Source organism: Citrobacter sp. Cpo100 (genome assembly GCF_030332595.1).
GTDB lineage: Bacteria > Pseudomonadota > Gammaproteobacteria > Enterobacterales > Enterobacteriaceae > Citrobacter > Citrobacter portucalensis.
Genome location: NZ_JAOWHM010000029.1, coordinates 1 through 57,671, shown reverse-complemented (window position 1 = coordinate 57,671; position 57,671 = coordinate 1). Strand labels below are relative to the sequence as shown.

General features: G+C 53.0%; 54 protein-coding genes and 1 pseudogene (1 of these 55 running past the window's edge). 35 read left to right on the top strand and 20 right to left on the bottom strand.

The features are described 5' to 3' along the window. On the top strand, nt 1–89 hold the final stretch of the coding sequence (locus OGX96_RS05650; RefSeq protein WP_198802899.1) for a DUF4153 domain-containing protein. Its footprint begins 1,630 nt before the window's first position; 89 of the gene's 1,719 nt are visible here — the last part of the coding sequence; the start codon falls outside the window, past its left edge; its stop codon occupies nt 87–89. A 109-nt stretch (nt 90–198) separates the two neighbouring features. Here the strand turns inward: OGX96_RS05650 and hslO are convergent, their stop codons facing one another. From hslO to igaA, 4 genes are all read right to left on the bottom strand, one after another. Continuing rightward, a complete protein-coding gene (gene hslO, locus OGX96_RS05645; protein WP_003023531.1) occupies nt 199–1,077 on the bottom strand; it encodes an Hsp33 family molecular chaperone HslO in 879 nt (292 codons plus the stop codon). A 24-nt stretch (nt 1,078–1,101) separates the two neighbouring features. Beyond that, the gene (gene hslR, locus OGX96_RS05640) at nt 1,102–1,503 is read right to left on the bottom strand and encodes a ribosome-associated heat shock protein Hsp15 (RefSeq protein ID WP_003837900.1); all 402 of its coding nucleotides are present in this window, start codon (nt 1,501–1,503) and stop codon (nt 1,102–1,104) included. A 10-nt stretch (nt 1,504–1,513) separates the two neighbouring features. Then, the gene (gene yrfG, locus OGX96_RS05635; protein WP_003023533.1) at nt 1,514–2,182 is read right to left on the bottom strand and encodes a GMP/IMP nucleotidase; all 669 of its coding nucleotides are present in this window, start codon (nt 2,180–2,182) and stop codon (nt 1,514–1,516) included. Nucleotides 2,183–2,244: 62 nt separating this feature from the next. After that, a complete protein-coding gene (gene igaA / locus OGX96_RS05630; RefSeq protein ID WP_032945218.1) occupies nt 2,245–4,380 on the bottom strand; it encodes an intracellular growth attenuator protein IgaA in 2,136 nt (711 codons plus the stop codon). 322 nt (nt 4,381–4,702) lie between these two features. Between igaA and nudE the strand changes: the two genes are divergently transcribed. Continuing rightward, on the top strand, nt 4,703–5,263 hold the full coding sequence (nudE, locus tag OGX96_RS05625) for an ADP compounds hydrolase NudE (RefSeq protein WP_048236942.1): 561 nt from the start codon (nt 4,703–4,705) through the stop codon (nt 5,261–5,263). 105 nt (nt 5,264–5,368) lie between these two features. On the opposite strand, the gene mrcA is transcribed toward nudE, so the two are convergent. Beyond that, nucleotides 5,369–7,921 (bottom strand): peptidoglycan glycosyltransferase/peptidoglycan DD-transpeptidase MrcA, encoded by a 2,553-nt coding sequence (gene mrcA / locus OGX96_RS05620; protein ID WP_003827669.1) that lies wholly within the window; start codon nt 7,919–7,921, stop codon nt 5,369–5,371. Between the two features lie 120 nt (nt 7,922–8,041). Between mrcA and OGX96_RS05615 the strand changes: the two genes are divergently transcribed. From OGX96_RS05615 to trpS, 12 genes are all read left to right on the top strand, one after another. Then, complete coding sequence (locus OGX96_RS05615; protein WP_286582398.1) at nt 8,042–8,824, top strand: type IV pilus biogenesis protein PilM; 783 nt, start codon at nt 8,042–8,044, stop codon at nt 8,822–8,824. After that, entirely contained in the window at nt 8,821–9,360 is a 540-nt protein-coding gene (locus tag OGX96_RS05610; RefSeq protein ID WP_286582396.1) for a PilN domain-containing protein, read from the top strand. The genes OGX96_RS05615 and OGX96_RS05610 overlap by 4 nt, the downstream gene beginning before the upstream one ends. Beyond that, a complete protein-coding gene (locus OGX96_RS05605) occupies nt 9,344–9,799 on the top strand; it encodes a HofO family protein (protein ID WP_032945211.1) in 456 nt (151 codons plus the stop codon). Before OGX96_RS05610 ends, OGX96_RS05605 begins: the two co-directional genes overlap by 17 nt. After that, on the top strand, nt 9,789–10,202 hold the full coding sequence (locus tag OGX96_RS05600) for a HofP DNA utilization family protein (protein WP_048215406.1): 414 nt from the start codon (nt 9,789–9,791) through the stop codon (nt 10,200–10,202). The genes OGX96_RS05605 and OGX96_RS05600 overlap by 11 nt, the downstream gene beginning before the upstream one ends. Further along, nucleotides 10,105–11,352, top strand: coding sequence for a DNA uptake porin HofQ (hofQ, locus tag OGX96_RS05595; protein ID WP_286582393.1), 1,248 nt, complete (start codon nt 10,105–10,107; stop codon nt 11,350–11,352). The genes OGX96_RS05600 and hofQ overlap by 98 nt, the downstream gene beginning before the upstream one ends. Before the next feature lie 404 nt (nt 11,353–11,756). After that, a complete protein-coding gene (aroK, locus tag OGX96_RS05590) occupies nt 11,757–12,278 on the top strand; it encodes a shikimate kinase AroK (protein ID WP_003023552.1) in 522 nt (173 codons plus the stop codon). 57 nt (nt 12,279–12,335) lie between these two features. Continuing rightward, nucleotides 12,336–13,424: a 3-dehydroquinate synthase gene (gene aroB / locus OGX96_RS05585; protein WP_003827681.1), complete on the top strand. Its 1,089-nt coding sequence runs from the start codon at nt 12,336–12,338 to the stop codon at nt 13,422–13,424. A gap of 96 nt (nt 13,425–13,520) precedes the next feature. Beyond that, nucleotides 13,521–14,825 carry a cell division protein DamX gene (gene damX, locus OGX96_RS05580; protein ID WP_137377647.1) on the top strand — a complete coding sequence of 435 codons (1,305 nt, stop codon included), beginning with the start codon at nt 13,521–13,523 and terminating at the stop codon, nt 14,823–14,825. A 117-nt stretch (nt 14,826–14,942) separates the two neighbouring features. Continuing rightward, entirely contained in the window at nt 14,943–15,779 is an 837-nt protein-coding gene (dam, locus tag OGX96_RS05575) for an adenine-specific DNA-methyltransferase (RefSeq protein WP_003827684.1), read from the top strand. Nucleotides 15,780–15,796: 17 nt separating this feature from the next. Further along, nucleotides 15,797–16,474 (top strand): ribulose-phosphate 3-epimerase, encoded by a 678-nt coding sequence (rpe, locus tag OGX96_RS05570; RefSeq protein WP_003023561.1) that lies wholly within the window; start codon nt 15,797–15,799, stop codon nt 16,472–16,474. Beyond that, complete coding sequence (gene gph / locus OGX96_RS05565) at nt 16,467–17,225, top strand: phosphoglycolate phosphatase (protein ID WP_286582390.1); 759 nt, start codon at nt 16,467–16,469, stop codon at nt 17,223–17,225. Before rpe ends, gph begins: the two co-directional genes overlap by 8 nt. Next, nucleotides 17,218–18,222: a tryptophan--tRNA ligase gene (trpS, locus tag OGX96_RS05560; RefSeq protein ID WP_003827687.1), complete on the top strand. Its 1,005-nt coding sequence runs from the start codon at nt 17,218–17,220 to the stop codon at nt 18,220–18,222. The genes gph and trpS overlap by 8 nt, the downstream gene beginning before the upstream one ends. Nucleotides 18,223–18,288: 66 nt before the next feature. On the opposite strand, the gene OGX96_RS05555 is transcribed toward trpS, so the two are convergent. From OGX96_RS05555 to tsgA, 7 genes are all read right to left on the bottom strand, one after another. Continuing rightward, nucleotides 18,289–18,459, bottom strand: coding sequence for a YhfL family protein (locus OGX96_RS05555; protein ID WP_048236937.1), 171 nt, complete (start codon nt 18,457–18,459; stop codon nt 18,289–18,291). A 196-nt stretch (nt 18,460–18,655) separates the two neighbouring features. After that, nucleotides 18,656–24,745 carry a pectate lyase-fold domain-containing protein gene (locus OGX96_RS05550; RefSeq protein ID WP_286582387.1) on the bottom strand — a complete coding sequence of 2,030 codons (6,090 nt, stop codon included), beginning with the start codon at nt 24,743–24,745 and terminating at the stop codon, nt 18,656–18,658. Nucleotides 24,746–25,064: 319 nt separating this feature from the next. Next, entirely contained in the window at nt 25,065–26,438 is a 1,374-nt protein-coding gene (gene cysG, locus OGX96_RS05545) for a siroheme synthase CysG (RefSeq protein ID WP_286582385.1), read from the bottom strand. 11 nt (nt 26,439–26,449) lie between these two features. Beyond that, entirely contained in the window at nt 26,450–27,259 is an 810-nt protein-coding gene (gene nirC, locus OGX96_RS05540; RefSeq protein ID WP_008786308.1) for a nitrite transporter NirC, read from the bottom strand. Between the two features lie 186 nt (nt 27,260–27,445). Next, a complete protein-coding gene (nirD, locus tag OGX96_RS05535; protein WP_003023590.1) occupies nt 27,446–27,772 on the bottom strand; it encodes a nitrite reductase small subunit NirD in 327 nt (108 codons plus the stop codon). Further along, nucleotides 27,769–30,312 (bottom strand): NADPH-nitrite reductase large subunit, encoded by a 2,544-nt coding sequence (gene nirB, locus OGX96_RS05530; protein ID WP_008786307.1) that lies wholly within the window; start codon nt 30,310–30,312, stop codon nt 27,769–27,771. The genes nirD and nirB overlap by 4 nt, the downstream gene beginning before the upstream one ends. 271 nt (nt 30,313–30,583) lie before the next feature. After that, nucleotides 30,584–31,765: an MFS transporter TsgA gene (gene tsgA / locus OGX96_RS05525; protein ID WP_032945197.1), complete on the bottom strand. Its 1,182-nt coding sequence runs from the start codon at nt 31,763–31,765 to the stop codon at nt 30,584–30,586. Nucleotides 31,766–32,029: 264 nt separating this feature from the next. Here tsgA and ppiA point away from each other — a divergent pair, with 264 nt between their 5' ends. From ppiA to argD, 5 genes are all read left to right on the top strand, one after another. Further along, entirely contained in the window at nt 32,030–32,602 is a 573-nt protein-coding gene (ppiA, locus tag OGX96_RS05520; RefSeq protein ID WP_003023595.1) for a peptidylprolyl isomerase A, read from the top strand. Between the two features lie 106 nt (nt 32,603–32,708). Beyond that, nucleotides 32,709–32,876, top strand: coding sequence for a FicA/YhfG family antitoxin (gene ficA / locus OGX96_RS05515; RefSeq protein ID WP_003827708.1), 168 nt, complete (start codon nt 32,709–32,711; stop codon nt 32,874–32,876). After that, nucleotides 32,866–33,468, top strand: coding sequence for a putative adenosine monophosphate-protein transferase Fic (locus tag OGX96_RS05510; protein WP_286582383.1), 603 nt, complete (start codon nt 32,866–32,868; stop codon nt 33,466–33,468). Before ficA ends, OGX96_RS05510 begins: the two co-directional genes overlap by 11 nt. Before the next feature lie 31 nt (nt 33,469–33,499). After that, nucleotides 33,500–34,063: an aminodeoxychorismate synthase component 2 gene (gene pabA / locus OGX96_RS05505; RefSeq protein WP_048227393.1), complete on the top strand. Its 564-nt coding sequence runs from the start codon at nt 33,500–33,502 to the stop codon at nt 34,061–34,063. 85 nt (nt 34,064–34,148) lie between these two features. Beyond that, nucleotides 34,149–35,366 (top strand): bifunctional acetylornithine/succinyldiaminopimelate transaminase, encoded by a 1,218-nt coding sequence (argD, locus tag OGX96_RS05500; protein ID WP_286582380.1) that lies wholly within the window; start codon nt 34,149–34,151, stop codon nt 35,364–35,366. A 90-nt stretch (nt 35,367–35,456) separates the two neighbouring features. Here the strand turns inward: argD and OGX96_RS05495 are convergent, their stop codons facing one another. Continuing rightward, nucleotides 35,457–37,544, bottom strand: a complete 2,088-nt coding sequence (locus OGX96_RS05495; protein ID WP_008786302.1) for a YccS/YhfK family putative transporter — start codon at nt 37,542–37,544, stop codon at nt 35,457–35,459. A gap of 51 nt (nt 37,545–37,595) precedes the next feature. After that, nucleotides 37,596–38,228 carry a cAMP-activated global transcriptional regulator CRP gene (gene crp, locus OGX96_RS05490; protein WP_000242758.1) on the bottom strand — a complete coding sequence of 211 codons (633 nt, stop codon included), beginning with the start codon at nt 38,226–38,228 and terminating at the stop codon, nt 37,596–37,598. A gap of 308 nt (nt 38,229–38,536) precedes the next feature. On the opposite strand from crp, the gene OGX96_RS05485 reads away from it, so the two are divergent. Next, nucleotides 38,537–38,944 (top strand): OsmC family protein, encoded by a 408-nt coding sequence (locus tag OGX96_RS05485; protein ID WP_003827750.1) that lies wholly within the window; start codon nt 38,537–38,539, stop codon nt 38,942–38,944. Nucleotides 38,945–39,037: 93 nt separating this feature from the next. Here OGX96_RS05485 and OGX96_RS05480 read toward each other — a convergent pair whose 3' ends face one another. From OGX96_RS05480 to OGX96_RS05465, 4 genes and pseudogenes are all read right to left on the bottom strand, one after another. Continuing rightward, complete coding sequence (locus OGX96_RS05480; protein WP_003827751.1) at nt 39,038–39,907, bottom strand: phosphoribulokinase; 870 nt, start codon at nt 39,905–39,907, stop codon at nt 39,038–39,040. 53 nt (nt 39,908–39,960) lie between these two features. Beyond that, the gene (locus OGX96_RS05475; protein WP_003023615.1) at nt 39,961–40,179 is read right to left on the bottom strand and encodes a YheU family protein; all 219 of its coding nucleotides are present in this window, start codon (nt 40,177–40,179) and stop codon (nt 39,961–39,963) included. Further along, nucleotides 40,176–41,244, bottom strand: a pseudogene (locus OGX96_RS05470) (hydrolase). The gene OGX96_RS05475 and the pseudogene OGX96_RS05470 overlap by 4 nt, the downstream one beginning before the upstream one ends. 35 nt (nt 41,245–41,279) lie before the next feature. Further along, nucleotides 41,280–41,999, bottom strand: a complete 720-nt coding sequence (locus OGX96_RS05465; RefSeq protein ID WP_008786298.1) for an NUDIX domain-containing protein — start codon at nt 41,997–41,999, stop codon at nt 41,280–41,282. A 191-nt stretch (nt 42,000–42,190) separates the two neighbouring features. Here OGX96_RS05465 and prs point away from each other — a divergent pair, with 191 nt between their 5' ends. Then, a complete protein-coding gene (gene prs / locus OGX96_RS05460; protein WP_008786297.1) occupies nt 42,191–43,051 on the top strand; it encodes a ribose-phosphate diphosphokinase in 861 nt (286 codons plus the stop codon). A gap of 14 nt (nt 43,052–43,065) precedes the next feature. Beyond that, on the top strand, nt 43,066–44,556 hold the full coding sequence (locus OGX96_RS05455; protein ID WP_286582378.1) for a nicotinate phosphoribosyltransferase: 1,491 nt from the start codon (nt 43,066–43,068) through the stop codon (nt 44,554–44,556). 52 nt (nt 44,557–44,608) lie between these two features. Here the strand turns inward: OGX96_RS05455 and OGX96_RS05450 are convergent, their stop codons facing one another. Next, complete coding sequence (locus OGX96_RS05450; RefSeq protein WP_267457733.1) at nt 44,609–46,510, bottom strand: ABC transporter ATP-binding protein; 1,902 nt, start codon at nt 46,508–46,510, stop codon at nt 44,609–44,611. A gap of 132 nt (nt 46,511–46,642) precedes the next feature. On the opposite strand from OGX96_RS05450, the gene kefG reads away from it, so the two are divergent. From kefG to slyD, 4 genes are all read left to right on the top strand, one after another. Beyond that, the gene (kefG, locus tag OGX96_RS05445; RefSeq protein ID WP_003023629.1) at nt 46,643–47,194 is read left to right on the top strand and encodes a glutathione-regulated potassium-efflux system ancillary protein KefG; all 552 of its coding nucleotides are present in this window, start codon (nt 46,643–46,645) and stop codon (nt 47,192–47,194) included. Beyond that, a complete protein-coding gene (gene kefB / locus OGX96_RS05440; protein ID WP_003827759.1) occupies nt 47,194–48,999 on the top strand; it encodes a glutathione-regulated potassium-efflux system protein KefB in 1,806 nt (601 codons plus the stop codon). The genes kefG and kefB overlap by 1 nt, the downstream gene beginning before the upstream one ends. Nucleotides 49,000–49,008: 9 nt before the next feature. Next, nucleotides 49,009–49,209: a YheV family putative zinc ribbon protein gene (locus OGX96_RS05435; protein WP_003023632.1), complete on the top strand. Its 201-nt coding sequence runs from the start codon at nt 49,009–49,011 to the stop codon at nt 49,207–49,209. Between the two features lie 94 nt (nt 49,210–49,303). Then, complete coding sequence (gene slyD / locus OGX96_RS05430) at nt 49,304–49,915, top strand: peptidylprolyl isomerase (protein WP_008786294.1); 612 nt, start codon at nt 49,304–49,306, stop codon at nt 49,913–49,915. A 113-nt stretch (nt 49,916–50,028) separates the two neighbouring features. Here the strand turns inward: slyD and OGX96_RS05425 are convergent, their stop codons facing one another. Further along, nucleotides 50,029–50,247: a protein SlyX gene (locus OGX96_RS05425; RefSeq protein ID WP_003023639.1), complete on the bottom strand. Its 219-nt coding sequence runs from the start codon at nt 50,245–50,247 to the stop codon at nt 50,029–50,031. A 232-nt stretch (nt 50,248–50,479) separates the two neighbouring features. Between OGX96_RS05425 and fkpA the strand changes: the two genes are divergently transcribed. The 9 genes from fkpA to tuf all read left to right on the top strand — a co-directional run. Then, complete coding sequence (gene fkpA, locus OGX96_RS05420; RefSeq protein WP_003827768.1) at nt 50,480–51,298, top strand: FKBP-type peptidyl-prolyl cis-trans isomerase; 819 nt, start codon at nt 50,480–50,482, stop codon at nt 51,296–51,298. A 167-nt stretch (nt 51,299–51,465) separates the two neighbouring features. Continuing rightward, complete coding sequence (locus tag OGX96_RS05415; protein ID WP_003023643.1) at nt 51,466–52,188, top strand: helix-turn-helix transcriptional regulator; 723 nt, start codon at nt 51,466–51,468, stop codon at nt 52,186–52,188. Beyond that, on the top strand, nt 52,188–52,574 hold the full coding sequence (tusD, locus tag OGX96_RS05410) for a sulfurtransferase complex subunit TusD (RefSeq protein WP_079938086.1): 387 nt from the start codon (nt 52,188–52,190) through the stop codon (nt 52,572–52,574). The genes OGX96_RS05415 and tusD overlap by 1 nt, the downstream gene beginning before the upstream one ends. Then, complete coding sequence (gene tusC, locus OGX96_RS05405; RefSeq protein WP_079938085.1) at nt 52,574–52,933, top strand: sulfurtransferase complex subunit TusC; 360 nt, start codon at nt 52,574–52,576, stop codon at nt 52,931–52,933. Before tusD ends, tusC begins: the two co-directional genes overlap by 1 nt. A gap of 7 nt (nt 52,934–52,940) precedes the next feature. Continuing rightward, on the top strand, nt 52,941–53,228 hold the full coding sequence (tusB, locus tag OGX96_RS05400) for a sulfurtransferase complex subunit TusB (RefSeq protein WP_008786292.1): 288 nt from the start codon (nt 52,941–52,943) through the stop codon (nt 53,226–53,228). Between the two features lie 125 nt (nt 53,229–53,353). After that, the gene (rpsL, locus tag OGX96_RS05395; protein WP_003023654.1) at nt 53,354–53,728 is read left to right on the top strand and encodes a 30S ribosomal protein S12; all 375 of its coding nucleotides are present in this window, start codon (nt 53,354–53,356) and stop codon (nt 53,726–53,728) included. Nucleotides 53,729–53,823: 95 nt separating this feature from the next. Next, nucleotides 53,824–54,294 (top strand): 30S ribosomal protein S7, encoded by a 471-nt coding sequence (rpsG, locus tag OGX96_RS05390; RefSeq protein WP_003023657.1) that lies wholly within the window; start codon nt 53,824–53,826, stop codon nt 54,292–54,294. Nucleotides 54,295–54,390: 96 nt separating this feature from the next. Beyond that, nucleotides 54,391–56,505: an elongation factor G gene (fusA, locus tag OGX96_RS05385; protein ID WP_003023659.1), complete on the top strand. Its 2,115-nt coding sequence runs from the start codon at nt 54,391–54,393 to the stop codon at nt 56,503–56,505. Between the two features lie 69 nt (nt 56,506–56,574). Further along, nucleotides 56,575–57,671: elongation factor Tu (gene tuf, locus OGX96_RS05380; protein ID WP_118262821.1), on the top strand; the 1,097-nt coding region annotated here is incomplete at its 3' end.

Here is a 57,671-nt window from a genome sequence, read left to right as displayed (position 1 = left end):
CGAATCAGCAACTGGGCTCAGCCCCCAGAATCTGGCGGGATATCACTATTGATGGCAAAAGACTGCCGATGACTTATTACACCGAGTGAGTGTGTTGCCGACATCGTTTTTGCCGGATGGCAGCGCGAACGTCTTATCAGGCCTACGACAGATTTTCCGTAGGCCTGATAAGCGCCGTGCCATCAGGCAAGACAGTGATTAATGAACCTGTGGATCGGCAGGGGAGGCATTGCTGCGGATCTCAGCAATATCCATGGCGTTAAACAGATAGTGGCTACCGCAGTAATCGCAGTGCATATCGATCTCCCCTTCTTCCGCCAGAATGCTGTCCACTTCTTCGTCCGGCAACGTTTTCAGTGCGCCCGCGCAGCGTTCGCGTGAACAGGTGCATTTGAACTCAACGTCCTGCGGATCGTAGAGAGTAACCTCTTCTTCGTGGTACAGGCGCCACAGCACTTCGTTGGCAGGCAGCGTCAGCAGCTCTTCGGCTTTGATGGTTTCGGTCAGGGCTGTCAGGTGATCGAAATCATCTGCCTGCGCGTTTTGCGCCGGCATTACCTGCAGCAGCATTCCGCCAGCAGCGGGTTTGCCATCAACGTCGCCAGTGCGGATGAACAGGCGTGTCGGCAGCTGTTCAGAACGCATGAAGTAATCTTCCAGACACGCTGCCAGCGTGTCACCTTCCAGACCGACCACGCCTTGATAACGCTCGCCTTCTTCCGGGGTAATGGTGATCACCAGGTAACCGTTGCCCACCAGCGTTTTCAGATCGGCATCTTCAGGAATATCACCCTGCATGCGGGCCACACCGCGCATCTGCTGATTGTTGTTGCCGTTGATGACGGCCAGGCTCAGCGGACCATCACCCTGCAACTGCACAGTGATATCACCGGCAAATTTCAGCGTGGCGGTGAGCAGGCTGGTGGCAACCAGCAGCTCAGCCAGTACGTTTTTGACCGGTTGCGGGTAAGTATGATTTTCGAGGATCTGTTGCAGGGTTTCCGATACGGTCACCAGCTCGCCGCGCACGGCAAAGTTTTCAAACAGATAACGATGTAATTGGTCATGTTGCGGCATAATCATCTCTCTTGCAGGTGACAGTCACTCGCTGTCGCCGTGTTTAAATCGTAACAGGTCGCGGCGCTCTTTCTTGTCCGGTCGTCTGTCCGGGTGCGGCATGGTTAACGCGTTAAGTTTACGCGCCAGCGCCATTTTTTCGCGTTTTTCCACGCTTTCCGCGGTTTCTTCATACAGCGTAACGGCTTCCGTTGCCGGGCGACGCTGCTCGGTAATGGCCTTGATAATGACTGTTCGTTCGTCATTTCCCTGGCGAAGGGTGAGGGTGGCGTTCAGCTCGACAATCTTGCTTGGCTTACTGCGCTGGCCGTTGTAGTGCACCTTACCGCCTTCAACCATTTCGCGGGCTAGCGCACGCGTTTTGTAAAAGCGTGCAGCCCACAGCCATTTATCCAGCCTGACTTCAGCAGAGGGCTTTTCTTTCATGGCGTCTCCTTCACATCAGTGAGGGGATCAGTCGGCGGTAGTCATTCAGTGACGGATGGCGTGCGTACTGTTTTTCGGCGATGCCGGAGTCGGGATTGGTCACGCCGAGGCAGTAACGAATACCGTACAGAGCAGCGGCGTCGAGAATGGGTTCGCTGTCGTCAATAAACAGCGTCTTCTCTGCACTCATTCCCGTTTCTTCAGCCACAGCGTGCCATAACCGCTGATCCTCTTTGGGATAACCAAATGTGTGGGTGGAAAGTAATAAATCAAGGTGTGAGGCCAGACCGGTATGCTCAAGCTTCACCGCCAGATTATGCGGATGCGCGTTGGTGAGCAAAATGCGGCGCTTGCCGCTGGCTTTTAAGGCATCAAGAAACGGTACGGTATCTTCGCGCAAAACGGCACGCGGTCCCTGTTCCGTGGTCATGGCGCAAATATCCAGATCCAGGCACTCGCTCCAGTAATCCAGGCAATACCAGTTTAGCGTATGCTGCACGGCATGATACTGCTGACGAATATAGTCCTGAGCTTCCTGAGGAGAGATACCCTGCTTCGCGCCATAGGTTTCCGGCACCAGTTTTTGCCAGAAATAGTTATCGAATGCCAGGTCGAGCAGCGTGCCGTCCATATCTAACAACACGGTGTCGACATCCTGCCAGGCAATATTGATATGCATGGAAACTCCCCAGAAGAAAACATGATGCGCGACAGGGTAGCATATCCTGTCGCGCGAGCGTGTTATCGAATCAGGCTTTCCGGGTTGTCAATCAGTGTTGGATTCAGACAACTTTCGTAGTAGCTCTGAATTTCCGCGATGCGGGTGCGGTGACGCTGGTAGCGTCTGAATGCCTGTATGCTGTTGTAGATAGCGCATCCGAGCATGGAGAACATCAGCAGCGTCGTGCCAAGGTAGCGCCATAAACCTGAGCGGTCCGGGATACGGTGCAGTCCAATGTGCTGGGTGCCATTGGCGTCAGTCGAAATATTGGTGACGATCCCTTCCGCGCGAAACGGCGTCTGCATTAGCATCTGCGCCAGGCGCTGGAAGGCGTTCCACTGTTCCTGAGGTGGATAGTCATATAGCGAGGTCGTCGGCCACGGCTGATCGACTAGATCGCTGCCTTCATCGCTGATAATCAGGAAACCGCCAGGGGCAGGGCTATTCAGCGCCTGGGCTGCTCGCGCAGTCTCGCGTGAAATAAACGGCGCCGTAGAGGTATTCACCAGATTATCCAGTGACTCTGCGCTTACCGGACGCAGCAGCACGTTCACGCCATCCAGTTTGCCTGCGTTTGCTCGCTTCACCAGCGCGGCCCAGTCTTTACTGTTACCGAGGTTAACCAGCGCATTTTTTAAGCGCACACATTCATCTTTGGCTGCACACAGATCGGCCGTTTTCAGGACAATCTCACCAAAATCGTCCAGTAATACCATGCCGGACTTTTGGATTGCTGAGCGTAGCGATGCGCTGACGCGAGAGTCATCGTCAGGTTTGGGATGCAACTGACGGCTCACGGCCTGCGTGAGCGCGGTAGCCTTATTCACCAGGTCAGACTCAGGCAGCGGCAATGCGCGCGCGTCATTCCAGATAATTTGCGAGCAATCGAAAGGCATAAACGGCGTGGCAGGCTGCGCATTCCAGCTTCCTTGGGTATGAATGTTACACATACCCGTACCACTCAGGTGCAGCGTGTCACCCACGCGAACGCCCGCGTTTTCGAGCTGTTTAACGCTGGTGGCTTCGATAGTTTGCGCGCCCTTCATCCAGGAGAGCGTGACCTTTATCGGCATATCCAGCGGGATCCAAAACAGCAGCATCAGCAGTACCAGCAACGAGCCGCCTGCGATGACGGCGTTGCGCAGCCAGTGCTGTAACGGGAAGTTTTTCACTTCATCGTGCAGAGATAAAAAACGCCCCTGGCGGGCAACGTGGCGATCGAGATAAATATCGATATCCGTTTGCTGGCCAAGGTCTTGGGCGATGTAAGGTTGCCAGTGAGGTGGGTAGATCAGATCAATAATACCCAGCGAGATATTATTAATTTGTTCCTGGTCGTTTTCGCCAAATAACCCCCAGCGACGTGGCGTACCGCGCAGACAATGAATTTCCCGCAGGGCGCTTTTGGACGGCGGGGCGAACAATCCCCACAGACCCGCAGCTAACAGCAACACCGCGCCACCAACTGCCCACGGAACAAACGTATTCGGGATAACCAAACAGAAAAAGAACAGCAGGAATGAGGCGGTTATCAGTAACGCCTCGCGCAATCCCGAAGGGCGGCTGAGCGCATATTCTTCATGGGTTTCCTGGCGAATATTCAGCAGTTCAATCTGCTCACTTTCTTCACCACGAATGGACGCCTGGGTAGAAGCGGTGTGCTGTAACGCATAACCTCGCGCTTCCTGCATATATTCCTGCAGCGTATGGCCGTTCAACGAGATAACCAGCGGTATCGTATTGGTGTGGATTATCTCAACGCTGTTTTCGTCGTTGATGTATTGTTCCCAGAAAGGGGGAAGATGTACCTCAACGGAATCAAGATAGTAGCGCCATTTGTTAGGATCGTCGGTGGTAATGCCGTAACGTGTAATCGAACGAGTAAGCACGATGACGCTATTACTTTGGGCATTCAACGTTAATGAGACCGGTGCAGCACTGGCTCCTGTGGGACCGGGTACTTGCTGAATTTGACTAAGGCTTTCGAGATAGTTTTCGACTGCGCTGCGTTCTTCAGGTGTGAGTTTACGTTTCGAGGCGTCTGAGAAGACGCTGCTCAAGGGTAAATTTTTCTGCCTGGATTTTGATTTGAGTAGCCATCCTGCAAGCAATGAGCAGGCCAGCAAAGCAGCTAAAAAAATCAGAATGGTGCTCATGCTTTCCCCATCTTACTTAGTCTGTCAGGCGTGGTCAGTCGCACCCTGTTCAATATTCGTGATTCTGTGGTTGGCTATCGGCAAGTGTGGAGTCGAACTTGAGCATCTTTAAGTACAGCCCAGTAAATGCGAATCATAGCAAAATCACCAAAAATGGAATATCAGCAAATTCCTGGAGTTATTTCAACCTATTGACTTTTAATTTGAAATAGGGATTAACTTTTAGTACGTTACATAAATGTAAATAAACGGCAATTCACATTGCCGAAACCGTGCGGTATATCGCACAATAACCCCAGATTTCACAGCAAAGATCCTCACAATGAGCAAATCATTACAGAAACCCACGATTTTGAAAGTGGAAACCATCGCCCAATCCCGGCTGTTTAAGGTCGAAAGCGTGGACCTTGAGTTCAGCAATGGCGTACGCCGCGTTTATGAACGTATGCGTCCATCCACGCGTGAAGCGGTAATGATTGTGCCGATTGTTGACGACCATCTGATCCTTATTCGCGAATACGCGGTCGGGACCGAGTCCTACGAACTGGGTTTTTCCAAGGGATTAATCGATCCTGGCGAAAGCGTGTTTGAGGCGGCGAATCGGGAGCTGAAAGAAGAGGTGGGGTTTGGCGCAAAAGATCTGACGTTTTTAAAGAAACTCAGCATGGCGCCATCTTATTTCTCCAGCAAGATGAACATCGTGGTGGCAGAGGACTTATATCCTGAATCGCTGGAGGGTGATGAACCTGAGCCATTACCGCAGGTGCGCTGGCCGCTGGCGCATTTGATGGACCTGTTGGAAGACCCTGATTTTCACGAAGCGCGTAATGTCAGTGCGCTGTTCCTCGTACGCGAATGGCTGAAAGGGCAGGGACGGCTTTAATTACGATTGCCAACTGATACCTTATCCAGCCTACAAAATTCCGGAAGATCAAATAATTGTACCGAAATTGTAGGCCGGATAAGCGAAGCGCCATCCGGCAATCGATCAGAACAGTTCGTGTGTCTCACCATTATCGATAATGGTTGTCCCCACCTCATGCACCGCCTGTTGCGTCGGCTGAGTGCCTTCAATGAAGTACTCTGCGCGGCTATTGCCACCGCTCGCCAGTTGTCCTGTGCTGCGATCGATATTGACCGTCACGATACCCGGCGGTGGCGTCAGTGGCTGTTCAGGCACACCTTCCAGCACGGATTTCATGTAAGCATCCCATGCAGGCTGCGCACTCTTCGCACCGCCTTCGTAGCCGGAGATTTGGTCTTTGATCGCGCCGGAAGCCGTTGTATGACCAAGGTTGCGGCGATGGTCATCAAAGCCGATCCATACCGACGTTACTACCCCTGGTCCGTAACCGGAGAACCACGCATCTTTAGAGCTGTTGGTAGTCCCGGTTTTCCCGCCGATATCATGACGCTGTAAATCGCGACCTGCGCGCCAACCGGTTCCCATCCAGCCTGGTTCACCAAAGATATTGGTGTTCAGCGCGCTTTTAATCAGGAAGGCCAGCGGCGTGTTGATCACGTGCGGAGCGTACTCTTGTGTTCCGCTTTGCGCGACCAGTGCCTGGTTCGCCTGCTCAAGCTGCGGCATAGGCACGGCGGCATTCTGCTGTTCCTGCGAGACGGCGACATCTTCTACGTTACTGTTTTCCAGCACGTTAGATTTCTGGGTATCGCCATAAATCACCGGAATATCGCATTCCGGGCAGGCAATTTTCGGCTTCGCTTCGAAGATAACGCCGCCCATATCGCTTTCGATCTTACTGATGAAATACGGATCGACCAGGAAGCCGCCATTAGACATCACCGCGTAACCGCGCGCCACCTGCAACGGCGTGAACGAAGCCGAACCCAGCGCCAGTGACTCGGTATGGACAATGTTCTGTGCCGGGAAACCGAAACGTTGCAGATACTCTGCCGCGTAATCCACGCCCATGGCGCGCATGGCGCGTACCATGACTACGTTTTTCGACTGACCCAGCCCCTGACGTAAGCGGATAGGACCGGCGTACTGCGGCGGGGAGTTTTTCGGCTGCCAGTCGGAACCAGCACCGGCATCCCAGCGGGAGATTGGCACGTCGTTGAGCATGCTCGCCAGCGTCAGACCTTTATCCATTGCGGCGGTATACAGGAATGGCTTGATGTTGGAGCCCACCTGGCGTAACGCCTGGGTTGCACGGTTAAACTTGCTCTGGTTGAAGTCAAAACCACCAACCAGCGCCAGCACCGCGCCGTTTTGCGGATTGATGGAGACCAGGGCTGAGTTGACGTCCGGCACTTGCGCCAGCCACCAGGCATCTCCCACCTGGCGTACCCAGATTTGCTGGCCAGTCTGTACTACGTCGGTCACTTTACGCGGCGTTGGGCCTTGTTGAGTATCCGAACGGTAAGGACGCGCCCAGCGCATACCATCCATCCGTAATGACACTGATGTACCATCCGCCAGCGCGGCAATGGCTTCCTGTGGATTGGCGCTGGTAACAACCGCCGGCAGCAGGGGGCCATAAGTCGGCAGCGCTTTCAGCGTATCGGTAATTTTCTTGCTGTCCCAACTGCTTTCGCCCACTTTCCATAGCACGTTCGACGGGCCGCGGTAGCCGTGGCGCATGTCGTAATCCATCACGTTGTTACGTACTGCCTGCTGAGCTGCCTGCTGTACTTTGCGCGTAATGGTGGTGGTGATGCGATACCCGTCTTCATAGGCTTTCTCGCCATAACGGTTATACATCTCCTGGCGCACCATTTCAGACAGATACGGTGCAGAGAAAGCGATTTCCGGCGCGTGGTAGTTGGCGTCAATGGCCTCGCCGCGTGCCTGATCGTACTGGGCTTGCGTGATGTAGTTTTCGCTCAACATACGCGACAGTACAACGTTACGTCGCGCGGTTGCACGGTCCATCGAATAGAGCGGGTTGAAGGTTGACGGCGCTTTTGGCAGACCGGCAATCACCGCAATTTCACTTAAGCTGAGTTGATCCACCGTCTTACCGAAATAGACCTGCGCGGCAGCACCCACGCCATAGGCGCGATACCCCAGATAGATCTTGTTCAGATACAGTTCGAGGATCTCATCTTTACTCAGCAGTTGTTCAATGCGGATCGCCAGGAACACTTCTTTGATCTTACGCATCAGCGTACGTTCCGGGCTCAGGAAGAAGTTTCTCGCCAACTGTTGGGTAATGGTACTCGCCCCTTGCGACGCGTGACCAGAGAACAATGCGACGCTGGCCGCACGGAAGATCCCCACCGGGTCTACCCCATGGTGCTCATAAAAGCGGCTGTCTTCTGTGGCGATAAAGGCTTTAACCATTACCGGCGGCATCTGATCCAGCGTGACCGGGATTCGACGTTTCTCGCCATATTGCGCGATTAGCTCGCCGTCAGCGCTGTAAACCTGCATCGGGATCTGTAAACGCACATCTTTGAGCGTCGCGACATCAGGCAATTGCGGCTCAATATAGCGATAGAGGCCATAAATCGAGCCTGCTCCCAGCAGGATGCAACATACTGCAAGGATTAATAAATACTTTACGAACTTCACTGGAGATTTCCCATTTAGTGGCATTTGGGCAGTTTATAAACAAACGCGCGGTAGTATAAAGGCAAGCCAGACGCATTGATATACCCGTTAAAGCGACGGGTGATAAGGAGATCATCAGCAATGGCTTTCAATATCTGGAAAATTGGTCTGCATATTCAGCAACATGAAGTGCTGGCTGTCGCTATCGTTCGCGAAGCATCAGGTTGGTATCTGCAACGCTGGTGGCGTATACCGCTGACGCCTCAGGTTATCGTCGATGGCCACATTCCCGAGCCTGAACAGCTGGTCGCCGCGCTACTGCCGTGGAGCCGGGAGCTCCCTCGCCGACACCATATTCATCTCTCTTTTCCCGCCAACAGGACGTTACAAAAAAAGTTTCCTCGTCCGACAATGACGTTACGCGAGCCAGAGCAAACCGCATGGTTGTCCGGTTCGATGGCGCGTGAACTCGATATGGCGCCGGATGCGCTGCATTTTGATTATAGCGAAGACACGTTGAGCCCGGCATTTAACGTCACTGCTGCGCAAAGCAAAGAGATTTCAGCGCTTCTGACGCTTATCCAAACCCTGAAGGTGCAGGTTACGGCGATTACACCGGATGCCAGCGCATTACAGCGATTTATGCCCTACCTGCCCGAACATCATCAGTGTCTGGCATGGCGTGATGACGCCCAGTGGCTATGGGCGACCCGTTCGGCATGGGGACGTAAATCAACAGGCGATATTGACAGTATCGATGAGCTTGCCACGACATTGTCGCTTCCCACGACAGCCATTGCGCTATGCGGTCCCGGCGGCTTCGATCCGTTAAGCGTGGTGTCTGTACGCCAGCCGCCAATTCCAACGCCAGGCCATCGCTTCGCCATTGCTCTGGGACTCGCTATGGGAGGCGCGTACCGATGATAGCGACCATTAATCTTCTGCCCTGGCGTCAGACTCGGCGTTACGCTTGCCTGCGCTTCTGGGGCATCTTATTTAGCGCTTCGCTACTGCTTAGTATTGGCGTGTTGTTGCGCTACTACAGCGTGTTGAGTGTAGAAAATCGGGCTGAATTGTTGCTGGCAGATGCCGAAAAGACGCGTGTCGAGGCCTTAATGGCGCTAAAGCCGCGTATGCAGCAGCGCCAGCAACGATGGCAACAGGTGCAGGCACGGAACAAACAGCGTGAGCAGACCCGAAGCTGGCAGTCGGTATTGCAAGAGCTGGCGGAATTACTGCCTGAGCAGGCGTGGTTAACAAAAATGACCTGGCAACAGGACACGCTGGAACTGACGGGAAACACGCTGAACTTTGCCGCGCTGAAGACTCTGGAAGCGCAATTACGCCAGCAGCCATTATTTCAGTTGAGCAGCTCCGGTGAAACGCAGCAGGATGCGCAGGGACGCTGGCAATTCCACTATCGACTGACACGGAGCGGTGCGCATGATAACGCTCTGTGATGTCTGGTTAGCGCAGTCGCCGCGCTTTCGACTCATCTGCTGGTGCGGCTGGATGTTGGGGCTACTCATACTGGTGACGTTATGTCTTTATCCCGTAGCGCGGGAGCGGACGATGCAACGCGAGACGCTGGTCCAGCAACGGGCAGCTATTCAGATGCAATGGCGAGATGTCTATCTGTTAGCGGCATCACCAGCAGAGCCGGAAGAGAAACTGACCCTGTTCTCTCCACTACTGTTTCAGACTTCACTTACTCGTCTTATCCACTGGCAACCCTCTGCGCAAGGCGGAGAGATGGCGCTGATATCGGCCTGGGATGCTATCCCGCAGACGTTTGTCCAGTTGGCGGATCAGGGGATGAACGTCAGCCGATTTTCGCTTAGCGCAGAAGACACGGAGCTGCTGCTAACGCTACAGCTGGAGCGTCTGAATGACGGTTGAACGCTGGCTGTTGATATGCGTAAGCGTACTGATGCTCACCGGTATGCGTAATCCCTTCCTGCCGCCGGAGGACCGTTGCCAAATTGCTGAGCTGTCGACATGGCGTTTTCAGGGCATGGTGAGCCAGGGCACGCGACCCATTGGCATCGTTCAGGATAGCCAGAAAAAATGGCGGCGGGTTAAGCCAAATGACGTCCTGAAAAACGGTTGGACGATTACGCAGATAACGGCCCAGAACATAACCCTCGACACAGAAAAAAACTGCGAACCGCCGCGGTGGCAGTGGCAACGACAAGGAGCGGTAAATGAAGCGATGGATAGCGTGGATAGTAATAGCGCTGGTGGTCGGGATAACGAGCGCGCTGGCGACGAAACCGCAAAACGTGACGCTGGTGGTCGATGATGTGCCGGTTACTCAGGTATTGCAGGCGCTGGCTGAACAGGAACAGAAAAACCTGGTGGTTTCGCCAGATGTCAGCGGTGTGCTGTCGCTGCATTTGACGGATGTCCCCTGGAAGCAGGCATTGCAGACGGTGGTAAAAAGTGCCGGACTGGTATTACGCCAGGAGGGAAACATCCTGCATGTACATTCTGTTCAATGGCAGAGTGAAAATGCGGCCCGCCAGGACAATGAACAGGCGCGGATTCAGGCCAGTATGCCGCTGGAGCAGCGCAGCATTATTTTGCACTATGCCGATGCTGCCGAGCTGGCAAAAGCAGGAGAAAAGCTGCTCAGTGCCAAGGGAAGCATGACGGTGGATAAACGGACCAACCGCTTACTGCTGCGTGATAATAGCGTTGCGCTTAACACCCTGGAAAAGTGGGTATCGGAAATGGATTTGCCGGTTGCCCAGGTCGAACTGGCGGCGCATATCGTGACTATTAATGAAAAAAGTTTGCGCGAGCTGGGAGTGAAGTGGTCGCTGGCTGACGCACAACACTCGGGGGCGGTTGGGAATGTCACGACGCTCGCCAGCGACCTTTCTGTAGCCACCGCCACATCCCGTGTGGGATTTAACATTGGCCGTATTAACGGTCGTTTACTGGAACTGGAGTTGTCTGCGCTGGAGCAAAAACAGCAGTTGGATATCATCGCCAGTCCACGATTACTGGCATCTCACCTGCAACCTGCCAGTATTAAGCAGGGCAGTGAGATCCCTTATCAGGTCTCCAGCGGTGAAAGCGGTGCGACATCCGTCGAGTTCAAGGAAGCGGTACTGGGGATGGAGGTAACACCAACGGTGTTGCAGAAAGGGAGAATCAGGCTGAAACTGCATATCAGCCAGAATGTTCCCGGACAGGTTCTACAGCAGGCAGATGGCGAAGTGCTGGCTATCGACAAGCAGGAGATTGAAACGCAGGTCGAGGTAAAAAGCGGCGAGACGATTGCGCTTGGCGGGATTTTTTCACATAAGAATAAATTTGCAGCCGACAGCGTGCCGCTATTAGGCGACATTCCCTGGCTTGGCTCTCTTTTTCGCCATGATGGTAAAGAAGACGAACGGCGCGAATTAGTGGTCTTTATTACGCCCAGACTGGTTTCAACGGAATAACTTATGCATGAAAAGCCGTTGTTTTTGCACTGAACACGTTTCAGGGATTTGACGTGAGGGTGTATTTAGCATACAAGGAGTACCGATTTGAGCGTCGGTACTTTTCTTTACTTATGCGGCAGTGAATACGCTTTGCCTTTCCGGTGGTGTGCCATAGGCTTATTGGGTGTCATTTGACTGCGCGATACGTCGCCAGGTCTGATGTTTGCAGGGTAGCATGCCTGCCACGACCAGAAATGCGTTAGGTTTGGTGATTTATTCAGTTGCCAAACCCGCTTGAGTATTGAGATAATTTTCAGTCTGACTCTCGCAATATCTTATGAGGTTTCAGTTCATGTCCTGCTGCGCTGGGTGTCTGCGAAGCGGGTTTACCATTAACGAATAGTCTTAGTAGTACCGAAAAAATGGCAGAGAAACGCAATATCTTTCTGGTTGGGCCTATGGGTGCCGGAAAAAGCACTATTGGGCGCCAGTTAGCTCAACAACTCAATATGGAATTTTACGATTCTGATCAAGAGATTGAGAAACGAACCGGAGCTGATGTGGGCTGGGTCTTCGATGTAGAAGGTGAAGACGGCTTCCGTGATCGCGAAGAAAAAGTCATCAACGAGTTGACGGAAAAACAGGGTATTGTGCTGGCAACTGGCGGTGGCTCTGTAAAATCACGTGAAACACGTAACCGTCTTTCCGCGCGTGGCGTCGTGGTCTATCTTGAAACGACAATTGAAAAACAACTTGCACGTACTCAACGTGACAAGAAACGCCCGCTGCTGCAGGTAGAATCACCGCCTCGTGAAGTTCTGGAAGCGTTGGCTGACGAACGCAATCCTCTGTACGAAGAGATTGCTGACGTGACCATTCGCACCGACGATCAGAGCGCAAAAGTCGTAGCAAACCAGATTATTCATATGTTGGAAAGCAACTAATTCTGGCTGAATACACACTCGTCTGCGGGTACAAGTAACTAAGGTGGATGTCGCGTAATGGAGAGGATCACAGTCACTCTCGGGGAACGTAGTTACCCTATCACCATCGCGGCTGGTTTGTTCAATGAGCCAGCTTCATTCTTACCGCTGAAATCGGGCGATCAGGTTATGTTGGTGACCAACGAAACCCTGGCTCCCCTTTATCTCGATAAGGTTCGCGGCGTACTTGAACAGGCGGGTGTTAACGTTGATAGCGTTATCCTTCCCGATGGCGAGCAGTATAAAAGCCTGACGGTTCTGGATACGGTTTTCACCGCGTTACTGCAAAAACCGCATGGTCGTGATACCACGTTAGTTGCCCTTGGCGGCGGCGTGATTGGCGATCTGACCGGTTTTGCGGCAGCCAGCTATCAACGTGGTGTTCGTTTTATTCAAGTCCCGACAACTCTGTTGTCGCAGGTCGACTCCTCCGTTGGCGGCAAAACCGCCGTAAACCATCCCCTCGGTAAAAACATGATTGGCGCGTTTTACCAACCGGCCTCCGTGGTGGTGGATCTCGATTGTCTGAAAACGCTTCCTGCGCGTGAGCTGGCATCGGGGCTGGCGGAAGTGATCAAATACGGCATCATTCTTGACGGCGAATTTTTCAGCTGGCTGGAAGACAATCTGGATGCGTTACTGCGTCTGGATGGTCCGGCAATGGCGTACTGTATCCGTCGTTGTTGTGAGCTGAAAGCAGAAGTTGTCGCAGCAGACGAGCGTGAAATGGGCTTACGTGCTTTACTGAATCTGGGACACACGTTTGGCCATGCGATCGAAGCTGAAATGGGTTATGGCAATTGGTTACATGGTGAAGCAGTCGCAGCAGGTATGGTAATGGCTGCCCGTACGTCAGAACGTTTGGGTCAGTTCACCTCCGCTGATACGCAGCGCATCATTACGCTGTTACAGCGAGCAGGCTTACCGGTGAATGGGCCGCGTGAAATGTCCACCGAGGCTTATCTGCCGCACATGCTGCGAGATAAAAAAGTGTTAGCGGGAGAGATTCGTTTGGTGCTTCCGCGAGCGATAGGGAAGAGTGAAGTGCGCGGCGGAGTGTCGCACGAGGTGGTTCTTAACGCTATTGCTGATTGCCAGCAGGCGTAACAACAAGAAAGGTCAGGCTTACGTTGCGAAACGTAGGTCTTTTAGCTTCAGGTTATGTGCAAAGTCGTAAGCATTAACCTTTGAGTGGGGTGTTAAATGGATGAATTCAAACCAGAAGACGAGCTGAAACCCGATCCCAGCGATCGTCGTACTGGTCGTTCTCGTCAATCGTCTGAACGCGATAATGAGCCGCAAATCAATTTTGATGATGTTGATCTGGATGCTGACGATCGCCGTCCTGCACGTGCACGCAAAGAGCGTGAAGAAGAGCAGGACATTGAAGAAGAGTATGAATCTGATGACGATGCCGTGGATGAAGAGCGTGTAGAACGTCGTCCGCGCAAGCGTAAGAAAGCCGCCAGCAAGCCTGCCTCCCGCCAATATATGATGATGGGTGTGGGTGTTCTGGTACTGCTGCTGCTGATTATCGGCATTGGTTCTGCGCTGAAAGCCCCCTCATCTTCTTCCAATGAGCAGGCAGCATCTGGTGAGAAGAGCATCGATCTTTCTGGCAGCAATGCAACGGATCAGGCGAGCGCAACGGCTTCTGCAACGGGCACTGAGCAGACCGCTGGCAATACCCAGCAGGATGTTTCCCTGCCACCGATTTCCTCTACCCCGACTCAAGGTCAGGCACCTGCGGCAACCGAAGGCCAGCAGCGTGTTGAAGTGCAGGGCGATTTGAACAATGCTCTGACACAACCGCAGGGTCAGGAGCAGGTTAACAACGCCGTGGTTAACTCTACGCTGCCGACCGAACCTGCGACCGTTGCGCCGATGCGTAATGGTAATGCTGCGCGCCAGACGGCGAAAACGGAAACGACTGAGCGTCCTGCTGCTACGCGCCAGGAACGTAAACAGGCCGTTATTGAGCCGAAGAGCAAACCGCAAACTACGGTGAAAGCGACGCCGACAGAGCCGAAACCTGTTGCTCAGGCAAAACCAACCGTAACTGCTACCGCGCCGACCACCACAACTAAAGCACCTGTGGTAACCGCTACGCCGAAAGCGACCGCTGAGCCGAAAGCAACTGCGACGCCAACGCAGACCGCAACGCCTGCGCCAACGGCGACAGCAACAACGACAACGCCTGTTGCTGGCGGAGCGAAAAGTGCAGGTAATGTTGGAGCGTTAAAATCTGCGCCGTCCAGCCATTACACGTTGCAGCTCAGTAGTTCTTCTAACTACGACAACCTGAACGGTTGGGCGAAGAAAGAAAACCTGAAGAACTACGTGGTGTACCAGACGACGCGTAACGGTCAACCGTGGTATGTTCTGGTGACAGGCGTGTATGCGTCTAAAGAAGATGCGAAACGTGCAGTGTCTACGTTACCCGCTGATATTCAGGCGAAAAACCCGTGGGCAAAACCGCTGCATCAGGTTCAGGCCGATTTGAAGTAAGATAGGATATGTTCTGCAATGGTTTGATGTTTCGCCCAATTGCGGGACAAAGACTAAAGCGCAGGATGCTGTCGGAGCTTTCTCCACAGCCGGAGAAGGTGTAATTAGTTAGTCAGCATGAAAAAAAATCGCGCTTTTTTGAAATGGGCAGGGGGGAAATACCCCCTGCTTGATGATATCAAACGGCATTTACCTCAGGGTGAGTGCCTGATTGAACCTTTCGTGGGTGCCGGGTCGGTGTTTCTCAACACCGACTTTTCTCGTTATATTCTTGCCGATATCAACAGCGACCTTATCAGTCTCTATAACATCGTGAAGACGCGTACCGATGAGTATGTGCAGGCTTCGCGTGAGCTGTTTATGCCTGAAACCAATCAGGCTGAGGTGTACTATCGGTTCAGAGAAGAATTTAATGCCAGCGAGGATCCGTTCCGCAGAGCAGTACTGTTCTTGTATCTGAACCGCTTTGGTTACAACGGATTGTGCCGTTATAACCTGCGCGGCGAGTTTAACGTCCCGTTTGGGCGTTATAAAAAACCTTACTTCCCGGAAGCCGAGTTGTACCATTTTGCTGAGAAAGCGCAGAATGCGGAGTTCCATTGCCTCTCCTATGAAGAGTGCATGAACCGTGCGGATAGCAACTCTGTGGTCTATTGTGACCCCCCTTATGCACCGCTTTCGGCGACGGCAAATTTCACTGCGTATCACACCAACAGCTTTAGCCCGAAAGAGCAGGCGCATTTGGCCGAGATGGCAGAAAAGCTGGTCAGTAAGCAGATCCCGGTGTTAATTTCGAACCACGATACGCCCGATACCCGTGAATGGTACCGAGCGGCGAAACATTTTCAGGTCAAAGTGCGGCGCAGCATAAGCAGCAATGGCGGCACGCGTAAAAAGGTGAACGAACTGCTGGCACTGTATAAACCAGGAGTCGTAACGCCTGCGAAGAAATAAATCTCAAGGAGAAGCGGATGAAACAGTATTTGATCGCCCCCTCAATTCTGTCGGCTGATTTTGCCCGCCTGGGTGAGGACACCGCGAGAGCGCTGACTGCCGGTGCCGATGTCGTGCACTTCGACGTCATGGACAATCACTACGTACCGAACCTGACCATCGGACCGATGGTACTGAAATCGCTGCGTAAATATGGCATCACCGCCCCGATTGATGTTCACCTGATGGTGAAACCGGTCGATCGTATTGTCCCGGACTTCGCCGCCGCTGGCGCCAGCATCATTACTTTTCATCCGGAAGCCTCCGAGCATGTCGATCGCACATTACAGCTGATCAAAGAGCATGGCTGTAAAGCGGGCCTGGTGTTCAACCCGGCAACACCGCTGAGCTATCTGGACTACGTCATGGATAAGCTCGATGTGATCCTGCTGATGTCCGTTAACCCAGGCTTTGGCGGACAGTCCTTCATCCCACAAACGCTGGATAAGCTGCGCGAAGTGCGTCGTCGTATTGATGAATCTGGCTACGATATCCGCCTCGAAGTGGACGGTGGCGTCAAAGTGAATAACATTGGTGAAATTGCCGCGGCAGGCGCAGATATGTTTGTTGCAGGCTCCGCCATTTTCGACCAACCAGACTACAAAAAAGTCATTGATGAAATGCGCAATGAACTGGCGAAGGTAAGTCATGGATAAGTTTCAGGATATTCGGGGCGCTGCATTTGACCTCGACGGCACGCTGGTCGACAGCGCGCCGGGATTAGCCGCAGCGGTGGACATGGCGCTGTATGCGCTGGAACTGCCGGTTGCCGGAGAAGAACGCGTTATCACCTGGATTGGTAACGGTGCAGATGTACTGATGGAGCGCGCGCTGGCGTGGTCCCGTCAGGAGCGCGCAACATTACGTAAAACGATGGGTAAACCGCCCGTTGATGATGATATTCCCGCCGAGGAGCAGGTACGTATTTTGCGTAAGCTGTTCGACAGATACTACGGCGATGTCGCAGAAGAGGGGACATTCCTGTTCCCTGATGTTGCCGACACGCTGGGCGCGCTGCATGCGAAAGGATTGCCGCTGGGTCTGGTGACCAACAAACCGACCCCGTTTGTCGCGCCATTGCTCGAAGCATTAGATATCGCCAAGTACTTTAGCGTGGTCATCGGTGGTGACGACGTGCAGAATAAAAAACCGCATCCGGATCCGCTGCTGCTGGTGGCAAGTAAGCTTGGCATCAAGCCTGAGCAAATGCTCTTCGTAGGGGATTCACGCAATGATATTCAGGCGGCAAAAGCTGCTGGCTGTCCGTCCGTTGGCCTGACCTATGGCTACAACTACGGCGAGTCGATCGCGCTGAGCCAGCCCGACGTTATTTACGACCGTATTAATGAACTACTGCCCGATCTCGGGCTTCCGCATAGCGAAAATCAGGAATCAAAAAATGACTAAGCCCATCGTTTTTAGTGGCGCACAGCCCTCAGGTGAATTGACCATTGGCAACTATATGGGTGCGCTGCGTCAGTGGGTGAGCATGCAGGATGACTACCATTGCATCTACTGCATCGTTGACCAACATGCCATCACCGTTCGTCAGGATGCTCAGCAGCTGCGTAAAGCAACGCTCGATACGCTGGCGCTGTATCTGGCATGCGGTATCGATCCTGAAAAAAGCACCATTTTCGTGCAGTCTCACGTACCGGAGCATGCACAGTTAGGTTGGGCGCTGAACTGCTACACCTACTTCGGCGAGCTGAGCCGTATGACCCAGTTCAAAGACAAATCCGCGCGCTATGCGGAGAACATCAACGCCGGTCTGTTTGATTATCCGGTGCTGATGGCGGCAGACATCCTGCTGTATCAGACCAACCAGGTACCGGTTGGCGAAGATCAGAAACAGCATCTGGAACTGAGCCGCGATATCGCCCAGCGCTTTAATGCCCTGTATGGCGACATCTTCAAAGTGCCTGAGCCGTTCATTCCTAAATCCGGCGCGCGCGTGATGTCGCTGCTGGAGCCGACGAAGAAAATGTCCAAGTCGGATGACAACCGCAACAACGTGATCGGTCTGCTGGAAGATCCGAAATCTGTGGTTAAAAAAATCAAACGTGCGATGACCGATTCCGAAGAGCCGCCGGTTGTACGCTACGACGTGCAGAACAAAGCGGGTGTTTCCAACCTGCTGGATATTCTCTCCGCCGTCACCGGTAAGAGCATTCCGGAGCTGGAACAGCACTTCGAAGGCAAAATGTATGGTCATCTGAAAGGTGAAGTCGCAGAGGCCGTTTCCGGTATGCTGACCGAGCTTCAGGAACGCTATCACCGTTTCCGTAACGATGAAGCTTTCCTGCAGAAAGTGATGAAAGAAGGTGCGGAAAAAGCCAGCGCCCGCGCATCTGTTACGCTGAAAGCCGTTTACGAAGCGATTGGTTTTGTCGCCAAGCCGTAATGCGCTCTGTGTTGTTAAAAAAACCGGGAAGTTCCCGGTTTTTTTGTATCTGCGCAATCGCTTCTATTACTGATTCGCAGCCGGGCCACAGCCACCAATAATTTTTGAAATCGAAATTGCTGGATGCAGGAAATAATCGTAGCTGCAGTTATTTTTTGTGTTTTCGATATGACCAGTACACGCGGTCAGCGTAGCCAGAACACCAGCAACGATGGTGATTTTTGCAAATTTAAACATGTCAAAATCCTTGTTAGATATCTATTTCTAAATGGATGAAGTCCATTTTTCGCCGGATAAGATATCAACTAACATAAACTTTAAGTAGTCCAGAAAAGGACCTGTCGCTTTATATATAAAACATACGATTAGTGAATTGAATTTAAATAAAAAAGCCTGGTATTAATAAATAATACCAGGCTGCGGGTTTAATTAATTAGCGAAATGTTTTTCTGAAATTCAACATAAAGCCTTTATCGCTGATGTTGTCCTCTTTCCACTGGTAAGCGTCCAGATTCAGGCTGGCGTCTTTGGCGCTGTATTTCACACCGACCGTCGCCAGGCCGTTGATGCCTCCGCCTTTTTGGTCGTCGTCTACGCTAAAGGACTTGCCTGCGGCACCTTGCAGTGACGCAGTACGCTGGCTTTTGCTGTAGCTCAGGTTCGGACCGCCTTCCAGCGTGGCGCTGGCGCTCCAGCCATTTTCACCGGTATAGTCGAACTTCATTCCGACAATGGAATCCACAGCGGTTTCGCTGCCAGCGTTCATCGACAGGTTGAAATCACCCGCACTACGCTCTTTATAGCTGCCTTCCAGCGTATGACGGAATTTCACCCCGGCGTACGGCGTGACTTTCAACGTATCGTTGAGCATGGTGAAGGTTTTCGCCCCTTCGCTGCGGAACTCAAGATACTGCTGACGTGCGTTGGAATCCGCCACCTTGTTGGTGTCGCCATAAGAGACAGAACGACTGCTGTCGAGGTTGTGTACGTCATAACGCAGGCTGTTCTTCCACGCCAGACCTTCATTAAACGCCATGCTGTGCTTCAGACCAAAGAACTGACTGTAGCCGCCGGTCAGGCCGTTGTCGCCCGCGGTCTTCGAACCGTCACCGTCCAGGCGCGCGATGCCGTACTCCAGCGTCAGATTCTGGCTGGCGGTGAGATCCAACGACTGACGTAATGCCAGCATGTCGTACTGGGTATCGTTGCCCAACTCAGCGCGCGGGTCGCCTTTCGCTACGACGTTGAACGCCAGGCCATCTTTAATTTGCGGCGCGGCATCGGCCAGCATGGTAAAGCGGTTGCTTAGCACGCGGGCTTCACGGAACGCGGTGATAGCCTGACTGCCGCTCACCTGCTTAAGCGCGTTGTTCAGTTCAGCGGTGGAGCCAACGTTGAGGCTGGTGTACAGCTCGTTGTTGGTGTAACCGGCGTCGAGCGCCTGCGCCACGTCACTGACAGAACCATCGGTCGCCACATCGGCATAGGCGTTTTTGGTCATGGTGACGTCAACGTTGCCGCTGGCATCGGTGCTGCCCTGTGCATTCCACACCACGGAGGTGGACTGAATGGCACCTGCGTCGGACAGGTTGCTGCCCTCGACCACGTTGTCAAAGCTTACGGTGGTGTCGGCAGTACCTGCGGTAAAACCGGTGTTAATCTCCACGCCGTTCATGCTGGCATTGCTGACCATCAACTTACCGCTGCTGCCGTCGGCATTGGTACCAACCACGTAGCCGGTCAGGTCGTTGGACGTGGAGCTGGCGACGGTGCTGCTGTCCGGTTCTACCGGCGTTTCCGGCAACGTATAGTCGGCATAATGTACCTCGGAGCTGTTGCCATTATTGCCGTTTGTCCCCTCGACGTTAACGCTGTCACCTTGCTTAATGAGGCCAGAGCCCGTCACGCCATCGTCAATGAAGACCGTGCCGTTATTGACCACATGACCCGCACCTGCAACGCTGAATGCGTAAGAATTATTGGCGTAAATATTAATGGTGCCGTTATTCTCAATGACTGCATCAGCGGTCGCATTTTTATCCAGCGCCATCGCTACCAAGCCAGTGTCTGTGGTACCTTTTGTGCCCAGATTAATTGTACAGTTGTTGACCAGTTGCGCATTTTTGCCGCCATACATGCCATAAGCGTTATTACCGCTGATATTCATGGTGCCGTCGTTGACTGCCACGTAATTGTTATAGGCGGAGAAATCCACTGCACGGCCATTATCCGCATCGTAGTTGATTATGCCGTTTGACTGGTTCCAGAAAAAAGCGTGCTTATCTGCAGCCGTTCCTGCGCCGCCGCCAGCAAAAGCGAGTACTGCGGTGCTGGCATTCACCGTTCCGTCATTGATGAATGCTGCACCTGCGCCCCAATAGTTAATGGCTCCTTTATTGGAGGTTGCCGTCAGCTCCATCGTTCCGGTGTTGTACAGCGTTCCGTTGTTTGCATTCAGGTGAATGGCATTTTTGTTGTTATTAAGGATCAGCGTGCCGGTATTAAAGAATTGCGCGTTATCGTTAATTTCCAGCATTGAGGCATTTTTAGCATCAGCCGCAGAACCAAGATAGAGCGTACCGTCGTTGATGATTGCACTGTTAGCGCCAGTGACTTTCGCGCCGGAAGTCATCGTGCCATCGGTGCCATTGGTTAGCGTGCCATTGGTGGTCGTACTGCGGCTATCAATGGTGCCATTGTTCACGATGTCGCCGCCATTTTGCGTCAACGTCCCGTTTATGGTGCCATCATTGATAAGTTTGCCAGAAACGGAAGTATCGGTATTTATAACACCGCCGTCGCTGTTGGTCAGCGTCCCGCTATCCTTGATGGCAATTGGCCCACCGCTGACTTCCCCCGAATTATCAACGTTTCCTATTATCACAGCTTTATTATCAAGCGCAGTGCTTGCTCCCGCGCTGGCAATGGTGTCATCATCGTCATAAATGATTGCAACGCTGCTGTCGGTTGGGTTGTAGTCGTCGCTGCCCTGGCAGTTGCTGTCATAGCAGACCGTACCGTAGTTAAGCACGGTACTTTTGCTGTCAGTCAGGAAAGGCTTACCATAATCTGCGTCGATATTAATAATACCGGTTGTGTCGTTGATGACGACCCCGCCGTTGAGCGCCGCCATGCCGATCAGTTGGTTATCATCGGTTTTGGTGACGCCCTCATCGGCGGTGAGATTAATGGTGCCCTGGTTAATGGCGGTGCCGCCATTGAGCGCCATCATACCGAACCCGGCGTTATTTACGTTAATGGTGCCGGTATTAGTGGCTGTGGCGTCGCCATTGCCGCTATCGGTTGAGCCTGCGACCATCCCCGAACTGGTGAGATAGAGCGATGACGGATGCCAGTAACCTGTGCTGGTAATGTTGTTTTCGTCATCCAGCGTCGGGACAAAGCCATCCAGATAAATCTCGCCCTCGTTTAACGCCATTCCTCTACTGGCGGCGACGCCATACACGCCTGCGCCCTGTAAATGGATGGTGGCATCTTTGTCATTGGTCACGCTGCCATATCCAGAGGACGCCATTGCGTAAAAGGTGTGGGTGTACCACATCAGGGGATATATGGCATAGCCACCAGTACTCTGCGGCGTCTGGTCAGATATAACGGTGATGTCGCCGCCCGACTGGTTATGAACAACAGAACCGTTACCGCTGGCCTGAACAATACCGGTGCGATCATCGCTGCCGTTATTGCCTGTTGTATAAACAAGAATATCGCCGCTGTTGCCGATCTTTGCGCCGTTGCTGGCACGCATGATGGAATAGACGCCCTGGCTGGTGATATTCCCTTTATTTTCAATCGATGAGCTTTCCCCGGAGGCCATTAACAGGGCATTTTGGGTATAATATTTCGAGCTTATATATTTTGCAGTAATATCAATAACCGAGTTGTCATCTAAAATCAGTGAACCGCCATTATTGATCTGCGCCAGGACGACATGGCCCCCGAAAATCGTAGTCGTATCCACCGTAGAGTGCCCACTTAGCGTGACCTCACTGTTGCCGCTGATGTCGATGCCATGAACAACTACCTTATCGCCATCGTTACTTTCGCTTTGAGTAATATTAATACCGCCAGCAATCGCCACATTGTTTCCATCACCGGTCACGTTTAGACCGATAACGTCCAGATACTGCCCGCTGACGACGGATTGATCGTTCACATCAATATTAAGCCCACCATCAAGCGTGACATTATTGTTGTTACCGCTAACGGCGACACCGGTTAGCGGGGTATCGCTGGCGATCAGAGAATCCTGTTCGTACTCAGCGCTCATATTCACATTGCCTGTGATATCTACGGTGTTACTGTCGCCGCCCACGTTTACGCCCGTCGCGCCACGGAATACGCCATCGAGGTCCTGCGCGGAAATAACGTTAATATCGCCATCCAGCGTCGCCTGTGACGAGTCGCCACTCATTTTTGCGCCAGTACCATTCAGGCTGACGTCGATATTTCCTTTATTATTAAAGACATTTCTTTCACCATCGATCACAAAACCCACGGAGTTTGCATCGCGCACGGTCGCGTTGCCGGTGTTTTTGATTTCGTTACCCGCCCCGTCAGTGACGATACCCGTCGCGCCGTTGGTGACCAGCATGTCACCTGCCTGAGTCAGGCTATTATCATTTCCATCAATGACTGCAGCGATAGAGCCCGCGCCATCCACGGTGATATCACCCGTATTCGCGATTCGGGAATTATCGCCCGCAATGACGGTACCCGTTGCGCCCTGCGCAATGGTTTGATCTCCTTCGCCAATAACCAGCGCCTTATTTCCCGCGATGTACAGCCCGGTTGACCCCGCGCCGGTGACCGTTGAGTCGCCGGTGTTATCAATCACCGCACCGTCACCGGTCATTTTGGCTCCGGTCGCGCCGTCGGTAACGTTTAGCTCACCATCGTTAGTAATGCGCGTTTTGTCGCCGGTGATGCTGATACCGATAGAGCCTGCGCCGCTGACATTGGTGGTGCCGATATTATCGAAGGTGGCGCTGTTGCCGTTAATCAGGATGCCCGTTGCGCCGTCGGAAATATCCTGCTTCCCTTCGCTGTTAATGGTTGCGTTGTCTCCGTCAATATATAGCCCGGTAGAACCTGCGCCGCTGGCGGTGGTATCGCCTTTGTTGTCGATGAGGACATCATCACCGGTAATCTTTGCCCCGGTAGCGCCGTCGGCCACATAGAGTTCACCATCGTTGATAACGTGCGAGTTGTCGCCATTGACGATGGAGCCGGTTGAACCTTGACCGCTGATGTTAGAGGTGCCGGTATTCGCCACCGTGGTTTCGTTGCCATCGATCACCATGCCGGTGCCGCCACCTGTTACGTCAATGCCACCGGAAATGCGGGTGGTGGTGCCGTTACCTGAAATCAGCGCGCCGGTTGCGCCGTCGACGGTGCTTTGTCCTGAAATCGTATTGGTGGTGTTGTCACCGGTAATAACGATGCCGACCGCACCATCGCTGACGGAGGAATCACCGCTTAACGCGTTGTTTGTCCGATTGCCGGAGATGATGACCCCGGTTTTACCTTCAACACGGGTATCAACTCCGCGATCGGCGACGTGTGACTCGTCGTCGCCCGTTGCAACGGTGGTTTGATCATCGGCAACGATCAGGTATCCCTGGCTGTCATATTTCCAGTACAGGCCGCTTCCTTGTACCGTACCTTCAATGACGGCGGCATTATCGTCGGTCACTTTCCAGTCGGAAACCAGCAGCGTTTTACCGTCTTGTAACGCGATCTGCCACCGATCGTCCTGTTCGACGTAATTCCACACGGCGCCGCCGAGGTCCGTGCCGCTATCCAGCTTGATGCCGTCAAATGTCAGTGTGTTCAGGCCTTTATCGATGGTGACGCCGTTACTGAAGGTAATAACAGAGGTATCATCAGGTGGTGTAGGTGTTACATCGCCGCCATCGTCGTCGGGAGGCGTGGGCGTTACATCGCCGCCATCGTCATCGGGAGGTGTGGGCGTTACATCACCGCCATCGTCGTCGGGAGGCGTGGGCGTTACATCACCGCCATCGTCATCGGGAGGCGTGGGGGTTACATCGCCGCTATCGTCGTCGGGAGGCGTGGGCGTTACATCGCCGCCATCGTCATCGGGAGGCGTGGGTGTTACATCACCGCCATCGTCATCGGGAGGCGTGGGTGTTACATCGCCGCTATCGTCGTCAGGAGGTGTGGGCGTTACATCGCCATTATCTGATGGGGTTGCCGGAGTATCATTATGGTGGGAATGGCCGCCGCCATTGTTATCGATACCTATCGCTACACCAGCTGTTAGCGCAGCGACACCACCTGCGACCCATCCCCAGTGATTGTCTTGTTCTGTATAATCTGCCAGGCAGCGTGCGGAGAGTTTGTTACGTTCGGCTTTTGATAATACGGATATATCAGTAGGGCAATCATTGTCATCGTCGCTACTATCTGCGGCTATCGCCGGGAGATAGTAAGTTTGCAACGCAAGAGCAATACCCACAGCAATGAGTTTTTTCCTTTGCATAATCGACATCCTTAAATAAATACGCACAAAATATGCCATTGAAGGCATAAATTTATTTCGAGGTAATTTATTATTTTGCCACTGAATGACCGTGCTTCGTCAAATTACTCAATGGTCATGTATTATTTAGGATGTGAATTAGATTTATGGGTTGTACGGATATAAATAGGGTATTTTACGTGTTTTTTATAAATTAGAGCGCAGATTCATTTTGTTGGTGAATGAGTTTAGTCTTTCTTAATTCAGGTTTGAGAATAAATCATGAATAATAAACGAGAAAATAAATGCCCTGAGAGTCAGGGCATTTATTTGCATTCAATTAATGGTTTGAGAACCAGTTCAGCTTATCGCGAAGGCCTACCACACGACCAACAATAATTAACGCTGGGCTTTCAACCTGTTGCGCCAACTCTCCTAGCTGAGTCAGCTCGCCATTGACGACACGCTGTTTCACGGAGGTACCGTTTTCTACTAGGGCGACGGGCATATCGGGCTGCATGCCAAATTCGATCAATTTTTCCTGAATCGTGGCCGCCTGGTTCAGCCCCATGTAGAACACCAGCGTTTGTTTCTCTGCTGCCAGGTTTTCCCAGTCCAGCTCACCGCCGGTTTTCAGGTGTCCGGTAACCAGACGCACGCTCTGAGCGTAATCACGATGGGTCAGTGGAATGCCGGAATAGGCAGAACAACCGGAGGCTGCGGTAATACCCGGCACTACAGAGAATGGGATACCGGCATGGCACAGCGTTTCCAGCTCTTCGCCACCGCGGCCAAAGATGAACGGGTCGCCACCTTTCAGTCGAACCACGCGCTTGCCCTGTTGTGCTTCACGCAGCAGGATCTGGTTGATCTCTTCCTGCGGTACGCAGTGATAGCCTGCACGTTTACCGACGAACACTCGGTCTGCATCGCGGCGTACAAGGTTCATGATGTCGTCGGAAACCAGACGGTCATAGACCACGACATCCGCTTGCTGGATCTGCTGTAGCCCTTTCAGCGTCAGCAGGCCGGCATCGCCAGGACCGGAGCCAACCAGCACCACTTCACCACGGTGATCCAGCGGCTCGCTGAGCATTTGCTCAGTGGTTTCCTCGACGGCTTTCAGGTCATTGTTCGCCAACGACTGCGCCAGGCGGTCATTCACGAACAATTTTTCCCAGAAGCGGCGACGTTCACCCATGCTGGCAAACTGTTGCTTCACTCGGGAACGCAACTTGCCGGCATACTGCGCGACCTGGCCCAGATGCTGAGGCAGAACGGATTCAAGCCTTTCACGCAGCAGACGGGCCAGCACTGGCGATGTCCCGCCGGAGGAGACCGCCACCATCAGCGGTGAGCGGTCGATAATGGAGGGCATGATAAAACTGGCTGCTTTTGGTGCATCGACCACGTTGCAGAAGATACGACGTGATTCTGCGGCGGTGCTGACGCTTTGGTTGACGGCATCGTCATCGGTGGCGGCAATAGCCAACCAGCAGGTGTCGAGCAGGGACTCATCGAACGGCCCCTCAACCAGCGTCAGCATGTTTTCATCTGCCCATACTTTGAACTGCGGAATAAACGCCAGCGCATTAACCGTTAAACGGGCGCCCGCTTCCAGCAGTAACCGCGCTTTGCGTTCTGCGACATCACCACCGCCGACGATCAAGCAGTCGCGGTCACGTAGTTGACAAAATATAGGCAAATGATCCACGACATTACCCCTTAATTATTGGCAGCAGCCTCTGGCTGATTGATTTTTGCCGGAGCCGGACGCTCCGATTTTGGCGTAGCATACCAATAACCCAATCCCATGAATACGACACCGGACAAAGTATTACCGAGTGTCACCCACAACAGGTTATGACCAATTCCTGACAGGGTATAGGCTTCGCTGTGGTGGCCGAACCAGGAGAGGGCAAACAGCGTCATGTTGGCAACGGAGTGCTCGTAGCCGGAAGCGATAAACGCCAGCAGACACCACCAGATAGCGAGGAATTTTGCCGCGCCTTCGGTACGGATTGCCATCCAGATTGCCAGACAAACCAACCAGTTACACAGTGCGCCTTTAAAGAACAAAACCATCGCAGGCGCGGTCGTTTTCGCCAGAGCAACCGAATGGACGATGCTGGTATCGACCGGCAGCAGGCTACCGCCACCCCAGCTGTAAAGCAGGGCGACAAACACGGAACCGACCAGGTTACCCAGCCATGTTTTTGGCAGGATTGCCCACATCTGACCGTGGCTGATGGTGCCTGCTTTGACGCCGAGTGTCAGAAACATGGTGTGACCGGTAAACAGTTCCGAACCGGCAATAATGACCAGCGTTAAGGCGATACCAAAGGTTGCACCCATCACCAGAGGACGAACGGACGGGTCGAGCAGATTACCGAGGGTGAAAATAAGAATGATGCCGAGACCCACATAGGCTCCCGCCATTGCCGAACTGATCCAGAATCCAAGCGGGTTATTAGCCGACAGGCGTGCGATGCGCGCAGCGTTAGCCGCACACTTATTAATAGTGTCTGTGAACATGTGTTGATTATCCTTGAAGTACAAACAATAAAAAGAAATCGTAACCGTAGGCCGGACAAGGCATTTATGCCGCCATCCGGCAATGTGCCAGTGCAATTGCCTGATGGCGCTACGCTTATCAGGCCTACCATTAAAAGACCTACAAATACGTCAAAAAAGGGGAGGCGTTGCGCCTCCCAGAATTAATTAACCGCGCAGTTGCACCGTGCCGTCTTTCACTCGCGCTTCGTAATGTTTCACGGAGAACTGTTCGTCTTCCATGCACAGACCGTCGCTTAAACGAAAACGCTGTTTTTTCAGCGGGCTGGCAACCCACAATTCGCCCTGATGTTCAGCAATCAGCCCACGAGAAAGCACGCTGGACTCAAAGAACGGGTCGATGTTGCTGATCGCAAACACCTGGTCGCTGTGATACGGGCGGAAAATCGCAACCTGCTCGTTACCTAACAGGGCGCAGACGCCTGTTGCAGGCAGAATGTCATCGATTTTGCAGATGTTTTTCCACTGGCTCATGCGTTTTCCTCCACCAGAGTCACCGGGATACGCTCATAAGGCGTGGCCGGACGATGTTGTTCACGTTCAGGCACAACCTGGACATTCGGATCGCGTTTTTCGCTGTTGATAAAGTGTTTGAAGCGAACCTGCGCGGATGGGGTGTTAACGGTTTCTGTCCACTCACACACCACAGCTTCACGCAGACGGGCCATCTCTTCTTCAAGATGCTGGTTCAGGCCCAACTTGTCGTCGATGATGACGGACTTCAGATACTCAATACCGCCTTCCAGATTGTCTAACCACGGTGCGGTACGGGTCAGTTTGTCGGCAGTACGGATGTAGAACATCATGAAACGGTCAAGGTACTTGAGCAGCGTTTCGCGATCGATATCCGCTGCCAGCAGGTCTGCATGACGAGGTTTCATCCCGCCGTTACCGCAAACGTACAGGTTCCAGCCTTTCTCAGTGGCGATGATACCCACGTCTTTACCCTGAGCTTCCGCACATTCACGGGTACAGCCGGAGACGCCGAATTTCATTTTGTGCGGGGTACGAATGCCTTTGTAGCGATTTTCCAGCTCCACGCCGAAGCCCACGCTATCGCCGACGCCGTAACGGCACCAGGTGCTGCCTACGCAGGTTTTCGCCATACGCAGCGCTTTGGCATACGCGTGACCGGTTTCAAAACCGGCTTCAATCAGCTGACGCCAGATTTCCGGCAGGTCATCTTTCTGCGCGCCGAACAGGCCGATACGCTGAGAACCGGTAATTTTGGTGTACAGGTTAAATTCACGCGCGATACGGCCCACAGCTACCAGACCTTCAGGGGTAATTTCGCCACCCGCAGAGCGCGGGATCACGGAATAAGTACCGTCTTTCTGGATGTTAGCCAGGAAGTTGTCGTTGGTGTCCTGCAACGGCGTGTGCTGCGGTTTGAGGATGTACTCATTCCAGCAGGAAGCCAGCAGGGAGCCTACGGTAGGTTTACATACTTCACAGCCGTAACCTTTCCCGTGTTTTGCCAGCAGTTCTTCGAAGGTTTTGATGCCTTCTACGCGGATGAGATGGAACAGTTCCTGACGTGAGTACGGGAAGTGTTCACACAGGTTGTTGTTAACTTCGATACCCTGTTTCGCCAGTTCGGCGTTCAGGACCTGCGTTACCAGCGGGATACACCCGCCGCAGCCGGTACCGGCTTTGGTTTCCGCTTTCAGCGCCGCAACGGTATGGCAGCCCTTGTTGATAGCGGCAACCAGCATGCCTTTGGTGACATCGAAGCAGGAGCAAATCTGCGCGCTGTCCGGCAGTTTATCGACACCGATAGACGGCTTACCGCTGCCCGCGTGTGCTGGCAGAATCAGTGAATCCGGATTTTCCGGCAGTTCGATGGCGTTCAGCACCAGTTGCAGCAGATTGCCGTAATCGCTGGTGTCGCCTACCAGAACCGCGCCGAGCAGGGTTTTGTTATCTTCGCTAACGATCAGGCGTTTGTAGACTTCTTTGCTTTCGTCGAGATAGACGTAGCTACGGGCGCCCGGCGTGCGCGCATGCGCGTCGCCAATACCGCCGACGTCAACGCCGAGCAGCTTCAGCTTGGCGCTCAGGTCTGCGCCTTCAAAGGCGTTTTCAGTTTCGAGAATATGGTCAACGGCAACCTGCGCCATTTTATAGCCTGGAGCGACCAGACCATACACGCGGTTGTTCCAGCTGGCGCATTCGCCGATGGCATAGATGTCCGGGTCAGATGTCTGGCAAGTGTCGTTAATGACGATCCCGCCGCGTGGCGCGACGTCCAGACCGCACTGGGTGGCCAGTTTGTCGCGTGGACGAATACCGGTAGAGAAGACGATGAAATCGACTTCCAGTTCGCTACCGTCGGCAAAACGCATGGTTTTGCGCGCTTCGGTGCCTTCCTGAACGATCTCTTTGGTGTTTTTGCTGGTGTGCACACGCACGCCCATGCTTTCAATTTTGCGACGTAACTGCTCGCCACCCATATGATCCAGCTGTTCAGCCATCAGCATTGGGGCGAATTCAATCACGTGGGTTTCAACGCCGAGGCTTTTCAGCGCACCGGCGGCTTCCAGGCCCAGTAGACCACCGCCGACAACAGCACCGCGTTTGCTGCGGCGCGCGCAAGACTCAATCGCGTTGAGGTCTTCGATGGTGCGGTAAACGAAGCAGTCCTGGGTTTCCGAACCTTTAATCGGTGGGATCCACGGGTAAGAGCCCGTCGCCATGATCAGCTTATCGTAGTAAACCGTACGACCTGCGCTGGAGTGGATTACCTTCTCCTGGCGGTTAATGGTAATTGCGCGCTCACCCACTAACACCTTAACGCCGTGCTTCTCGTAGAATCCTTCACGCACCAGAGAAAGCTCTTCGGCGGTGTGGTGGGAGAAGTAGGAAGACAGGTGTACGCGGTCGTACGCTTTGCGGGGTTCTTCACAGAAGACGGTAATATCAAAATTGGCAGCGTCGGATTTATCAAGAAGATCCTCAATAAAGCGATGGCCGACCATACCATTACCGATAATAGCGAGTCTGACTTTGCTCATTTTTGCCTCGATTTCTTTTCTATTACTGCCTACCTTAACGATTCAGCAACCGCGCTTATTGATGCAAATCAAATTCGCCCTTATATACTCCTTAAGAGGTATATAACTGATTTGTCAGCATTTTTATAAGTGACGGAATTATTTGGGTTTTCGTGTTTGTATAAATAGCGTACAAATTAAGGGGTTTTTGTAAGAATTGGCCTACATGACCAGTGAAAGAAGAGGAGGGCGAGAATGTGCCGGATGATGTGGATACCATCCGGCAGTGAGATTAATGCGTTGCTGGGGCGTTATGCTGGCGATGGCGCGTGACAAACCCAAGAATAAAGCACATCACGAATACAACCGCATACAAGCCGTTAGCTGTTTGCAATGCCGCCTGCGGGCCGCTGTGTGCCACGATAGGGCCGGTGACGACGAAAGTGAGCATGGTGCCGATGGTACCGCAGGTCAGAACGAAGTTAACCAGTTTGGGTGAGGCGACCTTCGTCTGCTGGGAGCCAAGGGTAATGATGGTGGTATAAATCGCACTGGAAAAGAAGCCCAGCGTCATAATAAACCACGGCATATGCTCTGGCGTACCGGTGATAAACAGATACATCAGGACGGTAGCCAGACCCGCCAGTACGGTCAGGATACGCTGCAAATCGAAGAAACGCAGAATAAAGCTAAATGCCCACATGCCAACCATGTAAGACATCCAGAAGTCGCTGACCAGTTTACCCGCATCGTTCAGGCTCATGCCCAGACTTTTGGCGTACTCCGGGACCCAGGAGATAAAACCCAACTGACCGAGGATGTAGCACAGTGCAGCGATCGCCAGAAACAGCACGCCAATCCCCCATTTTTCTTTTACTACCGGCGCGTCTGACTGCTGAGCGTGTTTACCCAGTGCCGGGAATTCACAACCGAAGGTCAGCAGGAAAATGGCGACGTATACGAGGCCGATGCAGGCATAGACCCAATACCATTCGATGCTGCGCGCTAACAGGAACGCGGCAACCATCGGGAAAATCATGCCGGCCATGCTGAAGAAGGAGTCAGTAAACAGCAGGCGGGAACCGCGCTGGCGACCTTCGTACATTTGAGTTACCAGGAACGTACCAATCGACATGGTAATACCGCTCACCAGGCCCAAAACAAACATGGCGGCGGAGAACAAGGCCAGGCTATGGCTGAACATCAGTCCGGCAACGGCCAGTACCATCAGGATAAAGCCGAAGCGCAACTGGGTTTTCAGTGGCACGATTTCCATTAACCATGCATTCAGAAAGATAGAGATCAGAATGCCGGCATTCAGGAAGGTGAAGGTGTTACTCATGCTGGAAACGGGCAAATGGAAGTAATCTGCTATGTTTCCCATCACCATCCCGGTGACAATTACCAACGCACCTGTCAGGGCGTAGGAGAGAAAGCTAATCCATGTGAGCTTGATGCGATTGCTGTTAGTCATGACTGGCCTGTATAGAAGTGTAAGGCGCATTGACTGCGCCGTGAGCGGGCAGATTTTAGGCGCTTTAGTGACGCATTTAAATATTTATCGGTAATAACTTGGTGCGTTACATTTTTCTATGTGATCTTGATCACATTGATACTTGCAGCCATGAGGTTACATTTGTTTCAGGTACGTAAAATTAAGTAAAGGGATGGCCTTGTCCTTGAAGGCTCTTTAGAATCAATTCACTTGCTTCATTTCTGCTCTTGTTAAGGAATTCTCATGCTCAAATCGACTCTGGCGGCTGTTGCAGCTGTTCTCGCTCTTTCTGCTCTCTCCCCCGCAGCACTGGCAGCAAAAGGTGATCCACATGTTCTGCTGACAACCTCTGCTGGTAACATTGAGCTGGAGCTGAACAGTCAGAAAGCCCCGGTTTCAGTGCAAAACTTTGTCGATTATGTCAACAGTGGTTTCTATAACAACACCACGTTCCACCGTGTGATCCCAGGCTTCATGGTGCAGGGCGGCGGTTTTACCGAGCAGATGCAGCAGAAGAAACCTAACCCGCCAATCAAGAATGAAGCCGATAACGGACTGCGTAACACTCGCGGCACGATTGCTATGGCGCGTACAGCGGATAAAGACAGCGCGACCAGCCAGTTCTTTATCAACATTGCAGATAACGCTTTCCTCGATCACGGCCAGCGCGACTTTGGCTACGCTGTTTTCGGTAAAGTTGTGAAAGGTATGGATGTCGCGGATAAGATCTCTCAGGTACAGACCCATGATGTCGGTCCATACCAGAATGTCCCGTCAAAACCGATTGTTATCCTTTCTGCTAAAGTCCTGCCGTAATCGTATCTTGCGCGGGTAGTTCTTGCCCGCGTTCACCCCTCTCTCTGCGTAACCCGAAATTGCTGCTTATACTTGTGGCAAGTGTCGGCTCATTCAGGGAGGTCACGTGAAAAAACTCACCGATAAACAAAAGTCCAGGCTGTGGGAACAACGGCGAAACGCCAATTTCCAGGCCAGCCGACGGCTGGAAGGCGTAGATATTCCACGGGTTACTCTGAGTGCTGAAGACGCCCTGGCGCGTCTTGAAGAGCTGAGGAGGCACTATGAGCGATAAATTCGGTGATGGTCGCGACCCGTATTTATATCCGGGCCTGAATGTCATGCGTAACCGTCTGGGGATTCATCAGGCGCAGCGTTTAGCGCAGGCGGCTTATGAACTGACAGCGCTGCGTGCGGCGACTATCGAATTGGGGCCGCTTAAACGGGGCTTACCGCACCTGTGCGCCATTCATCGCCAGCTGTATCGGGATATTTTTGACTGGGCGGGACACCTGCGTGAAGTCGATATTTACCAGGGCGATACTCGCTTTTGCCATTTCGCCTATATCGAGAAAGAGGGCAATGCGCTGATGCAGGACCTGGAAGATGAGTTCTGGCTGGTGGGAATACCGGAAGACAAGTTTGTCGATCGTCTTGCGCACTATTATTGCGAAATCAATGTGCTGCATCCGTTTCGCATTGGCAGTGGCCTGGCGCAGCGTATTTTCTTCGAACAGTTAGCGATTCATGCCGGGTATATGCTGAGCTGGGATGGCATTCCGGTTGAGGAGTGGAATCAGGCTAATCAGAGCGGGGCGATGGGTGACCTGTCTGCACTGCGGGCGATATTTCGTAAAGTGGTAAGCGAAGCCCCGGAAACTGAGTAGAATAGCGCGGTTCTTATGTACCGGAGCCGCCATGATCCTGCTTATTGATAACTATGATTCTTTTACCTGGAACCTGTACCAATACTTCTGCGAACTGGGCGCTGATGTCCTTGTCCGGCGCAACGACGAGCTGACGCTGGCGCAAATCGACGCGCTGAACCCGCAAAAAATCGTGATTTCCCCTGGACCATGCACGCCGGATGACGCCGGTATCTCACTGGACGTTATTCGTCATTTCGCCGGTAAGCTTCCCTTGTTGGGTGTTTGTCTTGGCCACCAGGCGATGGCGCAGGCCTTTGGCGCGAGCGTAGTTCGGGCGGCTAAAGTGATGCACGGTAAAACCTCGCCGATTACCCATAACGGGCAGGGTGTTTTTCAGGGACTCGCTAACCCATTAACGGTGACGCGCTACCACTCTCTGGTGGTTGCCCCTGAGACGCTTCCCGAGTGCTTTGAGGTGACGGCCTGGAGTGAAACGCAGGAGATTATGGGCATTCGTCACCGCGAGTGGGATATGGAAGGGGTACAGTTTCACCCGGAGAGTATTCTCAGCGAACAGGGGCATCAACTGCTGGCTAATTTTCTCAATCGCTGATTTGTAGTTGCTATTCAGTGATTTTTTATTCATATTTTGTGATTATAATTTCACTGGCGTTTCTGCTTAACAGGGTGGTAATGACATGGCAACTGAACAAACTGCAATTACGCGCGCGACATTCGATGAAGTGATTCTGCCGATTTATGCACCGGCTGAGTTTATCCCGGTAAAAGGAAAAGGGAGTCGAGTGTGGGATCAACAGGGCAAAGAGTATGTTGATTTCGCGGGCGGCATTGCAGTGACCGCGTTAGGGCATTGCCATCCGGCATTGGTTGAGGCGTTAAAAACCCAGGGTGAAACCCTGTGGCATACCAGCAACGTATTTACCAACGAACCGGCGTTGCGCTTAGGCCGTAAAATCATTGATGCGACCTTTGCCGAGCGCGTGCTGTTCATGAACTCCGGTACTGAAGCCAACGAAACCGCCTTTAAGCTGGCGCGCCACTATGCCTGCGTGCGTCATAGCCCGTTCAAAACCAAAATCATTGCCTTCCATAATGCGTTTCACGGCCGTTCGCTGTTTACCGTATCCGTTGGTGGGCAGCCGAAATACTCCGACGGCTTTGGGCCAAAACCGGCGGATATCATCCATGTCCCGTTTAACGATCTGCATGCGGTCAAAGCGGTGATGGACGATCACACCTGCGCGGTGGTGGTTGAGCCTATTCAGGGAGAGGGCGGCGTCACTGCGGCAACGCCGGAATTCCTGCAAGGTTTGCGTGAACTTTGTGACCAGCACCAGGCGCTGTTGGTATTTGATGAAGTGCAGAGCGGGATGGGGCGTACCGGCGATTTGTTTGCCTATATGCACTACGGCGTGACGCCGGATATCCTCACCAGCGCGAAGGCGCTCGGTGGCGGCTTCCCGGTAAGTGCGGTGTTGACCACTCAGGAGATTGCCTCCGCGTTCCACGTGGGTTCGCACGGCTCCACCTACGGCGGTAACCCGCTGGCCTGCGCGGTAGCGGGGGCAGCGTTTGATATCATCAACACGCCGGACGTGCTGGGAGGCATTCAGGCCCGGCGTCAGGCGTTTTTCCAGCATTTGCACAAGATTGATCAACAGTTCGATATTTTCAGCGATATTCGCGGGATGGGGCTGCTGATTGGCGCCGAGCTGAAGCCGCAGTTTAAAGGCCGGGCACGCGATTTCCTTTATGCCGCCGCGCATGAAGGGGTAATGGTGCTGAACGCCGGGCCGGACGTAATGCGTTTCGCGCCGTCGCTGGTAGTAGAGCAGGCGGATATCGATGAAGGGATGCAGCGCTTCGCGCAGGCGGTAGCGAAGGTGGTGGGCTGATTGCCGGATAGCGGCGCGAGCGCCTTATCCGGCCTACAGGGTAAGGTGTGATTCGTAGGCCGGATAAGCGTAGCGCATCCGGCAAATCTCTTAACCCTTCATGTCCCGTAGTCGGCGGCTCAGCCAGATCCCGTGGTGCGGTCGCTGACGCCATGCTACCGACGAAATGGTATGCATGGTGTTCAGATGCCCAAGAACCCGCTGCAGATGCTGCTCAAGGGTGCTTAACGGACCATGGGACAGCATCTCTGGCGCTTCGAGTATATTCACATCTCCCGAGCTTCCCGGCCCATCATATTCCAGCCGTTGCTGACAGCGCTGGAGTGCAATTTCACAGGACTCCAGATACCGCTGCGCCAAATCCGGCGTCAGCATCGTATGTTCCCTTGCCAGCGTGGTCATCGCGTTGATGTGTTCGACGATGAACTGGCTGTGCGTGACCCACAGTTTCATATCTGCAAGGTAGTGCGAGTTAAATCCTGGCTCCTGCATTGCCTGGTTCAGCGAGTTGAACAGCGTGTTTTGCGTCTGGTTGACGCGCATGCGTTGATACGCCAGCGGCGTGGCCTGTGGATCGTTGCTGAGGATCAGACGAATGGCCTCTTGGTCGGCTTCTAGCGCATCGTGGGCGTTCTTACGCAGCAGACCGCTCTGCCACTGTGGCCACAGCCAGAGCGTGCCGCCAAAGGCGATTAAGCAGCCAATCACCGTATCGACAAACCGCGGCACGATAAACTCTTCCCCGTTCAGCGTCAGCAGTTGCAGGGTGTATACCGCCGTTACCGTAAAACCGACGGTAGCCCAGCCGTAGTTTTTACGGATGATCAGATAACTCACCAGAGTGATCAGCAGCATGGCCGCCAGCGTGAAACCTTCGGGAATATGAAAGTGCAACGTGACGCCGGCAATAACCAGTCCAACGAGCGTACCTACGGAACGGTGTAAGATGCGCACCCGGGTCGCCCCGTAGCCATTTTGCGTAACAAACAGGACTGTCATCAAAATCCAGTAAGGCTTTGGCAGGTGTAAGGCGCTGCCCATCAGGCTGGCGATACTCAACATAACGCTGATGCGTCCGGCATTGCGCAGCGCTGGGGATTTCAACGACAGGTAGTTTTTCAGGGCAGGGATCAGCGGCAACCGACGCTGCTTGTCAGCCATTAAGTCACGGGCATATAGCGGGCGCTGGGTCCGTAGCACGCGGGCAATACGGCTGAAGTGCCAGTAGCAAAATTGCCCCACCGGATTGTCCGGATGCTGCCTGGCGATTTTCTCCAGCGTGCCAATCTGCTTTTCCATCGAGAAACGGGTCGGCAAGCGGTGATACAAAATATCATCGGCCAGTACCCGAAGGCGTTCGGCGACGGTTCGCGCGTTCCAGCGAATTACCTGCTCCGCGTGGCTACGCTCAACCAGTTTTTGCACTTCTTCTGGCTGGTGGAGGCTAACGGAAATATGCTCCTGTAAATCCAGCGCCTCCTGAAAGGCACGCAGCAGGCGTTTGTATTCGTTGTTGTGATGTGCCGACAGCATATGCATTTGCTGATAGCACTGAGTAATCAGATCCACCGCCTTTTGTTGGCGAACCAGCAGGGGAGGCAGCGCTTTTTCTGGGTCGGCATGCTGGGTCAGCATGCTGTACTTGGCTTCACAGTAATCGGCTAATTCACGGTACAGCAAGCTGAGCGATTCGCGGAGCGGTTGCTCGCGCCACATCCAGAACCAGAACCAGTTGAACAGGCCGTACCATAACGTGCCCAGCGCGTAGATCAGCAGTGGCTCCCAGACGGGCATATTCCCGGCCAGGCTGAGCGTGAAAATCGCTGCGATAAGCGAGGCTGGCAGTAATCGCGCATGCAAAGGGCTTAGCTCGGCGGTTACGCCAAGAATCAGTGTCAGGCCGGTGAGGATCAATGGTAGCGGTATAGTTTGCGCAAGCAGTAGCTGCATGATCAAGCTGCACCCGGCAAACAGCGATGCACCAATGACTAAGCGTTTGAAAAAGCGCTTGTGCGGGGTATCAAGACCGGCAATGTTGCAGCAGGCAGGGACGAGGGAAAAGAGAAGCCCCAAATGAAGCTGACCGATGATCAGACCAACAGCCACAGGTAAACATAGCACCAGCGTTTGTCGTAGTGCGTAGTTGATCTCTGGGTGGTATATCAGTCTTCGCCACATCGGAGTAAACAAAAGTGGCGCATTACTGGGTAACGCGCCACTTCGATGGGGTTAACGCGTGCCGTAGACGACGATGGTCTTACCGTGTGCGGAGATCAGGTTCTGATCTTCCAGCATCTTCAGAATACGACCGACGGTCTCACGGGAGCAGCCAACGATCTGGCCGATTTCCTGACGGGTGATTTTAATCTGCATGCCGTCCGGGTGGGTCATCGCATCAGGCTGTTTCGCCAGATTCAGCAGAGTCTGCGCGATACGACCGGTTACGTCGAGGAAGGCAAGGTTGCCCACTTTTTCAGACGTGACCTGCAGACGACGAGCCATCTGAGAAGACAGGCGCATCAGAATATCCGGGTTGACCTGGATTAATTGGCGAAATTTTTTGTAGGAAATTTCAGCGACTTCACATGCGGTTTTGGCACGTACCCAGGCGCTACGTTCCTGACCTTCTTCGAAGAGGCCTAATTCACCAATAAAATCGCCCTGATTCAGATAAGAAAGGATCATTTCTTTCCCTTCTTCATCTTTGATCAGCACTGCCACGGAGCCTTTAACGATGTAATACAACGTTTCCGCTTTTTCACCCTGGTGAATCAGCGTGCTCTTCGATGGGTACTTATGAATATGGCAATGAGACAAGAACCATTCGAGAGTAGGGTCTGTTTGCGGTTTGCCAAGCACCATGCGCGGTTATCCTCTGTTATAAGCTGTCTCCAGAGCCAGAAAACGACGCTGCCTCTGGGTTTGCAAAAATATGCTTCCCGCTACCTGGGAAAGGGGCTGTCAAAAATATACTGCAGCCTGTAATGTGATGTCCTCTGCATACATGCAGTACGTCAATGTATTACTGTAGCATCCCGTCTGTTTTAGCATAGCTTTCGCCGTGTGTCTCCTGGTGTCTCGCTTCAGCATGACGCAGGTCGCCTTCCGTTGCGAGAATTGTTATGTGCGCGTAATCTGTCAGGAAAATTGAAACATTGGAGTTACGAAATATGCAAGCGCGTGTAAAGTGGGTTGAGGGGTTAACCTTCCTCGGTGAGTCCGCCTCTGGCCACCAAATTTTGATGGACGGTAACTCCGGTGATAAAGCGCCGAGCCCGATGGAAATGGTATTAATGGCTGCTGGCGGTTGTAGCGCAATTGATGTGGTATCGATCCTGCAAAAAGGTCGTCAGGATGTGACCAACTGCGAAGTGAAGCTGACTTCAGAGCGTCGTGATGAAGCGCCGCGCCTGTTTACCCACATCAACCTGCATTTCATCGTAACGGGTAACGATCTGAAAGATGCGTCTGTCTCCCGCGCCGTCGATCTTTCAGCGGAAAAATACTGCTCCGTGGCGTTGATGTTGGAAAAGGCAGTGAATATTACCCATTCCTATGAAGTGGTTGCTGCTGCGTGATGCCATGCCTGATGGCGTTACACTTATCAGGCCTACAGGATATAAACGCGTAGGCCGGATAAGGCATCAGCCGTCATCCGGCAAAAGACCACATCACTCGATCTTCTTACCTTCCATCAGTCGCTGTACCAGCGGCAGCATAATCAATTCCATCGCCAGACCCATCTTGCCGCCAGGTACGACTAACGTATTGATATGGGAAATGAATGAGCCCTGCAGCATGGCCAGCAACCACGGGAAGTCGATCCCTTCCAGGTTACGAAAATGAATCACGACAAAGCTTTCATCCAGTGATGGAATGCTCTTAGCGGCAAAGGGGTTGGAGGTATCGACGGTCGGTACGCGCTGGAAGTTAATATGCGTCCGGGAAAACTGCGGCGTGATGTAATTGATGTAATCGTCCATTGAACGCACCACCGAGTCCATCACCGCTTCACGCGAATGTCCACGCTCGCTGGTATCGCGGGTCAGCTTCTGGATCCATTCCAGGTTTACGATAGGTACCACGCCAACCAGCAGATCGACATGCCGGGCCACGTTTTGCTGTGGGGTGACGACACCGCCGTGCAGCCCTTCGTAGAACAGTACATCCGTCGGTTCAGGCAGCGGCTGCCAGGGCGTGAATGTCCCCGGAACCTGGTTCCACGGTACGGCCTCATCGTAAGTGTGCAGATATTTTCGCGACTGGCCTTTGCCCGTCTGACCGTATTCGATGAAGGTTTGTTCCAGCAAGCCGAAGTCATTAGCTTCGGGGCCAAAATAGCTGATATGCCGCCCGGCATCGCGAGCTTTGCGAATCGCCATGTCCATTTCCGGACGGGTATAGCGATGAAAACTGTCACCTTCCACCTCGGCGGCGCGCAGATTTAACTGCGCGAAAATTTTACGAAACGCGAGGCTGGTGGTAGTGGTCCCCGCGCCGCTGGATCCTGTTACCGCAATCACCGGATGTTTGGCAGACATAACAACTCCATGAAATGGTTGTAATTATAGTAAAGTCGGCCGGCGGCTACGGATTACTCGTGAATCTGCTTCCTCGGCATAATGTTGACCGTTTCATGCAGTTCAGACCACACCAGCACGGCTTCACCTGATTGTAGTTGGCGTTTGACGTCGGCGACTTTTTGTTCGAGCGAGCGTTCATGTTCACCATAATCGGTGCCTTCGCGCAAGACAAAGCTTTCAATCAAATTGTCCAGCGCGTCCGGGGAGATATCTTGCCAGGGGATAATCATGATGACGTCTCCAGATACGTTGTCAGCCAGTCCGGGATTCTGGATTCCAGCCACATCTCAGGACGGCGCACCGTGCCACCTATAAATCCGACGTGGCCGCCGTGTTCAGTAAGCTGGTACTCCACCTGTGAGGGCAGATTTTCCGGTTTCGGGATCACATGATGATCCATAAACGGATCGTCTTTCGCATGGATAATCAGCGTTGGTTTGGCGATCCGATTGAGCAACGGCATGGCGCTGCACTGGCGGTAATAGTCTATAGCATCGGCGAAACCGTGAATTTTGGCGGTGATTAGATCGTCAAAATCGCGAATGCGGCGCAAAGATTTCAACTGGGCCAGACTCACCGGCAGCGAACCTGGATAAGCTTCAAGCTTACGTGAGGCATTGGCTTTCAACAGATTGAGCAGGTAGCGCTGGTAGACCCGGGAGAAGCCCTTGTCCATATGGTAACTACAGGCTTCCAGCACGAAAGGCGCAGAAACGATAACCGCCGCATCTATCGGAATATCGTTGCCTTCTTTTGCCAGCAGGCAAGCCAGCATGTTTCCACCGAGTGAATAACCTACCGCCGCGGTCGGTACGCGACCGAACTCACGCTCCAGCCAGTGTAAAAACCAGGTGCCATCTTCTGTTTCACCGGAGTGATAAATGCGGTTCAGACGATTGGGTTCGCCGCTGCAACCGCGAAAATGCATTACCACGCCCAGCCAGCCGCGCTTTTGTGCTGCTTCAATCAGGCCATGTGCGTAGGGGCTGTTCAGACTGCCTTCCAGACCGTGAAAAACCACCAGGCGCGGTTTGTGTTTCGCCTGTTGCGGATCTTCACTCCACGCCAGATCGACGAAATCACCGTCGGGCAATTCCAGACGCTGCCAGTGGGCGTCGAACTTCACCTTGCGGCGAATTAAACGCGGCAGCATCGTCTGCAGATGGCGGTTACTGATACCGCGCATCGGGCGGAATTCTCGCGAATCGTCGGTAGGTGGGGTCATTTCTGTGGACGTGATTTCAACCATAACACCGGAGCAATTAATAATCGGAAAGAATAACTATACCGCGCACAGCGCGTGCGGGTTAGCCAATATGTGATTTTGTCGCTAGTCAGTCAGCAGGTTACGCGAGAAAAGATGAAAATCGACGTTGGGTTTACGTCGCCACAGGCGGGCTTTACGCGTCCCTGTCGCCACGCTTTCTCCGGTATCTTCAAACATTCCTGACGCTTCAAAGCGACGAATCAGACTTTTACGCTGGATCGACTGGCCGAGGATCACCTCAGTGGCTTCGAGCAGTTGCCCATGGGTAAATGTTTCCGGCAAGCAGTATACGGGCAGGAGCGAGTACATCGTTTTTTGCCGTAAGCGGTGTAGCGCCGCGGTAATGATTTTCTCGTGATCAAACGCGAGTGAATAGTTTTTCAGTTCATCAACCGGCACCCAACGGGCATTGCTGACGCTGGCGATATGGGGCGCGCAGTCTACCCAGGCGATTAGTGCAAACCAGGTGACCGTCAGGCTCCAGCCGCGCGGGTCACGATCAGGGCCAGAAAAGGTATCCAGTTGTTCCAGCCACGAAGGCGAAACGCCTGTTTTTTCGGTGAGTTTGCGCAGCGCGGTGGCGCGGGTTGAATCATCGTTTTCGATATCAATAAAGCCGCCGGGTAATCCCCAACGCCCTTTTTGCGGCTGGTTTGCCCGCTCGACCAGTAATACGCACAGCGCCTGCTGATGCAGGGTAAATAACACGCTATCTACCGTCACCAGAGGTGAAGGGAAGCGGCTGGCGTCGTACTGATTCAGGTAGTCGGCTTCGGTGGTCATAAGGTACTCACGATGATTTGTAACGCTGACAAGTGTACCAGCCCGACACCGGGGGGCAAGGTTCGTTTTTTCTCATTGCTTATCAGTGGATTAGCTCACGGCTTAAAAATAATTCATTTTATGCTTGCTTAATATGTGTCACAGGGACATTATTAATTGTGTCGAAGGGACACAATTAAGGGGTGAGCGCGATGAACATAAAATTGACACTAACTTTGGACGACCAGACCTATGCCGTTGCCAGCGGTGTTTTTCCTGATGGTGCTGTCTGGTTAAAAGTCACCGATGCGTTGCCAACCTTTGCTCGCCTGATGCGCATCCGTGCCACGGCTATGCGTGATATGAACGATTTTATGCTGCTAGCGCAACTGGTTGAGGCGGTACGTCATCAGACCGATGTACTGGTCAGCCATCTCGACCTCCCCTGGCTGCCGTGGGCGCGTCAGGACAGACATATGGTATCGGGTGACAGCTTTGCGTTGAAAGTCTTCGCCAGTCAGCTCAATACGTTGAAATTTGACAAGGTCAACGTGCTCGACCCGCACAGCGATGCGGCGGCGGCTGCAATCGACAACTTTGTGGCGATCCCCCAGGAGGTCTGCCTGATGCAAAGCGCGTCATTATCGCGGCTGTTTCAGCAAAACGCGCTGATGCTGGTTGCTCCCGATGCGGGATCGCTGAAGAAGATTGATGCTGTAGCCAGAGTAGCCGGTGTGGAGCAGTACGCCATCCTGAGCAAAAAACGTGATGTGGCAAGCGGCAGCCTGACGGGATTTGCGTTATTGGCCGGAGACGTCAGGGGTAGGGATCTGCTGATTGTTGACGATCTGTGTGACGCAGGCGGTACGTTTATAGGCTCTGCACAGGTGTTACGTGATGCTGGCGCCCGCAGTGTCAGCCTGTATGTCACCCACGGTATCTTTTCTAAAGGCGTTGATCACCTGTTTGCAAACGGTATTGACGCGATCTACACCACCACCTCTTTAGCTGCCCCAGCGTTGGTACATCCGCAGCTTGAGCTTATCGACATTGACGCGATTTACCGCGCCTGAGGGAGAGACTGATTATGAAAATGAACCCGATTCTGGCTATCGACGGCTACAAAGTTTCTCATCGCGTACAGTATCCGCAGGGTACCCATCGTGTGTATTCCAACTTTACCCCGCGCAGCGATCGCTTTTTCTCCTCGCCGTTGGCGGATGGCAAACTGGTATTCTTCGGCCTGCAGGGTTTTATGCAGTGGTTTTTAGTCGACCTGTTTAATGAGGCGTTCTTTGCCCGCCCGGAAGACGAGGTGGTCAGCGAATACAAACAGGTCATGGACAGCTATCTGGGCAAAGATGCGGTGGCGGTGGACCATATTCGTGCACTGCATCAGTTGGGCTATCTGCCGCTGCACATCAAGGCGCTGGATGAAGGCAGCAAAGTCCCGATGGCGGTACCGGTTTTAACTATCATCAACACCCAACCCGAGTTTTTCTGGCTGGTGAATTACCTGGAGACCGTGCTGTCGGCGGAGCTGTGGAAGGCGTCAACAAATGCCACGATAGCTCACCACTACCGCAAAATCTGCGCTCGCTGGGCAGAGCAAACCTGTAGCGACCTGACGCACCTTGACTTCCAGTGCCATGACTTTTCATTTCGCGGTATGTCCGGATTACAGGACACCATGCAGGCGGGCAGTGGGCATTTGTTAAGCTTTAAAGGGACCGACAGTATTCCATCTCTGCTGTACGCTCGCGATTACTACACCGACGGCGAGCCCTATTTTATCGGCGCCAGCATTCCGGCTACCGAACACAGCGTGATGTGTATGGGTGAGCGCGAGCATGAGATTGAAACCTTCCGCCGCCTGATTGCCGATCTCTACCCGCAAGGATTTGTATCGATAGTCTCTGATACCTGGGACTACTGGCAGGTGCTGACGGAATATACCCGCGAACTGAAAAGCATCATTCTGGCGCGTGAAGGTCGGGTGGTATTCCGTCCGGATAGCGGCAACCCGGTGGAGATCCTGTGTGGTACTGGCGCAGATGAGGATATCCGCAGCGATCGTACCGCTCAGGAGAAAGGGTCCGTGGAAGTGCTGTGGGAGATTTTTGGCGGCACGATTAACGCCAAAGGTTACAAGGTGCTCGACCCGCATGTCGGACTGATTTATGGCGACTCCATCACCCTTGAGCGAGCGAATGAGATCCTGCGTCGTCTGGAAGCGAAAGGATTTGCCAGTTCAAACGTCGTGTTTGGCGTTGGTTCTTTTACTTATCAATACAACACACGTGACACCTTTGGTTTTGCGATGAAAGCGACGTGGGGAGAAGTCGACGGCAAAGGCCGGACGATTTTTAAAGAACCGAAAACTGATAATGGTCTGAAACGTTCAGCCCGTGGTCTGCTTCGCGTCACACGTGATGAGCAAGGGGAACTGCGTCTGCATGACGAACAGACCTGGGAGCAAGAGCAGGAAGGGGAACTGAAAACTCGTTTTCTCAACGGCAAGCTGTTTAACCGCGAGCATTTCGAAGAAATCCGCCAGCGTCTGGCGACACAGGGATAATTCAACAAAAATGCCGGATGAGACGTGTTGGCGTCGGATCCGGCAATGATGACTACTCGGCCAGCATCTGCTCAAGCTGTTCCTGAGCCTCCAGCCAGGCCATTTCACACTCTTCCAGCCCGGATTTCGCACTGGCCTGCTGCTGCAAACAGGCGGTAAGTTCGGCTTTGCGACTTTGGTCGTACAGTTCGCTGTCTCCGAGTTTTTCTTCCGCCTGCGCCAGTTGTGCGTGCAGTTTCTCCATCTCTTTTTCCAGACGGGTAATCTCTTTACGCAGCGGCTGCGTCAGGGAGCGCAGTTCCGCTTCGCGGCGCTTCTGGTCTTTACGCGCCTGGGCGCTGTTAACGCTCTCTTTCGCCGGTTCGTCGCCCTGGTTTTCCTGTTTCTGGACATCGCTCAGCCACTGCTGATAATCCTCCAGATCGCCATCAAACGGCTCGACTTTCTTGTCGTGTACCAGATAGAGGCCGTCGGTGGTGGAGCGGATCAGGTGACGGTCGTGCGAGACGACAACCAGCGCGCCTTCAAAATCGATCAGCGCCTCGGTCAGCGCCTGACGCATATCCAAGTCCAGGTGGTTGGTTGGTTCATCGAGCAGCAGCAGGTTAGGGCGCTGCCAGACGATCAACGCCAGTACCAGACGCGCTTTTTCGCCACCGGAGAAGCGGCGTGTCTCTTCGCTGACTTTATCGCCCTGGAAGCCGAATCCACCCAGGTAGTCACGCAGTTTCTGCTCCAGTTCCTGCGGCGCCATGCGTGCCAGATGCTGAATGGGTGATTCATCGGCGCGTAAAAACTCCAGCTGGTGCTGCGCGAAGTAGCCCAGTTTGATGCCTTTCGCCAGGCCAATCTCACCGCTGATTGGGGCCAGTTCGCCGGCCAGCAGCTTAATCAGCGTCGATTTACCCGCGCCGTTGCGACCGAGCAGGCCGATGCGGGAACCCGGCACCAGATTCAGTTTGATCGAATCGAGAATGACGCGATCGCCGTAGCCAGCGCTAACCTTTTCCATCTTCAGCAGCGGGTTTGGCAGGCTTTCCGGCTCACGGAAGCTGAAGTGGAACGGGTTGTCCACGTGCGCTGGGGCAATCAGCTCCATGCGTTCCAGCATTTTGATACGGCTCTGTGCCTGCTTCGCTTTCGTTGCTTTAGCGCGGAAACGATCGATATAGCTTTGCAGATGCGCCACGCGCTCCTGCTGGCTTTCGTACATTGCCTGTTGCTGTGCGAGGCGGGTCGCACGCTGGATTTCAAACGCGCTGTAGTTGCCGGTGTACTCGAACATGGTTTGCTGTTCGATATGAATAATTTTATCCACCACCGGATCGAGAAAGTCGCGATCGTGGGAGATCAAAATCAGCGTGCCCTGATAGCTTTTCAGCCATCTTTCCAGCCAGATCACCGCGTCGAGATCGAGGTGGTTGGTGGGTTCATCGAGCAGCAGTAGGTCTGAACGGCAAATCAGCGCCTGGGCCAGGTTGAGACGCATACGCCAGCCACCGGAGAAGTCGCTGACCGGGCGCTCAAGCTGTTCGTTGGAGAAGCCGAGGCCATGCAGCAGGCTGGCGGCGCGTGAGCGCACGGTCCAGGCGTCGATGGCATCCAGCTTGCCATGGACGGTGGCAATGGCATGTCCATCGTTACGTTCGTTGGCGTCGTTCAACTGCGCTTCCAGTTGACGATACTCGCGGTCGCCGTCAATGACGTACTCCAGCGCGGGCTGTGGCAACGCAGGCGTTTCCTGATTCACCCACGCGAGCTGCCAGTTTCCCGGATAGGTAAATCCTCCAGCGTCGGCGCTGAGTTCATTTTTCAGCAATGCCAGCAGGGTAGATTTACCGCAGCCATTTTTACCCACCAGGCCAACCTTCTGCCCTGGATTAATGGTGGCCGTGGCATTGTCCAGCAAGACGCGCACGCCGCGACGAATTTGTAACGATGAGAAAACAATCATAAGGCGCCGTATGTTCAGACTATGTTAATTTATCATTATGATAATGTAATGTGCGGGCCGTTTGCCGCACCGAGGCGCAATGGTAGCCCAAAACGTCGAAAATAGACAAAAGACAAAACCGGGAGGGGGATGATGTTCCAGCCAGCGAAAGTCTTGCTGCTGTATGCCCATCCGGAATCTCAGGACTCGGTCGCGAACCGTGTTCTGCTTAAACCGGCCATGCAGCTCAGCAATGTTACCGTGCACGACCTTTACGCGCACTATCCTGATTTTTTTATCGATATTCCGCATGAACAGGCGCTGCTGCGTGAGCATGATGTGATTGTTTTTCAGCACCCACTCTATACCTATAGCTGTCCGGCGCTGTTAAAGGAATGGCTTGACCGCGTACTGAGCCGCGGATTTGCCAGCGGTCCCGGAGGGAATCAACTGGCGGGAAAGTACTGGCGTAGCGTTATCACTACCGGAGAACCGGAAAGTGCCTACCGCTATGACGCGCTAAACCGTTATCCAATGAGCGATGTGCTGCGTCCTTTCGAGCTAACGGCCGGTATGTGCCGCATGCATTGGATGAGCCCAATTATCGTTTACTGGGCCAGACGGCAAACGAAGCAGGAGCTGGACAGCCATGCGAAAGCGTATGGTGACTGGCTGGCGAATCCGATCCCTGTGGGAGGCCGCTGATGGAAGGTTCTGATTTATTGACAGCGGGAGTGTTGTTCCTCTTCGCGGCAGTGGCTGCAGTTCCCCTGGCCTCAAAGCTGGGTATTGGTCCGGTGCTGGGTTACTTGCTAGCGGGTATTGCTATCGGCCCGTGGGGATTAGGATTTATCAGCGATGTGGATGAAATCCTGCACTTTTCTGAGCTGGGCGTAGTCTTTCTGATGTTCATCATTGGGCTGGAACTTAATCCCGCCAAACTGTGGCAACTGCGGCGTTCAATTTTTGGCGTCGGTGCCGCGCAGGTGATGCTGAGCGCGGTGGTGCTGGCCGGATTATTGATGCTCACTGCGTTCTCCTGGCAGGCGGCAGTGGTTGGCGGCATTGGTCTGGCGATGTCATCGACCGCTATGGCGCTACAGTTAATGCGCGAAAAAGGCATGAACCGCAGTGAATCCGGACAACTGGGTTTTTCGGTGCTGCTGTTTCAGGATCTGGCGGTGATCCCCGCGCTGGCACTGGTTCCGCTGCTGGCGGGTTCTGCTGACGAACATTTTGACTGGATCAAAGTGGGAATGAAGGTGCTGGCCTTTGCCGGCATGCTGATTGGCGGTCGCTATTTGCTGCGTCCGGTTTTCCGCTTTATTGCGGATTCTGGCGTGCGGGAAGTGTTCACCGCTGCCACGCTGCTGTTGGTGCTGGGTTCTGCTTTATTTATGGATGCGCTGGGGCTGTCAATGGCGCTGGGAACGTTTATCGCGGGCGTGCTGCTGGCGGAAAGCGAATACCGACATGAGCTGGAAACGGCAATCGATCCGTTTAAAGGCCTGTTGCTCGGGCTGTTTTTTATCTCCGTTGGCATGTCGCTCAACCTCGGTGTGCTCTACACCCATATTCTGTGGGTGGCAGCGAGCGTGATCGTGCTGGTGGTCGTAAAAATGCTGGTGCTGTATGTGCTGGCACGTCTTAACGGCATGAGAAGCTCTGAACGGATGCAATTTGCCGGGGTTTTAAGTCAGGGTGGTGAATTCGCTTTCGTGCTGTTTTCAACGGCATCCTCGCAACGGCTGTTTCAGGGCGACCAAATGGCGTTGTTGCTGGTGACCGTCACGCTGTCGATGATGACCACGCCGCTGGTGATGAAGTTGATTGATAAATGGCTATCCCGCCAGTTTAACGGCACGGATGAGGAAGATGAAAAACCCTGGGTGGAAGATGATAAACCGCAGGTGATTGTGGTGGGGTTTGGGCGTTTTGGTCAGGTTATTGGTCGCCTGTTGATGGCCAATAAAATGCGCATTACCGTTCTGGAGCGGGATATCAGCGCGGTGAATCTGATGCGTAAATATGGCTATAAGGTTTATTACGGTGATGCCACGCAGGTGGAACTGTTGCGCTCCGCAGGGGCAGAGGCGGCTCAGTCTATTGTTATTACCTGTAATGAGCCTGAAGACACTATGAAACTGGTGGAACTGTGCCAACAGTATTTTCCGCATTTGCATATTCTTGCGCGAGCGCGCGGACGTGTAGAGGCACATGAGTTATTACAGGCTGGTGTGACGCAGTTTTCCCGCGAAACGTTCTCCAGTGCGCTGGAGTTGGGGCGTAAAACGCTGGTTACACTGGGAATGCATCCGCACCAGGCTCAGCGTGCTCAGCTGCATTTTCGGCGGCTGGATATGCGCATGCTGCGGGAACTGATCCCCATGCATACAGATACGGTACAAATCTCTCGAGCCAGGGAAGCCCGGCGTGAGCTGGAGGAAATTTTCCAACGAGAGATGCAGCAAGAGCGACGTCAGCTGGATGGCTGGGATGAATTTGAGTAGAGGATAACCATGGCAATTCGTAAACGTTTTATCGCAGGTGCAAAATGTCCGTCCTGCCAGTCGCAGGATACGCTGGCGATGTGGCGCGAAAATAATATCGATATTGTTGAGTGTGTTAAGTGCGGTCATCAGATGCGGGAAGCCGATAAAGAGGCGCGCGAGCACGTTCGCAAAGAAGAGCAAGTGATCGGGATTTTTCATCCGGACTAGCGATATGGCGCAGCTTTTTTTAAGCTAGAGGGTACACGGGTGCAGAATTCCGCTACAATCTGCGCCACTATTCTTTCCATGCTCAGGAGATATCATGAAAGTAGCAAAGGACCTGGTGGTCAGCCTGGCCTATCAGGTACGTACAGAAGACGGTGTGTTGGTTGATGAGTCTCCGGTGAGTGCACCGCTGGACTACCTGCATGGTCACGGTTCCCTGATTTCTGGCCTGGAAACAGCGCTGGACGGTCATGAAGTTGGCGACAAATTCGATGTTGCTGTTGGCGCAAACGACGCATACGGTCAGTACGACGAAAACCTGGTGCAGCGCGTTCCTAAAGACGTCTTCATGGGCGTTGACGAACTGCAGGTTGGCATGCGTTTCCTGGCTGAAACTGACCAGGGTCCAGTACCGGTAGAAATTACCGAAGTGGAAGACGATCACGTTGTGGTTGACGGTAACCACATGCTGGCTGGCCAGAATCTGAAATTCAACGTAGAAGTTGTTGCTATCCGCGAAGCGACCGAAGAAGAACTGGCTCACGGCCACGTTCACGGTGCGCACGGTCACGACCACGATCATGACCACGGTCATGACGGTTGCTGCGGTGGTCACGGCCACGGTCACGACCATGGTCACGAGCACGGCGGCGAAGGCTGCTGCGGCGGTGGCGGTAAAGGTAACGGCGGCGGCTGCGGTTGCCACTGATCGGTATGATTGCCTGATGGCGCTACGCTTATCAGGCCTACCGTAGGCCGGATAAGACGTTTACGTCGTCATCCGGCACAAAAAAGCGGGGATATCCCCGCTTTTTTTACGTCTCAATAATGTGGCGGTGGGGTCTCTTCAGACTGCGATGCAATGTGGGACGGCTGCGTTGCTTTGAGCTTTTCCGTCAGCAGACGCAGATGGTCGCGCAGTTTGGCCATTTCCAGTTCATGCGCGGTCACCGTCACGTTGAGCTCTTCAATGGTGATCTCCTGAAATGCCAGGCGACTTTCCAGTTCAGCCAGGCGAGTTTCCATTGTTGTATCCTGCATGATTCACCTCTTTCTTTTTTCTCCGGCAGATCGCGGACTGCGGCGAATTCTACTTAACTTTGCTTGTTTGCACAGCACTCAATCTTCGGTAACGAAACTAATTTAAACAAAAAGAGTCTGAAAAGTGGTGATAATAGGGCGTGCCTGTATGTTGATTTGTTCTGCAACGCTTTATAGTACATTTTTATGTTAGCTAACCCTGGGGTGAGATGCCCCGGCCCTGGAGATATGGATGAAATCACTGTTTAAAGTAACGCTGCTGGCGACCACAATGGCTGTTGCTCTGCATGCCCCGATCACCTTCGCTGCTGATGCTGCGAAACCAGCCGCTACTGCTGACAGCAAAGCAGCATTCAAGAATGACGACCAAAAAGCCGCTTACGCGCTGGGCGCGTCCCTGGGTCGTTATATGGAAAACTCTCTGAAAGAGCAGGAAAAACTGGGCATCAAACTGGATAAAGATCAACTGATCGCTGGTGTTCAGGATGCGTTTGCAGACAAGAGCAAACTGTCTGACCAGGAAATCGAACAAACTCTGCAGGCGTTTGAAGCGCGCGTGAAGAGCTCCGCTCAGGCGAAAATGGAAAAAGACGCGGCTGACAACGAAGCCAAAGGTAAAGTTTACCGCGAGAAATTTGCTAAAGAGAAAGGCGTTAAAACCTCTTCTACTGGCCTGGTCTACAAAGTAGAGAAAGAAGGTACTGGCGCTGCACCGAAAGACAGCGATACCGTGGTAGTTAACTACAAAGGTACGCTGATCGATGGTAAAGAGTTTGATAACTCCTACACCCGTGGTGAGCCGCTGTCTTTCCGTCTTGACGGTGTCATCCCTGGCTGGACTGAAGGCCTGAAAAACATCAAGAAAGGCGGCAAAATCCAGCTGGTTATCCCACCGGATCTGGCTTACGGCAAAACGGGCGTCCCGGGTATTCCGGCCAACTCTACGCTGGTCTTTGATGTTGAACTGTTAGACATCAAACCGGCACCGAAAGCTGACGCGCAGCCAGATGCTGCCCCGGCAGATAAAGCTGCCGACAGCAGCAAAAAATAAGCTAACAGAAACCGCCGCCCACAGGGCGGCGGTTTTTTATTATCGACAGGATATAATTAATACTGGAAAGCGCCTTGTGCGCTGTATTACTTTAGATGCCCCTATAATAGTGATGAGCCTGCCCTGACAACATAACGACAGGCTCCTGAAAAGGAGTGCTTTTTTTCATGTCCAGGTCGCTTTTAACCAACGAAACCAGTGAGCTAGATTTGCTGGATCAACGTCCTTTCGATCAAACCGACTTCGATATCCTCAAATCCTACGAAGCGGTAGTGGACGGGTTGGCGATGCTCATTGGTTCCCATTGTGAAATCGTATTGCACTCTTTGCAGGATTTGAAATGCTCGGCCATCCGCATTGCTAACGGTGAACACACGGGCCGTAAAATTGGCTCACCGATTACTGACCTTGCGTTGCGTATGCTGCATGATATGACGGGTGCGGATAGCAGCGTGTCGAAGTGTTACTTCACACGTGCGAAAAGCGGTGTCTTGATGAAGTCGGTGACGATTGCCATTCGCAACCGTGAGCATCGCGTGATTGGTCTGCTGTGCATCAACATGAACCTTGATGTTCCTTTCTCGCAGATAATGAATACCTTTATCCCACCGGAAACCCCGGAAGTGGGCTCTGCCGTCAACTTCGCTTCTTCGGTGGAAGATCTGGTTACCCAGACGCTGGAATTCACGATCGAAGAAGTGAATGCCGATCGCAATGTTTCCAACAACGCGAAGAACCGCCAGATCGTCCTGAATTTATATGAGAAAGGCATCTTCGATATTAAAGATGCCATCAATCAGGTCGCCGATCGGCTGAACATCTCCAAACATACGGTCTACCTCTATATTCGTCAGTTTAAAAGCGGCGATTTCCAGGGGCAAGACAAGTAATGCGTTTTGCCATCATGGTGACAGGGCCTGCTTATGGCACGCAGCAGGCGAGTAGCGCGTTGCAATTTGCACATGCGCTTCTCGAAGAAGGGCATGAGTTATGCAGCGTCTTTTTCTATCGTGAAGGTGTATATAACGCCAATTTCCTGACTTCACCCGCCAGTGATGAATATGATCTGGTGCGGGCCTGGCAACAACTGAATCAACAGCATGGTGTGACGCTGAATATCTGCGTGGCGGCGGCGTTGCGGCGCGGCGTTGTTGATGAAACTGAGGCAAAGCGGCTGGGACTGGCAGGGGCAAATTTACAATCAGGTTTTAACCTCAGCGGGCTTGGATCGCTGGCTGAGGCATCCCTGACCTGCGATCGCGTGGTGCAGTTCTGATGAAACGTGTTGCTTTTGTCTTTTCTACCGTGCCGCACGGCAGCGCGTCTGGCCGTGAAGGGTTAGATGCATTGCTGGCGACATCGGCATTAACGGAAGACCTCGGCGTATTTTTTATCGGCGATGGCGTTTTTCAAATCCTCCAGGGACAACAGCCGGATGTTGTGCTGGCCCGAGACTACATCTCAACCTTCAAGCTGTTAGGGTTGTACGATATCGAGCAATGCTGGCTTTGTGCCGCCTCATTACGTGAACGGGGTCTCCAGCAGGGTGTTAATTTTGTGGTTGATGCGACAGCGTTAGAACCGGAAGATTTACGCCGTGAGCTAGGCAACTATGACGTCATTTTAAGGTTTTGAGATATTCATGCTGCACACACTACATCGCTCCGCGTGGCTTACCGATTTCTCCTCTCTTCTTCGCCTGGTAGATAAAGACGATGAGCTTTTATTGCTCCAGGATGGCGTGACCGCGGCAATAGAAGGAAGTCGTTTCCTTGAAAGTCTGCAAAATGCCTCCATTAAGGTCTATGTGCTGGAAGAAGACATTAAGGCTCGCGGTTTGAGTGGTCAAATTTCAGACAGTGTCGTCAGGGTTAGCTATACTGACTTCGTCAGACTTACGGTGAAGCATCCCAGCCAGATGTCCTGGTAATTGTGGGATCGTTGTATATTTCTTGACACCTTTTCGACACCGACCTAAAATTCTGCGTCCTCATATTGTATGAGGTCGTTTTATTACGTGTTTACGAAGCAAAAGCTAAAACCAGGAGCTATTTAATGGCAACAGTTAACCAGCTGGTACGCAAACCACGTGCACGCAAAGTTGCAAAAAGCAACGTGCCTGCGCTGGAAGCATGCCCGCAGAAACGTGGCGTATGTACTCGTGTATATACTACCACTCCTAAAAAACCGAACTCCGCACTGCGTAAAGTTTGCCGTGTTCGTCTGACTAACGGTTTTGAAGTGACTTCCTACATCGGTGGTGAAGGTCACAACCTGCAGGAGCACTCCGTGATCCTGATCCGTGGCGGTCGTGTAAAAGACCTCCCGGGTGTTCGTTACCACACCGTTCGTGGTGCGCTTGACTGCTCCGGCGTTAAAGACCGTAAGCAATCACGCTCCAAGTATGGCGTGAAACGTCCTAAGGCTTAATGGTTCTCCGTTAAGTAAGGCCAAACGTTTTATATTAATGTCAAACTAAACTCTTAGAGTTTTGGACAATCCTGAATTAACAACGGAGTATTTCCATGCCACGTCGTCGCGTCATTGGTCAGCGTAAAATTCTGCCGGATCCGAAGTTCGGATCAGAACTGCTGGCTAAATTTGTAAATATCCTGATGGTAGATGGTAAAAAATCTACTGCCGAAACTATCGTATACAGCGCGCTGGAGACCCTGGCTCAGCGTTCTGGTAAAAACGAACTGGAAGCTTTCGAAGTAGCTCTCGAAAACGTGCGCCCGACTGTCGAAGTTAAGTCTCGCCGCGTTGGTGGTTCTACTTATCAGGTACCAGTTGAAGTCCGTCCGGTCCGTCGTAATGCTCTGGCAATGCGTTGGATCGTTGAAGCTGCTCGTAAACGCGGTGATAAATCCATGGCTCTGCGCCTGGCGAACGAACTTTCTGATGCTGCAGAAAACAAAGGTACTGCAGTTAAGAAACGTGAAGACGTTCACCGTATGGCAGAAGCCAACAAGGCGTTCGCACACTACCGTTGGTAATCCCTTCGGAGTTTTAGTCACCAGGCGGGCGCTTCTAGTAAGCAGCCCGCTTTGGGCTACTTAAATTGAACGCCTAAAAGATAAACGAGGAATCAAATGGCTCGTACAACACCCATCGCGCGCTACCGTAACATCGGTATCAGTGCGCACATCGACGCCGGTAAAACCACTACTACCGAACGTATTCTGTTCTACACCGGTGTAAACCATAAAATCGGTGAAGTTCATGACGGCGCAGCCACCATGGACTGGATGGAGCAGGAGCAGGAACGTGGTATTACTATCACCTCCGCAGCGACTACTGCATTCTGGTCTGGTATGGCTAAGCAGTATGAACCGCATCGCGTAAACATCATCGACACCCCGGGGCACGTTGACTTCACTATCGAAGTAGAACGTTCCATGCGTGTGCTTGATGGTGCAGTAATGGTTTACTGCGCAGTTGGTGGTGTTCAGCCTCAGTCTGAAACCGTATGGCGTCAGGCAAACAAATATAAAGTTCCGCGCATTGCGTTCGTTAACAAAATGGACCGTATGGGTGCGAACTTCCTGAAAGTTGTTGGTCAGATCAAAACCCGTCTGGGCGCGAACCCTGTTCCGCTGCAGCTGGCAATTGGCGCTGAAGAAGCGTTCACCGGTGTTGTTGACCTGGTGAAAATGAAAGCCATCAACTGGAACGAAGAAGATGCAGGCGTAACCTTCACTTATGAAGATATCCCGGCTGACATGCAGGAACTGGCTGAAGAATGGCACCAGAACCTGATCGAGTCCGCTGCAGAAGCTTCAGAAGAGCTGATGGAGAAATACCTGGGTGGTGAAGAACTGACTGAAGAAGAGATCAAAAAAGCTCTGCGTCAGCGCGTTCTGAACAACGAAATCATCCTGGTAACCTGTGGTTCTGCGTTCAAGAACAAAGGTGTTCAGGCGATGCTGGATGCGGTAATTGATTACCTGCCATCCCCAGTAGACGTACCTGCGATCAACGGTATTCTGGACGACGGTAAAGATACTCCTGCTGAGCGTCATGCTAGCGATGACGAGCCGTTTGCTGCTCTGGCATTCAAAATCGCTACTGACCCGTTCGTGGGTAACCTGACCTTCTTCCGCGTGTACTCTGGTGTGGTTAACTCCGGTGACACCATCCTGAACTCCGTGAAAACTGCACGTGAACGTTTCGGCCGTATCGTACAAATGCACGCTAACAAACGTGAAGAGATCAAAGAAGTTCGCGCGGGCGATATCGCTGCTGCAATCGGTCTGAAAGACGTGACCACTGGTGACACTCTGTGTGACCCGGATCACCCGATCATTCTGGAACGTATGGAATTCCCTGAGCCGGTAATTTCCATCGCGGTAGAACCGAAAACCAAAGCTGACCAGGAAAAAATGGGTCTGGCTCTGGGCCGTCTGGCTAAAGAAGACCCGTCATTCCGCGTATGGACTGACGAAGAATCTAACCAGACCATTATCGCTGGTATGGGTGAGCTGCACCTCGACATCATCGTTGACCGTATGAAGCGTGAATTCAACGTTGAAGCGAACGTCGGTAAACCTCAGGTTGCTTACCGCGAAGCGATTCGCGCGAAAGTTACCGATATCGAAGGTAAACACGCTAAGCAGTCTGGTGGTCGCGGTCAGTACGGTCATGTTGTTATCGACATGTACCCGCTGGAGCCGGGTTCAAACCCGAAAGGCTACGAGTTCATCAACGACATCAAAGGTGGTGTAATTCCTGGCGAATACATCCCGGCCGTTGATAAAGGCATCCAGGAACAGCTGAAATCTGGCCCGCTGGCTGGTTACCCGGTTGTTGATCTGGGCGTGCGTCTGCACTTCGGTTCTTACCATGACGTTGACTCCTCTGAGCTGGCGTTTAAACTGGCCGCTTCTATCGCCTTCAAAGATGGCTTTAAGAAAGCGAAACCAGTTCTGCTTGAGCCTATCATGAAGGTTGAAGTAGAGACTCCGGAAGAGAACACCGGTGACGTAATCGGTGACTTGAGCCGCCGTCGTGGTATGCTTCGTGGTCAGGAATCCAACGTCACTGGCGTTGTTATCCATGCTGAAGTTCCGCTGTCTGAAATGTTCGGATATGCAACCCAGCTGCGTTCTCTGACCAAAGGCCGTGCTTCTTACTCCATGGAGTTCCTGAAGTACGACGATGCGCCGAACAACGTTGCTCAGGCCGTTATTGAAGCCCGTGGTAAATAATCCACAGGATTAAAACCTAAGTCCCGTGCTCTCTCCATAGGGGAGAGCACTATAGTAAGGAATATAGCCGTGTCTAAAGAAAAATTTGAACGTACAAAACCGCACGTTAACGTCGGCACCATCGGCCACGTTGACCACGGTAAAACTACCCTGACCGCTGCAATCACTACCGTACTGGCTAAAACCTACGGCGGTGCTGCTCGTGCATTCGACCAGATCGATAACGCGCCGGAAGAAAAAGCTCGTGGTATCACCATCAACACTTCTCACGTTGAATATGACACCCCGACTCGCCACTACGCACACGTAGACTGCCCGGGCCACGCCGACTATGTTAAAAACATGATCACCGGTGCTGCGCAGATGGACGGCGCGATCCTGGTTGTTGCTGCGACTGACGGCCCGATGCCGCAGACTCGTGAGCACATCCTGCTGGGTCGTCAGGTAGGCGTTCCGTACATCATCGTGTTCCTGAACAAATGCGACATGGTTGATGACGAAGAGCTGCTGGAACTGGTAGAAATGGAAGTTCGTGAACTTCTGTCTCAGTACGATTTCCCGGGCGACGACACTCCGATCGTTCGTGGTTCTGCTCTGAAAGCGCTGGAAGGCGAAGCAGAGTGGGAAGCGAAAATCATCGAACTGGCTGGCTTCCTGGATTCTTACATCCCAGAACCAGAGCGTGCGATTGACAAGCCGTTCCTGCTGCCTATCGAAGACGTATTCTCCATCTCCGGTCGTGGTACCGTTGTTACCGGTCGTGTAGAACGCGGTATCATCAAAGTTGGTGAAGAAGTTGAAATCGTTGGTATCAAAGAGACTGCTAAGTCTACCTGTACTGGCGTTGAAATGTTCCGCAAACTGCTGGACGAAGGCCGTGCTGGTGAGAACGTTGGTGTTCTGCTGCGTGGTATCAAACGTGAAGAAATCGAACGTGGTCAGGTACTGGCTAAGCCGGGCTCTATCAAGCCGCACACCAAGTTCGAATCTGAAGTGTACATTCTGTCCAAAGACGAAGGCGGCCGTCATACTCCGTTCTTCAAAGGCTACCGTCCGCAGTTCTACTTCCGTACTACTGACGTGACTGGTACCATCGAACTGCCGGAAGGCGTAGAGATGGTAATGCCGGGCGACAACATCAAAATGGTTGTTACCCTGATCCACCC

Bases quoted from the DNA above. Each gene is read 5' to 3' on its own strand.
- hslO (WP_003023531.1), bottom strand. From the start codon at position 1,077: ATGCCGCAACATGACCAATTACATCGTTATCTGTTTGAAAACTTTGCC.
- hslR (WP_003837900.1), bottom strand. From the start codon at position 1,503: ATGAAAGAAAAGCCCTCTGCTGAAGTCAGGCTGGATAAATGGCTGTGG.
- yrfG (WP_003023533.1), bottom strand. From the start codon at position 2,182: ATGCATATCAATATTGCCTGGCAGGATGTCGACACCGTGTTGTTAGAT.
- igaA (WP_032945218.1), bottom strand. From the start codon at position 4,380: ATGAGCACCATTCTGATTTTTTTAGCTGCTTTGCTGGCCTGCTCATTG.
- nudE (WP_048236942.1), top strand. From the start codon at position 4,703: ATGAGCAAATCATTACAGAAACCCACGATTTTGAAAGTGGAAACCATC.
- OGX96_RS05615 (WP_286582398.1), top strand. From the start codon at position 8,042: ATGGCTTTCAATATCTGGAAAATTGGTCTGCATATTCAGCAACATGAA.
- OGX96_RS05610 (WP_286582396.1), top strand. From the start codon at position 8,821: ATGATAGCGACCATTAATCTTCTGCCCTGGCGTCAGACTCGGCGTTAC.
- OGX96_RS05605 (WP_032945211.1), top strand. From the start codon at position 9,344: ATGATAACGCTCTGTGATGTCTGGTTAGCGCAGTCGCCGCGCTTTCGA.
- OGX96_RS05600 (WP_048215406.1), top strand. From the start codon at position 9,789: ATGACGGTTGAACGCTGGCTGTTGATATGCGTAAGCGTACTGATGCTC.
- hofQ (WP_286582393.1), top strand. From the start codon at position 10,105: ATGAAGCGATGGATAGCGTGGATAGTAATAGCGCTGGTGGTCGGGATA.
- aroK (WP_003023552.1), top strand. From the start codon at position 11,757: ATGGCAGAGAAACGCAATATCTTTCTGGTTGGGCCTATGGGTGCCGGA.
- aroB (WP_003827681.1), top strand. From the start codon at position 12,336: ATGGAGAGGATCACAGTCACTCTCGGGGAACGTAGTTACCCTATCACC.
- damX (WP_137377647.1), top strand. From the start codon at position 13,521: ATGGATGAATTCAAACCAGAAGACGAGCTGAAACCCGATCCCAGCGAT.
- dam (WP_003827684.1), top strand. From the start codon at position 14,943: ATGAAAAAAAATCGCGCTTTTTTGAAATGGGCAGGGGGGAAATACCCC.
- rpe (WP_003023561.1), top strand. From the start codon at position 15,797: ATGAAACAGTATTTGATCGCCCCCTCAATTCTGTCGGCTGATTTTGCC.
- gph (WP_286582390.1), top strand. From the start codon at position 16,467: ATGGATAAGTTTCAGGATATTCGGGGCGCTGCATTTGACCTCGACGGC.
- trpS (WP_003827687.1), top strand. From the start codon at position 17,218: ATGACTAAGCCCATCGTTTTTAGTGGCGCACAGCCCTCAGGTGAATTG.
- OGX96_RS05555 (WP_048236937.1), bottom strand. From the start codon at position 18,459: ATGTTTAAATTTGCAAAAATCACCATCGTTGCTGGTGTTCTGGCTACG.
- OGX96_RS05550 (WP_286582387.1), bottom strand. From the start codon at position 24,745: ATGCAAAGGAAAAAACTCATTGCTGTGGGTATTGCTCTTGCGTTGCAA.
- nirC (WP_008786308.1), bottom strand. From the start codon at position 27,259: ATGTTCACAGACACTATTAATAAGTGTGCGGCTAACGCTGCGCGCATC.
- nirD (WP_003023590.1), bottom strand. From the start codon at position 27,772: ATGAGCCAGTGGAAAAACATCTGCAAAATCGATGACATTCTGCCTGCA.
- nirB (WP_008786307.1), bottom strand. From the start codon at position 30,312: ATGAGCAAAGTCAGACTCGCTATTATCGGTAATGGTATGGTCGGCCAT.
- tsgA (WP_032945197.1), bottom strand. From the start codon at position 31,765: ATGACTAACAGCAATCGCATCAAGCTCACATGGATTAGCTTTCTCTCC.
- ppiA (WP_003023595.1), top strand. From the start codon at position 32,030: ATGCTCAAATCGACTCTGGCGGCTGTTGCAGCTGTTCTCGCTCTTTCT.
- OGX96_RS05510 (WP_286582383.1), top strand. From the start codon at position 32,866: ATGAGCGATAAATTCGGTGATGGTCGCGACCCGTATTTATATCCGGGC.
- pabA (WP_048227393.1), top strand. From the start codon at position 33,500: ATGATCCTGCTTATTGATAACTATGATTCTTTTACCTGGAACCTGTAC.
- argD (WP_286582380.1), top strand. From the start codon at position 34,149: ATGGCAACTGAACAAACTGCAATTACGCGCGCGACATTCGATGAAGTG.
- OGX96_RS05495 (WP_008786302.1), bottom strand. From the start codon at position 37,544: ATGTGGCGAAGACTGATATACCACCCAGAGATCAACTACGCACTACGA.
- crp (WP_000242758.1), bottom strand. From the start codon at position 38,228: ATGGTGCTTGGCAAACCGCAAACAGACCCTACTCTCGAATGGTTCTTG.
- OGX96_RS05485 (WP_003827750.1), top strand. From the start codon at position 38,537: ATGCAAGCGCGTGTAAAGTGGGTTGAGGGGTTAACCTTCCTCGGTGAG.
- OGX96_RS05480 (WP_003827751.1), bottom strand. From the start codon at position 39,907: ATGTCTGCCAAACATCCGGTGATTGCGGTAACAGGATCCAGCGGCGCG.
- OGX96_RS05475 (WP_003023615.1), bottom strand. From the start codon at position 40,179: ATGATTATCCCCTGGCAAGATATCTCCCCGGACGCGCTGGACAATTTG.
- OGX96_RS05465 (WP_008786298.1), bottom strand. From the start codon at position 41,999: ATGACCACCGAAGCCGACTACCTGAATCAGTACGACGCCAGCCGCTTC.
- prs (WP_008786297.1), top strand. From the start codon at position 42,191: ATGAACATAAAATTGACACTAACTTTGGACGACCAGACCTATGCCGTT.
- OGX96_RS05455 (WP_286582378.1), top strand. From the start codon at position 43,066: ATGAAAATGAACCCGATTCTGGCTATCGACGGCTACAAAGTTTCTCAT.
- OGX96_RS05450 (WP_267457733.1), bottom strand. From the start codon at position 46,510: ATGATTGTTTTCTCATCGTTACAAATTCGTCGCGGCGTGCGCGTCTTG.
- kefG (WP_003023629.1), top strand. From the start codon at position 46,643: ATGTTCCAGCCAGCGAAAGTCTTGCTGCTGTATGCCCATCCGGAATCT.
- kefB (WP_003827759.1), top strand. From the start codon at position 47,194: ATGGAAGGTTCTGATTTATTGACAGCGGGAGTGTTGTTCCTCTTCGCG.
- OGX96_RS05435 (WP_003023632.1), top strand. From the start codon at position 49,009: ATGGCAATTCGTAAACGTTTTATCGCAGGTGCAAAATGTCCGTCCTGC.
- slyD (WP_008786294.1), top strand. From the start codon at position 49,304: ATGAAAGTAGCAAAGGACCTGGTGGTCAGCCTGGCCTATCAGGTACGT.
- OGX96_RS05425 (WP_003023639.1), bottom strand. From the start codon at position 50,247: ATGCAGGATACAACAATGGAAACTCGCCTGGCTGAACTGGAAAGTCGC.
- fkpA (WP_003827768.1), top strand. From the start codon at position 50,480: ATGAAATCACTGTTTAAAGTAACGCTGCTGGCGACCACAATGGCTGTT.
- OGX96_RS05415 (WP_003023643.1), top strand. From the start codon at position 51,466: ATGTCCAGGTCGCTTTTAACCAACGAAACCAGTGAGCTAGATTTGCTG.
- tusD (WP_079938086.1), top strand. From the start codon at position 52,188: ATGCGTTTTGCCATCATGGTGACAGGGCCTGCTTATGGCACGCAGCAG.
- tusC (WP_079938085.1), top strand. From the start codon at position 52,574: ATGAAACGTGTTGCTTTTGTCTTTTCTACCGTGCCGCACGGCAGCGCG.
- tusB (WP_008786292.1), top strand. From the start codon at position 52,941: ATGCTGCACACACTACATCGCTCCGCGTGGCTTACCGATTTCTCCTCT.
- rpsL (WP_003023654.1), top strand. From the start codon at position 53,354: ATGGCAACAGTTAACCAGCTGGTACGCAAACCACGTGCACGCAAAGTT.
- rpsG (WP_003023657.1), top strand. From the start codon at position 53,824: ATGCCACGTCGTCGCGTCATTGGTCAGCGTAAAATTCTGCCGGATCCG.
- fusA (WP_003023659.1), top strand. From the start codon at position 54,391: ATGGCTCGTACAACACCCATCGCGCGCTACCGTAACATCGGTATCAGT.